General features: G+C 62.3%; 53 protein-coding genes, 2 tRNA genes and 1 riboswitch (2 of these 56 running past the window's edge). Of the genes, 27 read left to right on the top strand and 28 right to left on the bottom strand.

Annotated elements, in window-relative coordinates; translation table 11 throughout:
• The 10 genes from Q8O35_RS04145 to Q8O35_RS04100 all read right to left on the bottom strand — a co-directional run.
• Positions 1–167, bottom strand: partial view of a DUF6538 domain-containing protein gene (locus Q8O35_RS04145; RefSeq protein WP_305570896.1) — the 5' end (the start) only. The gene continues 595 nt to the left of window position 1, outside the view; 167 of the gene's 762 nt are visible here — the first part of the coding sequence; it begins with the start codon at positions 165–167; the stop codon falls past the left edge of the window.
• Between the two features lie 98 nt (positions 168–265).
• Positions 266–359 (bottom strand) — tRNA-Ser (locus tag Q8O35_RS04140).
• 75 nt (positions 360–434) lie between these two features.
• Positions 435–1,946, bottom strand: a complete 1,512-nt coding sequence (gene der / locus Q8O35_RS04135) for a ribosome biogenesis GTPase Der (protein ID WP_305570894.1) — start codon at positions 1,944–1,946, stop codon at positions 435–437.
• 69 nt (positions 1,947–2,015) lie between these two features.
• The gene (locus Q8O35_RS04130) at positions 2,016–2,801 is read right to left on the bottom strand and encodes a sulfide-dependent adenosine diphosphate thiazole synthase (protein WP_305570892.1); all 786 of its coding nucleotides are present in this window, start codon (positions 2,799–2,801) and stop codon (positions 2,016–2,018) included.
• 77 nt (positions 2,802–2,878) lie between these two features.
• Positions 2,879–2,994: riboswitch (TPP riboswitch) on the bottom strand.
• A gap of 14 nt (positions 2,995–3,008) precedes the next feature.
• On the bottom strand, positions 3,009–4,043 hold the full coding sequence (mtnA, locus tag Q8O35_RS04125) for an S-methyl-5-thioribose-1-phosphate isomerase (protein WP_305570890.1): 1,035 nt from the start codon (positions 4,041–4,043) through the stop codon (positions 3,009–3,011).
• A 32-nt stretch (positions 4,044–4,075) separates the two neighbouring features.
• Positions 4,076–5,506 carry an Asp-tRNA(Asn)/Glu-tRNA(Gln) amidotransferase subunit GatB gene (gatB, locus tag Q8O35_RS04120; RefSeq protein ID WP_305570888.1) on the bottom strand — a complete coding sequence of 477 codons (1,431 nt, stop codon included), beginning with the start codon at positions 5,504–5,506 and terminating at the stop codon, positions 4,076–4,078.
• Between the two features lie 25 nt (positions 5,507–5,531).
• Complete coding sequence (locus Q8O35_RS04115) at positions 5,532–6,188, bottom strand: DUF4254 domain-containing protein (RefSeq protein ID WP_305570886.1); 657 nt, start codon at positions 6,186–6,188, stop codon at positions 5,532–5,534.
• Positions 6,185–7,531, bottom strand: a complete 1,347-nt coding sequence (locus Q8O35_RS04110; protein ID WP_305570884.1) for an MltA domain-containing protein — start codon at positions 7,529–7,531, stop codon at positions 6,185–6,187. The genes Q8O35_RS04115 and Q8O35_RS04110 overlap by 4 nt, the downstream gene beginning before the upstream one ends.
• On the bottom strand, positions 7,531–9,270 hold the full coding sequence (locus Q8O35_RS04105) for an ARMT1-like domain-containing protein (RefSeq protein ID WP_305570882.1): 1,740 nt from the start codon (positions 9,268–9,270) through the stop codon (positions 7,531–7,533). The genes Q8O35_RS04110 and Q8O35_RS04105 overlap by 1 nt, the downstream gene beginning before the upstream one ends.
• Positions 9,271–9,276: 6 nt before the next feature.
• Entirely contained in the window at positions 9,277–10,146 is an 870-nt protein-coding gene (locus Q8O35_RS04100) for an NAD(+)/NADH kinase (protein ID WP_305570880.1), read from the bottom strand.
• Positions 10,147–10,289: 143 nt separating this feature from the next.
• On the opposite strand from Q8O35_RS04100, the gene Q8O35_RS04095 reads away from it, so the two are divergent.
• Both Q8O35_RS04095 and flgM read left to right on the top strand, forming a co-directional pair.
• Positions 10,290–10,706, top strand: a complete 417-nt coding sequence (locus Q8O35_RS04095; protein ID WP_305570878.1) for a DVU0524 family FlgM-associated protein — start codon at positions 10,290–10,292, stop codon at positions 10,704–10,706.
• Positions 10,707–10,733: 27 nt separating this feature from the next.
• Positions 10,734–11,042: a flagellar biosynthesis anti-sigma factor FlgM gene (gene flgM, locus Q8O35_RS04090; RefSeq protein ID WP_305570876.1), complete on the top strand. Its 309-nt coding sequence runs from the start codon at positions 10,734–10,736 to the stop codon at positions 11,040–11,042.
• Between the two features lie 147 nt (positions 11,043–11,189).
• Here flgM and fliW read toward each other — a convergent pair whose 3' ends face one another.
• The 11 genes from fliW to flgF all read right to left on the bottom strand — a co-directional run bounded on the left by fliW (position 11,190) and on the right by flgF (position 21,709).
• Positions 11,190–11,684, bottom strand: coding sequence for a flagellar assembly protein FliW (fliW, locus tag Q8O35_RS04085; RefSeq protein ID WP_305570874.1), 495 nt, complete (start codon positions 11,682–11,684; stop codon positions 11,190–11,192).
• Positions 11,657–11,899 carry a carbon storage regulator CsrA gene (gene csrA / locus Q8O35_RS04080; RefSeq protein WP_305570872.1) on the bottom strand — a complete coding sequence of 81 codons (243 nt, stop codon included), beginning with the start codon at positions 11,897–11,899 and terminating at the stop codon, positions 11,657–11,659. Before csrA ends, fliW begins: the two co-directional genes overlap by 28 nt.
• 144 nt (positions 11,900–12,043) lie before the next feature.
• On the bottom strand, positions 12,044–13,690 hold the full coding sequence (gene flgL, locus Q8O35_RS04075) for a flagellar hook-associated protein FlgL (RefSeq protein WP_305570870.1): 1,647 nt from the start codon (positions 13,688–13,690) through the stop codon (positions 12,044–12,046).
• Positions 13,691–13,703: 13 nt separating this feature from the next.
• Entirely contained in the window at positions 13,704–15,815 is a 2,112-nt protein-coding gene (gene flgK / locus Q8O35_RS04070; protein WP_305570868.1) for a flagellar hook-associated protein FlgK, read from the bottom strand.
• Positions 15,816–16,298, bottom strand: a complete 483-nt coding sequence (gene flgN / locus Q8O35_RS04065; RefSeq protein WP_305570866.1) for a flagellar export chaperone FlgN — start codon at positions 16,296–16,298, stop codon at positions 15,816–15,818. It abuts the gene before it with no gap.
• A 106-nt stretch (positions 16,299–16,404) separates the two neighbouring features.
• Positions 16,405–17,178, bottom strand: coding sequence for a rod-binding protein (locus Q8O35_RS04060; protein ID WP_305570864.1), 774 nt, complete (start codon positions 17,176–17,178; stop codon positions 16,405–16,407).
• 2 nt (positions 17,179–17,180) lie between these two features.
• Entirely contained in the window at positions 17,181–18,329 is a 1,149-nt protein-coding gene (locus tag Q8O35_RS04055) for a flagellar basal body P-ring protein FlgI (protein ID WP_371133090.1), read from the bottom strand.
• 20 nt (positions 18,330–18,349) lie between these two features.
• Positions 18,350–19,045 (bottom strand): flagellar basal body L-ring protein FlgH, encoded by a 696-nt coding sequence (locus Q8O35_RS04050; protein ID WP_305570862.1) that lies wholly within the window; start codon positions 19,043–19,045, stop codon positions 18,350–18,352.
• Positions 19,046–19,081: 36 nt separating this feature from the next.
• On the bottom strand, positions 19,082–20,092 hold the full coding sequence (gene flgA / locus Q8O35_RS04045; RefSeq protein WP_305570860.1) for a flagellar basal body P-ring formation chaperone FlgA: 1,011 nt from the start codon (positions 20,090–20,092) through the stop codon (positions 19,082–19,084).
• A 23-nt stretch (positions 20,093–20,115) separates the two neighbouring features.
• A complete protein-coding gene (gene flgG / locus Q8O35_RS04040) occupies positions 20,116–20,898 on the bottom strand; it encodes a flagellar basal-body rod protein FlgG (RefSeq protein ID WP_305570858.1) in 783 nt (260 codons plus the stop codon).
• A gap of 28 nt (positions 20,899–20,926) precedes the next feature.
• Positions 20,927–21,709, bottom strand: a complete 783-nt coding sequence (gene flgF, locus Q8O35_RS04035; RefSeq protein ID WP_305570856.1) for a flagellar basal-body rod protein FlgF — start codon at positions 21,707–21,709, stop codon at positions 20,927–20,929.
• 191 nt (positions 21,710–21,900) lie between these two features.
• Here flgF and Q8O35_RS04030 point away from each other — a divergent pair.
• From Q8O35_RS04030 to pnp, 11 genes are all read left to right on the top strand, one after another.
• Positions 21,901–21,975 (top strand) — tRNA-Gly (locus Q8O35_RS04030).
• Positions 21,976–22,086: 111 nt separating this feature from the next.
• Positions 22,087–22,572, top strand: a complete 486-nt coding sequence (gene rimP, locus Q8O35_RS04025; RefSeq protein WP_305570854.1) for a ribosome maturation factor RimP — start codon at positions 22,087–22,089, stop codon at positions 22,570–22,572.
• A gap of 149 nt (positions 22,573–22,721) precedes the next feature.
• Positions 22,722–23,987 carry a transcription termination factor NusA gene (nusA, locus tag Q8O35_RS04020; protein ID WP_305570852.1) on the top strand — a complete coding sequence of 422 codons (1,266 nt, stop codon included), beginning with the start codon at positions 22,722–22,724 and terminating at the stop codon, positions 23,985–23,987.
• An 8-nt stretch (positions 23,988–23,995) separates the two neighbouring features.
• Positions 23,996–24,229, top strand: a complete 234-nt coding sequence (locus tag Q8O35_RS04015) for a YlxR family protein (protein ID WP_371133089.1) — start codon at positions 23,996–23,998, stop codon at positions 24,227–24,229.
• A 15-nt stretch (positions 24,230–24,244) separates the two neighbouring features.
• Positions 24,245–27,436, top strand: a complete 3,192-nt coding sequence (gene infB, locus Q8O35_RS04010; protein WP_305570850.1) for a translation initiation factor IF-2 — start codon at positions 24,245–24,247, stop codon at positions 27,434–27,436.
• A 57-nt stretch (positions 27,437–27,493) separates the two neighbouring features.
• Positions 27,494–27,793, top strand: a complete 300-nt coding sequence (locus Q8O35_RS04005; RefSeq protein ID WP_305570955.1) for a DUF503 domain-containing protein — start codon at positions 27,494–27,496, stop codon at positions 27,791–27,793.
• A complete protein-coding gene (gene rbfA, locus Q8O35_RS04000; protein WP_305570848.1) occupies positions 27,793–28,137 on the top strand; it encodes a 30S ribosome-binding factor RbfA in 345 nt (114 codons plus the stop codon). Before Q8O35_RS04005 ends, rbfA begins: the two co-directional genes overlap by 1 nt.
• Positions 28,109–29,077, top strand: coding sequence for a bifunctional oligoribonuclease/PAP phosphatase NrnA (locus Q8O35_RS03995; RefSeq protein ID WP_305570846.1), 969 nt, complete (start codon positions 28,109–28,111; stop codon positions 29,075–29,077). Before rbfA ends, Q8O35_RS03995 begins: the two co-directional genes overlap by 29 nt.
• A gap of 10 nt (positions 29,078–29,087) precedes the next feature.
• A complete protein-coding gene (gene truB, locus Q8O35_RS03990) occupies positions 29,088–30,041 on the top strand; it encodes a tRNA pseudouridine(55) synthase TruB (protein WP_305570844.1) in 954 nt (317 codons plus the stop codon).
• A gap of 68 nt (positions 30,042–30,109) precedes the next feature.
• Complete coding sequence (gene rpsO, locus Q8O35_RS03985) at positions 30,110–30,379, top strand: 30S ribosomal protein S15 (RefSeq protein WP_305570842.1); 270 nt, start codon at positions 30,110–30,112, stop codon at positions 30,377–30,379.
• Positions 30,380–30,611: 232 nt separating this feature from the next.
• Positions 30,612–32,870: a polyribonucleotide nucleotidyltransferase gene (gene pnp / locus Q8O35_RS03980; protein ID WP_305570840.1), complete on the top strand. Its 2,259-nt coding sequence runs from the start codon at positions 30,612–30,614 to the stop codon at positions 32,868–32,870.
• A 128-nt stretch (positions 32,871–32,998) separates the two neighbouring features.
• Here pnp and Q8O35_RS03975 read toward each other — a convergent pair whose 3' ends face one another.
• Positions 32,999–33,325, bottom strand: coding sequence for a winged helix-turn-helix domain-containing protein (locus Q8O35_RS03975; protein ID WP_305570838.1), 327 nt, complete (start codon positions 33,323–33,325; stop codon positions 32,999–33,001).
• Between the two features lie 261 nt (positions 33,326–33,586).
• Here Q8O35_RS03975 and Q8O35_RS03970 point away from each other — a divergent pair, with 261 nt between their 5' ends.
• The 4 genes from Q8O35_RS03970 to Q8O35_RS03955 all read left to right on the top strand — a co-directional run bounded on the left by Q8O35_RS03970 (position 33,587) and on the right by Q8O35_RS03955 (position 39,661).
• Positions 33,587–34,978, top strand: coding sequence for an MATE family efflux transporter (locus Q8O35_RS03970; protein WP_305570836.1), 1,392 nt, complete (start codon positions 33,587–33,589; stop codon positions 34,976–34,978).
• A complete protein-coding gene (locus Q8O35_RS03965; protein WP_305570834.1) occupies positions 34,978–35,856 on the top strand; it encodes a DUF2156 domain-containing protein in 879 nt (292 codons plus the stop codon). Before Q8O35_RS03970 ends, Q8O35_RS03965 begins: the two co-directional genes overlap by 1 nt.
• A gap of 231 nt (positions 35,857–36,087) precedes the next feature.
• On the top strand, positions 36,088–37,416 hold the full coding sequence (locus Q8O35_RS03960; protein WP_305570832.1) for an alkaline phosphatase family protein: 1,329 nt from the start codon (positions 36,088–36,090) through the stop codon (positions 37,414–37,416).
• Positions 37,417–37,429: 13 nt separating this feature from the next.
• On the top strand, positions 37,430–39,661 hold the full coding sequence (locus Q8O35_RS03955; RefSeq protein ID WP_305570830.1) for an ATP-dependent helicase: 2,232 nt from the start codon (positions 37,430–37,432) through the stop codon (positions 39,659–39,661).
• A 1-nt stretch (position 39,662) separates the two neighbouring features.
• Here the strand turns inward: Q8O35_RS03955 and Q8O35_RS03950 are convergent, their stop codons facing one another.
• Entirely contained in the window at positions 39,663–41,378 is a 1,716-nt protein-coding gene (locus tag Q8O35_RS03950; RefSeq protein ID WP_305570828.1) for an HD-GYP domain-containing protein, read from the bottom strand.
• 201 nt (positions 41,379–41,579) lie between these two features.
• Between Q8O35_RS03950 and Q8O35_RS03945 the strand changes: the two genes are divergently transcribed.
• From Q8O35_RS03945 to tsaB, 4 genes are all read left to right on the top strand, one after another.
• Positions 41,580–42,386, top strand: coding sequence for a phosphatidate cytidylyltransferase (locus Q8O35_RS03945; RefSeq protein WP_305570826.1), 807 nt, complete (start codon positions 41,580–41,582; stop codon positions 42,384–42,386).
• Positions 42,387–42,395: 9 nt separating this feature from the next.
• A complete protein-coding gene (gene dxr, locus Q8O35_RS03940) occupies positions 42,396–43,613 on the top strand; it encodes a 1-deoxy-D-xylulose-5-phosphate reductoisomerase (protein WP_305570824.1) in 1,218 nt (405 codons plus the stop codon).
• Between the two features lie 142 nt (positions 43,614–43,755).
• A complete protein-coding gene (rseP, locus tag Q8O35_RS03935; RefSeq protein WP_305570822.1) occupies positions 43,756–44,817 on the top strand; it encodes an RIP metalloprotease RseP in 1,062 nt (353 codons plus the stop codon).
• The gene (tsaB, locus tag Q8O35_RS03930) at positions 44,792–45,613 is read left to right on the top strand and encodes a tRNA (adenosine(37)-N6)-threonylcarbamoyltransferase complex dimerization subunit type 1 TsaB (RefSeq protein WP_305570820.1); all 822 of its coding nucleotides are present in this window, start codon (positions 44,792–44,794) and stop codon (positions 45,611–45,613) included. The genes rseP and tsaB overlap by 26 nt, the downstream gene beginning before the upstream one ends.
• A 233-nt stretch (positions 45,614–45,846) precedes the next feature.
• Here the strand turns inward: tsaB and Q8O35_RS03925 are convergent, their stop codons facing one another.
• Both Q8O35_RS03925 and Q8O35_RS03920 read right to left on the bottom strand, forming a co-directional pair.
• Complete coding sequence (locus Q8O35_RS03925; RefSeq protein ID WP_305570818.1) at positions 45,847–47,193, bottom strand: DnaA ATPase domain-containing protein; 1,347 nt, start codon at positions 47,191–47,193, stop codon at positions 45,847–45,849.
• 582 nt (positions 47,194–47,775) lie between these two features.
• Positions 47,776–48,228 carry an Hsp20/alpha crystallin family protein gene (locus tag Q8O35_RS03920; RefSeq protein WP_305570816.1) on the bottom strand — a complete coding sequence of 151 codons (453 nt, stop codon included), beginning with the start codon at positions 48,226–48,228 and terminating at the stop codon, positions 47,776–47,778.
• 177 nt (positions 48,229–48,405) lie between these two features.
• On the opposite strand from Q8O35_RS03920, the gene Q8O35_RS03915 reads away from it, so the two are divergent.
• Together Q8O35_RS03915 and cydB are read left to right on the top strand one after the other, a co-directional pair.
• Complete coding sequence (locus tag Q8O35_RS03915) at positions 48,406–49,710, top strand: cytochrome ubiquinol oxidase subunit I (RefSeq protein WP_305570814.1); 1,305 nt, start codon at positions 48,406–48,408, stop codon at positions 49,708–49,710.
• Positions 49,711–49,743: 33 nt separating this feature from the next.
• Positions 49,744–50,760, top strand: coding sequence for a cytochrome d ubiquinol oxidase subunit II (cydB, locus tag Q8O35_RS03910; protein WP_305570812.1), 1,017 nt, complete (start codon positions 49,744–49,746; stop codon positions 50,758–50,760).
• Between the two features lie 78 nt (positions 50,761–50,838).
• Here the strand turns inward: cydB and Q8O35_RS03905 are convergent, their stop codons facing one another.
• From Q8O35_RS03905 to Q8O35_RS03895, 3 genes are all read right to left on the bottom strand, one after another.
• Positions 50,839–51,354: a cyclic nucleotide-binding domain-containing protein gene (locus tag Q8O35_RS03905; protein WP_305570810.1), complete on the bottom strand. Its 516-nt coding sequence runs from the start codon at positions 51,352–51,354 to the stop codon at positions 50,839–50,841.
• Positions 51,351–52,514 (bottom strand): potassium channel family protein, encoded by a 1,164-nt coding sequence (locus Q8O35_RS03900; RefSeq protein WP_305570808.1) that lies wholly within the window; start codon positions 52,512–52,514, stop codon positions 51,351–51,353. The genes Q8O35_RS03905 and Q8O35_RS03900 overlap by 4 nt, the downstream gene beginning before the upstream one ends.
• A 146-nt stretch (positions 52,515–52,660) precedes the next feature.
• Positions 52,661–54,031 carry an MFS transporter gene (locus Q8O35_RS03895; protein WP_305570806.1) on the bottom strand — a complete coding sequence of 457 codons (1,371 nt, stop codon included), beginning with the start codon at positions 54,029–54,031 and terminating at the stop codon, positions 52,661–52,663.
• Between Q8O35_RS03895 and Q8O35_RS03890 the strand changes: the two genes are divergently transcribed.
• The 4 genes in view from Q8O35_RS03890 to Q8O35_RS03875 are tightly spaced (at most 42 nt apart) and all read left to right on the top strand, a layout consistent with a single transcriptional unit that may run on beyond the window.
• Positions 54,030–54,170 carry a hypothetical protein gene (locus Q8O35_RS03890; RefSeq protein WP_305570804.1) on the top strand — a complete coding sequence of 47 codons (141 nt, stop codon included), beginning with the start codon at positions 54,030–54,032 and terminating at the stop codon, positions 54,168–54,170. The two genes, Q8O35_RS03895 and Q8O35_RS03890, sit on opposite strands and share 2 nt — an antisense overlap.
• Positions 54,171–54,203: 33 nt before the next feature.
• Complete coding sequence (locus Q8O35_RS03885; protein WP_305570801.1) at positions 54,204–54,857, top strand: CerR family C-terminal domain-containing protein; 654 nt, start codon at positions 54,204–54,206, stop codon at positions 54,855–54,857.
• A 42-nt stretch (positions 54,858–54,899) separates the two neighbouring features.
• Positions 54,900–56,165 carry an efflux RND transporter periplasmic adaptor subunit gene (locus Q8O35_RS03880; RefSeq protein ID WP_305570799.1) on the top strand — a complete coding sequence of 422 codons (1,266 nt, stop codon included), beginning with the start codon at positions 54,900–54,902 and terminating at the stop codon, positions 56,163–56,165.
• On the top strand, positions 56,162–56,398 hold the 5' portion of the coding sequence (locus tag Q8O35_RS03875) for an efflux RND transporter permease subunit (RefSeq protein ID WP_305570797.1). Its footprint extends 2,886 nt past the window's final position; the window shows 237 of its 3,123 coding nt (coding positions 1–237); its start codon is at positions 56,162–56,164; its stop codon lies off the right edge, out of view. The genes Q8O35_RS03880 and Q8O35_RS03875 overlap by 4 nt, the downstream gene beginning before the upstream one ends.

The raw sequence follows: 56,398 nt of genomic DNA, 5'->3' as shown, positions 1-56,398 counted from the left end.
ACCTCGGCAGCAGCGACGCGCACACGACGCACCGCTTCCTGGTGGTCCTTGGTGCCAAGGGAAAAGGTCTCTTCCGTCTTGGGGTAGCTGTCAGCGATATCAACGGGGATTGCGGCACGGTGATAATAGGTCGCGCCACGACGGCAAAGTCTCGGGTGTTTGGGCATCTGCTCCATACCTCCACTGTAACAGAGTACTGGAGCAGTGAAAAGAAAAAAGCCTTGTTCTCCGGCAACATACCGAGGAACAAGGCTTTTATAATTTCTGGCGGAGAGGGAGGGATTTGAACCCTCGATGGGCTTTTAAGGCCCATACCCGCTTAGCAGGCGAGCGCCTTCGGCCGACTCGGCCACCTCTCCAATAAAGCGTCCCTTGCGGGCGCGGACGAACCCTTTACCCTTTCGTTCAGCAGAATGTCAAGGCATTCTCAAAAATCAACCCTTCTTGCGCGACGCCGCAGTTTTTGCGCCGGCGGACCGCTTGCTGTTGGCCGAGGCCTTGCCCGAAGACGAAGACTTGCCAGGCTTGGCGGCCCGGGCCGGCTTGTCCACGTTTGCGGCGTCCATTTCACGGCGCGACTTGCCAAGCCGGGGCTGGCGGTTATTGAGCGGACGCTCGGCCTCTTTCTTCTCGTGGCTGGAGCGGAACACCGCCGCCAGCGGAGCCTTCTTAATCTTAAGAAGCTTGCGCAACTGGTTTTCGAGGTACTTGCCATAGGCGTCAGGCACCAGGTCCGCATCGTTCACGAAGAACACGAACATTGGCGGATCTTCGTCAGCCTGGGTCAGGTAGTAGAACTTGGCCCTGCGGCGCTTGATGACCGGGGGCTGGTGCTTGGTGGTGGCCTCGGACATGGCGCGGTTGAGGGCGCCGGTGCCGATGCGGATGACGCACTCGCGGCGGATCTCCTCGGCCAAGGGCAGGATCTTGTTCGTGCCTGCGCCTGTGAGGGCGGAAATGTACAACACCGGGACATAGGAGCAGATGCGCAGAGCCTCGCCATAGGCCTCGCGCAATTCGTCCATGCGATCCTTATGCACAAGGTCCACCTTGTTCACGGCCACCATGAAGGGGGTGCGCTGCTCCGCCAGATAGGCGATGAGCCGCTTGTCCTGGTGGCTCAAGCCTTCCATGGCGTCCAGCACAAGAATGGTGACGTCGGCGCGCTTGCTGGAGGACAGGGCCCGGTACACCGAAAGCTTTTCCAGGTGGTCGGTGATGGACGTGCGGCGGCGCACGCCAGCAGTGTCCACAAAGGTGTAGCGGCGACCCTCCAGTTCAAAACCCACGTCAACTGAGTCGCGGGTGGTTCCCGCAACATCGCTGACGATCTGCCGGTTCTGGCCCACAAGGGTGTTGACGAGGGAGGACTTGCCCGCGTTGGGGCGGCCCAGCATGCACAGCTTAAGGCCCAGCTCAGGGCCGTCGGCTGGCTCGGGCGTCACAAAAGGCTTGGCCAGCTCGGCAATACGCTCGCGGAAGGAGTTCAGGCCGTAGCCGTGGGCAGCGGAGACCGTGGTCATCTCAAAGCCCAGCGCGTGAAAATCAACGGTGGCCTTGGCCTCCTGCTCCGGGCCGTCCACCTTGTTCACCACCAGCAGCACGGGCTTGCCCGAGGAACGGATCTTCTCGCTCACGGCCTGGTCCAGCCCGGTCATGCCTTCACGGCCATCCACAACGAAAAGAACCACGTCGGCCTCGTCCAGAGCATCTGTGGCCTGGTCGAACACGCTCCTGTCCATGCCGCCGTCCTCGGAGTCCGGCAGCATGCCGCCGGTGTCGATGACGGCGAAGCGGACGCCCTCCTCAAAGACTTCACCATATATGCGGTCGCGGGTGACTCCGGGGAGGTCGTGGGTAATGGACTTGTTCTGACGCACCAGGCGGTTGAACAGGCTGCTTTTGCCCACATTGGGGCGGCCTAAAAGAGCGATAATGGGCAACATGGTCGGTTTCCAGATGCCTGGCCGGGTCGCCCCGGCCAGGACTTCGTTACTATAAGTTATGATACTTCATTACAATAATTCGTTAATGGCCTCGGCCACCTTTACGCCGGAGAGCAGCATGCCGCCAAAGATCGGCCCCATGCGATAGGAGCCGTAGGTGGCGTTGGCGGCCATGCCGGCAACCCACACGCCGGGGAAAACCTCACGCGTGTAGCGCACGGTGTTGGCCTCGGCCACGTCGGCCCACATGGACTGCTCGCCCTCGATGCCGCCGCTGGGGGTGTTCAGCTTGACGCCATTTTTGCGCACCAGGGTCTTCAGCATCTCCACATCGTGTCCCGTGCATTCTATGGCATGTTTGCAGTGAAGCACAAGCGGGTCAACGTGCAGCCTCGCGATCTCCACCGGGCTGGAATTCACCACGAGGCCCATGACCCGCTTCACGCCGTCAACTTCTCGCAATACCACGTCTTCCACGCTGGTGCAGTTGAACACCTGAGCCCCTGCGCGGGTTGCCTGGTAGGCCAAAGCGGCAGTGGCGGCCACAGAGTCGGCAACAAAATATCCAGGTTTATATTCGATGAGCGCCACGCCGGCGTCCTCAAGGATGCTTTTGGCCTCCTCCTGCACCACGATGCTGGTCCAGGTCATGCCGCCGCCCCACATGCCGCCGCCCACGGAGAGCTTGCGCTCGAAAAGCGCCACCTTTCGGCCAGCCTCGGCCAGCTTCCAGGCTGCGGTGAGGCCCGAAGGCCCGCCGCCGACAATGGCGACGTCGAGATCCAGGCAGCTCTTGAACTTGTCGAAGAACGTGCTGGCGATGGCCTCTGTGACAATCCTCTCATCAATAATCATTGTGATACTCCTGCTACTGTTAAGGTTTTCCCGAATGGGGCCCCAAACGAAAAGCCGTCCCGTTGAAGGGACGGCGCTCCGCCAGTGCAGATACTCCCTTCGTCGGCATTACCCGGACAGGTTCTCGGTCGATCCCACAGCAGTGCAAGGGATCCTCTCAGCCCGGTTTTTCCGAGCTCCCGCGAGACGGCTTGTTCCTGAAAGGAACTATTTAAAAAGTTTCGCGATGGCCTCCGTGTAGGGAGCGGTGAGCACGCCGCGCTCGGTGATGATGCCATGGATCAGCCGGGCCGGAGTCACGTCAAAGGCGAAGTTGAACACGCCTACTCCGTCCGGGGTGATCTGCGTATGGCCCACGTGGGTCACCTCGCGGGGGGTGCGGTCCTCGATGGGGATGAGGCTGCCATCGGCGGTTTCCGGGTCGATGGTGGACACAGGGGCGGCCACGTAGAACGGAATGCCGAATTCCTTGGCCAAGAGCGCCACGCCGAAGGTGCCGATCTTGTTGGCCGCGTCGCCGTTGGCCGCGATGCGATCCGCTCCCACGATGACCTTCTGCACCAGGCCGCGCTGCATGAGCAGGGCGCAGGCATTGTCGCAGGCCACCTTCACCGGGATGCCGTCCTTGTGCAGTTCATAAGCGGTAAGGCGCGCACCCTGCAAAAAGGGCCGGGTCTCGTTGGCGATGACTTGGATGCTCTTGCCCTGGGCAATGGCCGCGCGGATGGGCGCAAGGGCCGTGCCGTACCCGGCGGTAGCCAGCGCGCCCGCGTTGCAGTGGGTCATCACCGTGTCGCCGTCGTCCAAAAGGTCTGCGCCCGACCGGCCGATGGCCTCGCAGGTGGCGATGTCCTCCACATGGACGACCCTGGCCGTGGCCAGCCAAAAATCAGCAAGTTCGTCGAAGGAGAATTCCGGGTGCTTGGCCCATTCCGCCTGCATGAGGCGTACGGCCCAGCGCAAGTTTACAGCCGTGGGCCGGGCGCTGGCGATCTGCTCCAGCTTGGCGGCCAGGGCGGGCTTCCAATCAGGCGTTCCGGCAACCTCGCGCGCGGCCAGATAGCAGCCATAGGCGGCGGTGACGCCGATGGCCGGGGCGCCGCGCACCACCATGACAACGAGGGCCTCGCAGATGTCCTTCACGGTCTTGCAGACGAACCATTCCTCCCGCGTGGGCAGGTAGCGCTGGTCAAGCAGGACAAGGGCGTCCTTATCCGGAGAGTACTGAATATGCTCGGTCATGGGGGGATCCTTCGGAATAGATACTCTATCAGCTAGTTGAGTTTTTCGGCCAACAACTGGTTCACTACAGCCGGGTTGGCCTGGCCCTTGGTGCGGCGCATGATCTGGCCGACGAAGAAACCCATGAGCTTGGTCTTGCCCGCGCGGTACTCCGCAAGCTCCTTGGGGTTCTCGGCCAGCACAGCGTCGATGTCAGCCGCCAGGGCCGAAGTGTCGGAAATCTGCACCAGCCCCTTGGCCTTGACCAGCGCCTCGGGATCGCCGCCGGTCTCAAGCAGTTCGGGCAAGATGTCCTTGCCGCTCTTGGCGCTGATCTTGCCCTCTTCCACCAGGCGCACCAGACAGGCCAAGCCCTCCGGCGCAAGCTTGAGGTCCGCTGCGCGGCCACCGCTCACGTTCAATTCGCGCATGATGTCGGTCATGAGCCAATTGGAAATCTTCTTGGGCTCATTGAAAGCCTTTACGGCAGCCTCGTAGTACTCGGCCATGTCGCGCTCCGCCGTAAGCACCTCGGCGGCATCAGCCTGCAATCCATACTGTTCTTTGAAGCGCACCTCGCGCGCCTTGGGCAGCTCCGGCAGCTCGGACTTCCACTGCGCCAGCCACTCCTCGGCCAGCACCAGGGGTACCAGGTCCGGGCAAGGGAAATAGCGGTAGTCGTGGGCTTCTTCTTTCCCGCGCATGGAGTGCGTGGTGCCCTTGTTGGAGTCGTACAGCCGCGTCTCCTGCACCACCTGCTCGCCGTCTTCGATGAGGTCAATCTGGCGCTCCACCTCGTACTCGATGGCCTTCTGCACGTGCTTGAAGGAGTTCAGGTTCTTCAGCTCCGCACGGGTGCCGAAGGCCTCCTGGCCAAAGGGCCGCACGCTCACGTTGGCGTCGCAACGGAAGGAGCCCTCCTCCATGTTGCCGTCGCAGATGTCCAGGTACACCAGGATGCTGCGCAGGGCCTTCAGGTAGGCCACGGCCTCCTCTGCGCTGCGCATGTCCGGCTCGGATACGATCTCGATGAGCGGAACGCAGGCGCGGTTCAGGTCCACAAAGCTGGCGTTGTCGTGGGCGGAGTGGATGTTCTTGCCCGCGTCCTCCTCCATATGGATGCGCGTGACGCCCACGCGCTTGGTCCCCTTGGCGGTGACAATGTCCACATGACCGCGCTCGCAGATGGGCAGCTCAAACTGGGAAGTCTGGTAGCCCTTGGGAAGATCTGGGTAGAAGTAGTTCTTGCGGGCGAACACGCTCTTGCGGTTGATCTCGCAGTCGATGGCGAGGCCCATCTTGGCGGCGTACTCCACCACCTTGCGGTTCAGCACGGGGAGAACGCCGGGCATGCCAGAGCACACGGGGCACACGTTCTCGTTGGGGTCCACACCGAACTGCGTGGAGCAGGAGCAGAAAATCTTGGACCTGGTCTTGAGCTGGGCATGCACCTCAAGGCCTATGACGGTTTCAAACCTGGCCATGAGCCCCCCTTTTCGCTTCGCGCGTTTACGCCCCGGCCTTGCGGGTGTAAAGTTCCGGGTTCAGGCGCGGATCGTTGTACATCTTGAACTGGTAATAGACCTTGGGACGCTTGAGCCCCACCGAATAATCATCCACGAGGTCGATGACCGACTCGCAGAGATCGGCGCGCTGCTCGGCGAGCACGGCGTACTTGCGGCTGCACTCGGACACAAAATCCGCCGTAACGCCTGCGCGCTCGGCCTGCTCTTGCATATGGTATTTCTTGAGCGCCAAGATGGAGCCCCGATCCAGGGCCACGCCGATGGTCTCGGTGTTGAAACGGGCGCGAGCGCCCTGCGGCGCGGAAGGCACTATGGGATCAAAGGCGCGCACCAGAAACAGGTCCATGCGCTCAATGAGGTCGTTGCGCTGCTGGTTCAGCTTGTCGATGGCGTACTTGCAGTCCGCGATGAGCTCCGCCCCGGCGTCCTTGCGGCGCGCGCGGTCCTCCACGTGCCACAAACGAAAGTTGCACCAGTGCTGGCGCGAGAGAAGATCCAGAAAGCCTGCCGCATCAGTTGCGTCGGGAACTTCGGTGGAAAAAACGGGCTCCTGGCGGTGCCAGTCGGCCACGGTGCTGTCCTGGGCCTCGAAGGCCTGGCGCAGCAAGGAACGAATGTCGTCAAAAGAAAGATTACTCATTGTCCTCTCGTGTATGCAGTGGCCCGGAGCGCGTTCTTGCTCACCAGCAGATGCAGCCCGGCGCTTGAGCGCAGACCCGCTTCCATACGCTCGGCACTTTCGCCTTCGCCCAGATAAAGATCAAGCCGATGGCCCCTGATGTCAGAGCCGGTATCCTGGGCCAGGACCAGCCCATGAAAGCCGACGGGCGCGCCGCCGTTTTTCCCTGGCAGCCCGATGTCCAAAGCGGCCACGGCTCCCAAGGGTAGAAGACTTGGGTCTGTAGCCAGACTGACCAGCGCAGTCAACGGTTTTTCCATGGCTCCGACGTTTGGGCCAGGCCGCAGCTCAAAAAAAACGTAGCTACGATTTTGAGCCATAACCTCTTGCGCACGTTCAGGATTGGCATCACACCACTGGCGGATGGACTCCTTCGAGAGGCGCTCCTTCGGCAGGGTTCCAGTGGACAGCAAAAGCTGCCCCAGCCCCTGGAAATCATGCCCGTTTCCAGCCTTGTACTGCACCGTGCGGCGACTGCCGTCAGTCAAAAGCAGTGTTCCCGCTCCCTCGGTCTGGAGCACGAAGGCGTCACGCGGGGTGCGCACCCAGGCAATCTCCAACCCCTGACCGGTGAGAACGCCGTCCACGTCAATGGCCTTGCGGTCATGATACGGGGTCACCGCCCCGCCCGAGGCGCGGTAAACCTTTGGGCGCCCCTGCCGCTGTTCCTCGGCGCTGGCCTTGCGCAGGTCCGGGGGCTGACCGTAGAGCGGATGTTCGAAGCCCGGCTGGCGCGTCAGGCTGGCCTCCACCTCTGGCGAATAATAACCGGTGACCAGCGGGTTTGGAGCCAGTTCATACCACACGAAGCGCTCGGCCAAAAGGCCGGGGTTCGCGTCCAGGTCGGGCAAAATATCGTACAGTTCCTGGGCAGTGGCTGAAAGCTGGCCCCAGGTGAGGCTGCCGCCAGGCTGGATGAGCGCAGGCGCGCTCTGCCGCTGCCTGCCCAAAAAGCTCAGGCTCAGGCGCAACGGCTCGGCCAGGGCGGCAAAAGTGGGCAATGACTGACCCGCCGGGTCCAGGCGGCCTGCCAAGACGCGGGCCTCTGAAGCGCTGCGGGGACGGAAAGCCGAGATGCCCGCCCCTGCGGGCTCATACACCCGTGCTGCGGCGATCCGGGGGGCGTAGCCATCGTCCTGGCGCGGCTGGGCCGGGGCGCCAGTGCGATCGCGGCGCACAGTGGAGGCTGGCCGTCCAGGAGACTGCCGGGGCAGATGGTCCAGCAGGGCGCAGCCGCTCAAGGCCACCAGCAGAAGAACGGCCAGCGCCGCCCGGAGCCCTGCGCCAACGCTTCGTCGAATCATCAGCCCGCCACAACCACGTCAGAGAAGCGCCCCACACCGTATTCCCTGCGACGCAGGAACTTTTCCGGGCTGGGGCCGATGATCTGCAATTCCGGCTGGCGCTTCTGCACCGAAAGCGCGATCTGCATTTCCTTGGTGCACCCCGTGGAGTATGTGGAATCCTTGCCGGCCCAGATGGGCGGCACACGCTTGCCCATGAGCTCGAAACTCTTCTCGATGTCCGCATCGGTCTGGAAGCGCCAAACGTTCAGGAAACCGCTTCGTTGCACGCGCTCCCACATGAACATCAGGTCATCGGCGTCCATGCCCTCTTCAAAGTGCTCGCCGGGGTTGATGATGAAGGTGCCCTCCAGGCGCGAGCGCAGGTGGTTCACGAAAGTGTTCAGGACCTCGATGGCCGTTTTGACCTGGCCGGGGATGCTGCCCACCACGGCGCTGTAGAAAATAACGGTCTTGCCCTCGGCCCTGGCCTCGCGCATCTGGCTTATGATGGCGTCGGCCTTGGCCAGGATGGCGTCGGCTCCGAACTTATGCACATGCGGCGGCTTGGCCTTGAAGAACATGCGGAACTTGCCCTGTGCATCGCAGAAGAACACCAGCAGGTCGCGGGTGAACTCGTGGCTGGTGCCGATGAACCGGCGGTAATAGGCCTCGCCCTTGGCCAGCACCAGATCGCACTCCTTCCAGGCGCGGGCGAAGGTGACACTCAAACGGTAAGGGTTGAAGCGTTCGCGGGTGCCATCGGAGATGACCACCAGAGCGTGTTCGCGGGTGGCCTGCAGGAGCTCGTTTTTGGTCACGCGGTCGCTCTGGAGAAAATAGGCGTCCTTGAAGGCCTCGGCCAGCACGGGGTCTGACTCCAGATCCCATACGGTTGGGCTGTCGAAATAGAAGCCGTCCTTCAAAGCCAGCACCACGCGGTGGCCTTGGCGAAGCAGCGAACGCACCACCTTGAGGTCCATGAGGATGCCACCGCTGGCCCTGGGCAGGTAGAGGATGCGCAGGGAGCCGCGCTCCGTGGCGAAAAGAGTGCGCAGGGGTGAGAAATCGACGCGTTCCAGGCTCTTGCGCATGTCGTCGGCGTTGAGGCCGTTGGTGGGGTCTTCACGGGTCCAGAAAGGCTTGTGGGTGGAGAAGAACAACAGCCGCGCCATCTCAAGCAGATCAAGCTCAAAACGCAGGTCCGTGATGCGGACGCACTCAAGCTTTTCATCCGGGCAAACGTTGACCAAGCGATTGTAGAAGGAGCTTTCCAAAAAGGCCTGCGCCCGGCGGTTCATGGCCCGCTTCGTCTCCTGGAAGGGATCGGGAATGCCGCTCAGGGCCAGAAAGATGGTCAGCATGCGCTTCAGCAGGCGCGAGGGGATGAGGATGGGCGCCTTAAGCGTCATGCGGAACTTGTGGCGGCACAGGTGCAGGATGCGCCGGCGCGCAGGCCCCTTGGGCACTGCGGCGCACACGGTGCGCACCAGCAGATTCCACTGGTCCGCATATTCATTCCGCAAAGACTCGTCGAGCCTGGCCTTGAGCAGGAAGTGCAGCATCCAGTCGCCGCAGGGGGCGTAGAAGCTGTCTTCGTCCAGGGAGACGATGAAGCGGATCTGCTCCGGCGTGGCGTTCTCCGGGTCGATGGAGTGCTCCAGGCTGTTCTCGGTCATGAAATGCAGCAGAAGCGCATCCAAAACCGGGTCCTGGCCGTAGCGGATCTCCTTGGCGGAGTTGAAGGCGAAATTGTGCACTGCGGACTACCTCTGGGTGAAGAAGCCTTTGTTCGCCAATTTGGCGAAATACGAACTGCAACAGGCGGTCTGGGCCATCACCAAGTCATGCGGGCTGCGCGAAATCCAGACCTCGTCGCCAGGCTCCAAACCGAAGGCGCGCTGGCCATCCACGGTCATGCGGACCTCGCCCCGATGCTCCTCAACCTGGATGCTCAACGGAGCATCGGCCGGGAGAACCATCGGCCCAAAGGTATTCAAAAATGGGCACACAGGAGTGAGGCAGAAGGCCTGCATCTCCGGGTGCACCAGCGGCCCGCCAGCGGAATAGGCGTAGGCCGTGGAACCAGTGGGAGTGCTTACGATGAGGCCGTCGGCGCGCATGGCGCCCACCCGCTCCTGCGCGTTCTCCGGGCCGCGCAGCACCAGCAGGCGAATGAGCCGGGCCATGTCGCCCCGGCTAACCACCACATCATTCACCGCCACGCCGGTATAAACGCTCCGCCCCGCGCGCAGCACCTCGTAGGCCAGGCAGACGCGCCGCGACAGGGTGTATTTCCCGGCGAGCAGCGCCTCAAGGCGCTTTTGCCAGTTGCTCGCGCCCTCGGCCAAAAAGCCGACCCGGCCCAGGTTGAGCCCCAGCACAGGAATGCCCAGGCGAAGACACACGCGCGCAACGCCGATGAAGGTGCCGTCTCCCCCCAGGACCAGGACCATGTCCCAGGGCCGGTCCAGCGGCGGCGCGCAAGAATCAAGGCCGCCCCCCACGCGGTGTTCGCACAGGGTGGTAAGCACGTTCCGACCGGCCAGCCAATCGGAAATCTCCTGCCCAAGGCTTCTGGCCTGGGCATCGCCCGTGCGCAGCATCACAAGGAAAGACCGTTTTTCATCACTCATTTGTCAACCCTAGACAAATCCGCAAGAACATTCAACACATCCTCCGGGCAACAATAATTACGCAAAGTAGTTTTTTTTCGCTTACAGCCCTAAAGTTATCTGCGGCAAGTGACGATAAAGGACTCAAGCTAGGAGTGTAAGAGATGACTGCTCAATCGGTGAATGTTCGCCTCATGCTGCGCACCTATGGAAAGCAGCTGACAAGCGCCAAGCGGCTCGCCCGCTTCAAGCGTGCGCTTGCTCTTTCCGGTGCGCAGGACTTGGTGAGCATCTCCCGGGAGGCGCGCCGCAAGGAGCTCGTCGAGAGAATCGCCCAGGAGGTCATTGAAAATCTCCTGGTAAACGGGCAAGACAATCCGGTGGTGACAAAGGTTCTTTCGGACCTGGAGCAGGAGTTGGGCGAGCGGGTGCTTTTCGACTACCCCCTGGATGGCGGCGAGGTCCAGATCCTCCGCCAGACCACCGAAGGCCCGCAGGAGATCGTCCCGGACGAGAAGATGCGCATCATGCGCAGGCTCTGGGAGATCACTTTGAACAAGGTTGACGACACGATGTTGTAAGACCCTCAAAAACAGAGGGGGAGAATCATGGAGATCAAGAAGGTATACGGCGAGCTGAACCCTTACTCCGCGCAGAAGCTGCAGGAGACTCCGCGGGTGCAGCAGGACCAGGCGGCCCAAGGCGCTGCAAGCGCCCGGCAGCTTGGCGACAAGGTGGCGCTCTCGCCAGAGGCCCGCAACTTGGCGACGGCCGTGAGCGTGGCCAACACCGCGCCCGATACGCGCGCCGACAAGGTCCGCGACCTCAAGGACCAGGTTCAGGCCGGCACCTACAAGCCGGACATCCGCAAGGCTGCGGCCAACCTGATTCGTGAAGAAGTGAACCTGACCCGCTAAGCGAGCCTCCCGCCCAAACGCTGCCCTGCGGTGCAACGCGACACTTACGCCAGAAGCAGGCCCCACACAACCGGCGGCAATAATACACAAAAGCCCCAGCGGACAAAAAGTCGGCAGGGGCTTTTGAGTTGAGCCGGGCGCCCAATTCTATTCCTGGTGTTCATCCTTCACGGCGCGCTGCGTGTCTTCCGGGCGCGGGGTGTCCACCAGGCGAAAATGCGTGGGGTACTTGGAATCCATCTGCGGAGCCTGAAGCCCGAGGCGGGCCGAGGTGTTCAGGATTATCGGGCCGGATAGGTTCAGCGTGGTTTCCTGCGGGCGATTCTTTGGGATCGTCACGGTGACCAGCACTGCGATCTGGCGGAGGCTCTCCACCCGCAGAATCTTTTTCTCGGCCTGCTCAAGCTTCACATTGTAATCAGGCAAGAACGGGAAAGGATCGGCCACCAGCAGTCCCAGCCCGGAATCGGTGACACACTGCAAGAGCAGGAACGGGGAGTTCTCCCGCACCGGAATGAGCACGAATTCGCGCTTGTCATCCAGCCCGATGAGGCCATGCGGAAAGTAGAGCACGCTATCGCGCGCCACTTCGCGTTCGCCCAGCTTGGTCTGGATTACGATTTTTTTTGATCTTCCTGCCATAACGATGCCGCTGCAAGCAGATCCTGCTCACTGGCCTGAAGGGCCAGGCTGTTCTGTTCCTTGATCTTAAGATAGACCTCTTCCCGATACACAGTCATATCCTCAGGCACCTCCAGGCCAAGCTTGATCTGCTTGCCCTGGATGCTCAGCACTTTGAGCTTTATGTTGTCGCCCAGGTAGAGACTCTCTCCGGGGCGCCTGGTGAGGATAAGCATAATGCCTCGAGTAATCGCCTTTCGTTTCTCTGGCCGCGCCGCACTCAAGCGCGGCAATGGAGAATGCTAGCCTATGGCCGGGGCAAATGTCCAGCGCGGAAGCCGTTTTCCTTCGGTTGGCGCGGCAAGCGCCCGCATTCGCCTCTAAATGTAGTTCATTAAGCTCATCTGCATGATCATGGACGAGGACTTGAGCACAGCCTGATAGGCCGTTTCCTGCTGCGACAGGTGCGTCAACAGCTTGGTCAGGTCCACGTCCTCCACGGAGCTGAGCTGCGCGGTGACGCTGTCCGACAGGTTGCCCAGCACCGTCTTGGTGGTGTTGACGCGATTCTCGCGCCCGCCCACGCTGGCAAGTGAGGTGGTCACCTGGATCTGGCAAAGCTTGAGCCCTTCCAACGCCTGACTGACGCCTTGCTGATTGTTGGTCTCAAGAAATGCCACCAGGTTGCCCATGGTCTCAAACAGGTTCTTGGTCGCGTTGCCGCCGTTGCTGTTGTAGATGCTCGATGACGAGTCGAACACGGCGGAGGCGTTGCTGCTCGACATGGTCAGCCGCGCGCCGCCGTTGGCCAGCACCTTCTTGGGATCCTGGTAGATGCCGCCAAAGATATCCTTGCCCACGTCGTTCACCCTGACGGACTCGCTGGAGCTTATCTGCAGGCTGATGCCTGCGGTATGCGGATTGATGAGAAACTGCGCGCCGGGTTGCAGCAAATTGCTGCCCCCAGACGCCAAAGTCAGCAGCCCGCCGCCTGCGATGTTCAGGGTGGTGCCGTTCGAGGTGGCGTCGGCGGCAACAGTGTTGCCCGTTACCCAGTTCATGCCATTGTCCAGGCTGTAGGAATACTGGATGTCTCCGCCCATGGTCACGGCTGTGGAGTTGTCGATGCGCACCAAGGTGTTCCCGGCAAAGGAACCTCGCGCCGTGGCGGCAACCAGCCCGGTTCCCGCTCCTGTGCTGCTCACCGTTGTGGAGGCCATGTCAGCGTCATCGCCCTTGTATACCGCCGAAGGCCGTATCCACATCCAGGAGCCCTTGGTGTCATTGGTGTCGGTCGGGCTGTTGACCTTCACCTGGACGTCCTTGGCAAAGGTGATGGAGGTGCCGCTCTCCGGCATGCCCACAACGATTTGACCGGCATTGCTTGTCACCGTGCCAAGCCTGAAAGTCTTGCCGCCATCAATACTGTAACGCACGTCGCAGGAACTCATGGTGGCGGAGCTGCCGATGCTGGCGCCGCTCTTCAGGAACTGCACCAGCACTGTGGTGTCGCTGTTGCCCTCGATGCGGAAACCGTTGCTGGCCGCAGACAACGAAGCGTCGTTGGAGGTCATCCACAGGCATTCGCTGAAGGCGTTCTGGTCGGTGACCTGCCCGCCGTAGATGCTCTTGTTCTGGTACTTGGTGTTGGCCATGGCGATGAGCTGCTCATAAATCTGGCGCATCTCGAAGGAAATCTGCTTGCGGTTCTCGTCAGACATGGTGCCGGTTGCGCCCTGCTCGGCCAGGCTCTTGGCGCGGGTGATCAGCGTGGACACCTGCGTCAGCGTGCTGTCGGAGGTGGCGAGCCAGCCCTTGGCCGTGTCGGCGTTCTCCATATACTGGTCGTAGGAGGTCAGGGTGGTGCGCAGGTTCAGAATGGTTGCCGCACCAACAGCGTCGTCAGAAGGCCTGTTCACGCGCTTCTGGGATGACGCCTGCTCATTCAGGTCCGTAAGGGATGACAGCTTGTTGTTAATGTAGTCAATTGACTGAGTATACATCATCTGCGTTGAAACGCGAAGCATGACTTCCCCCCCTTTAGGACTTGAGAGACAGCAGGGTCTGCATCATCTCGTCCGCTGTGGTAATGAGCTTTGCAGCCGCGGTGTATGCGTGCTGATACTTGATGAGGTTCGTCATTTCCTCGTCAATATTGACGCCGGAGATGGCCTGCTGCTGATCGTCCAGATCCTTGGCCAGGGCGTTTGTATACTGGTACTTGTACTTGGACTGGGCGGTATCCGCTCCGACGACGCTCACCAGACCGGAGTAATAGCCGCTGATGCTCTGGTTCACGGTGCCGCTGCGCAAGGTGGAGATGGACACCTTGTTGTCCAGAAGATTCGAAATGGCCGTGGCCGTTGTGCCGTCGCCCTTGTTGGCCTGCCCTGCCCCGTTCACGTGGCCCGCGTTCAGATGGTCCAGGTTCGAGGACACTGCCGTGTTGATGCCCAGGTTCGAGCATTGCGAGCCGGTGAAGTAGGTGTTCAACCCCAGGGCGGCATACAGGCCCGTGGTGTCCGTGCCCATATTGAAGCTGTAGCCGGGTGCGGCGCTTAAGGACAACTGGTGGTTGACAATGGTGGCGGTGACACGGCCACCATAGCTGTTGTTCACCGCATCTGCCACGTCCTCAAGGGTGTGAGTCTTCGGGTCGAAGTTGAGCTTCAAGCCAGCGCCGCCGCTGAAGTCAAGCGCTGCGCCGGAAACCTGCAACCCGGTGCTCTTGTCATACACAAAGAGGTACGCGCTGCCAGAGGTGAGCTTGCTTGCATAAGTAAGGCCCGAGCTGTTGCTGCCAAGGGCCACGTTGTCATGCCGCACAGAGTAGGTGCCGTTCAACTCGGTCTGGTTCGCCAGGCCGGTTCCCTGGCTGTGGAGGCGGTTGACCTCCCAGGCCACGGTGCTGGCGAGGGCGTCGAGCCTCTCGCGGTAGGCGCCCAGGTAATCGTTCTTGTAGCTGCACAGGGCGGAAAGGGTGCCGCCGGTGAGCCGTGAGAGGTCCATTGTGCCGGAGGCGTTCGTGAACGGAGTGATGTTCTCCTTGGTGGAGGTGTTCTCGTTCCAGTACAGCCCGCGCGTGGGCATGATGGAGAACTTGTCGCCCACGGTGAAACTGGTGCCGGGGGCCACGTCCGAACTCGTGCTGGTGCCGAACCAGATGGACAAGGGACCGACGCTCACGGCGCTGTCTTCATTGCGCGCCGCCACCAGCTTCTCCGTGCCGTCCGCGTTCTTGAGCCAGGTCCTGCCGCCATCTACGGAGACGCGGAACATGGCCGCGCCCGTGCCGCTGGTCACATTGCCCGCCGTCACCACTTCCAGGGTGTACTCCTGGTTGTCCGAACCGGAGAAGTACGCCTTGCCGTCAAAAGTCGAGTCGTTGGTCAAGGCTGATGTAGCCTGCGGGGCGTCGTAAGAAATAATATAGTAATTGGAGCCATCCACCAGGTTCTGCCCGCCCTTGGTGGTGATGGTGACATTATCGCTGCCCTTGTCGATGTAATTGATGTCCATGTAGCCGGACAGCTTGCGCACCAGACCGGACCGGGAATCCAACAAGGCGTTCTTGTCCGCCGCAGTGGTGGAGAGCTGCTTGTTCAGGTTCGCAATCTGCTTGAGCAGATCATTGACCTCGCTTACCTGCTGAACAATGGCCGCATCGGTGGACTGCTGCTGGGTGATCATGTCGGAATTGATCTGATTGAGCGTGGAGATGAGAGTCTTGCTGCTCTCAAGAACGCTGTTGCGGCTGCTGGCGTTCTCCGTGGCCTGGGTAAGATCCTTCCAGGACCCGAAGAACTTGTTCAGCGTGTTGGAAAGACCATACCCGGCAGACTCGTTGAACAAACTCTCTGTATTCGAAAGATTGGTGTAGAGGTTCTCCCAGCGGTCGCGCTGGGTAGCCTGATCGTAATATTGGTTCTCCACGTACTGATTGAAGTAACGCTGAACATCATTGGCCCAAACGCCGGAGCCCACCTGCCCCACTGCGCCATCCGCCACGTAGGCTTCGACAAAAGAGACGGACCTGCGGCTGTAGCCCTGGGTGTCGACGTTGGAGATGTTCTGGCCGGTGACGGCGATAGCGGCTTGAGCGGCTTCGAGGCCGCTCTTCGCCGTGCTCATTATGGAGGTCAGGCCGGACATTTAGACACCTCCGCGAAACATGCTGACCTGGGGCTGCATGCTCTTGGCATAACGTCCCCGGCGCGAGTACATGTCCGACTTGCCAGGCTCAATGGCCTGGTGAAGGCGCTTCAGAAGATCCAGGCTCTGATCGTAGAGCCCCATGGCGAGCTGGCGGTTCTTGTCGGCCTGGATGGCGCAAATCTGCTCTACCCGGTCCATGGCGGCCAGTTGGTCGCTCAGCACTTGGGCATCCTCGGCATTCAGCTCCTGCGCAACCTCGCGCACACGGACCTTGCCCGGATAGGCTCTTTGGATCATGGCCCGCAGTGTCCTGCGCTCCACGGCTATCTGGCGCATGAGCTCCTGGATGGAAAGTTCAAGCACGCTCACGTCCTGCGGCTTGCGGTCGCACAGGTCGGCAAATTCTTCTTCCAAAAGTGAGGACAGGAGTTCCAGCGCACGGATTTGCCGGGTCAAATTTTCCTGAATGTTCTTGATCATCGCCTCACCCTCCTGCTCACGGCCTCGTGAATGCCGAAAAAAACTTCATCATCTAAGAAACTTGCACACACAAACGCTTCTGAACCGGCTCACATGGAGCGCCGCCCTACCCGATGGTTGCAAATCTGCGGCCAGTGGTGAGGGAGCTTGAGCCGGAGCTCCGCCCGTATCGGGCCGCCTGGCCCTGGTTCTGGTCCTGGGACGGAACTGTAGCCTGTGCCGCCTGTCCGGCGGTCTCGGCCTGACGGCGGTCGTATGCGGCTTCGATGCGCTGCGCCAAAGCCTCCACGTCCGCCATTACGGCGCCAGGCACTGAGGCGGGAGGCTTTGGGGTTGCCGCCGCCACATGGGGAACCGTGGACGGAGCGGGCACGCTTGAAGTTTGCGAAGCAGTTACCCCGTTGCGCCTGGGAACCTTGAACTCCGGCTTGTCCGGCAAGACCCCCGTGGGGGCAGGCTGAATGGGGGCTGCGGAATCGGGAGCGGCAAGCAGGGTCTGCGCGCCGGACTTGCCAGATGTCTTGCCGCCGCCCTTTATCTTGTCCTTCAACTGGTTGTAGAGCATGTCGCCCAGACCTATGCCGCCGTCCTGCGCCATCTTTTCCGTGAACTCGCGGTCGAACATGGCGCGGTACATGTCTTCCTGGGGCGACTTCAACATTCCGCCCTTCGGGATGGTGGCGCGCATCTGCTCCCAGAGCTTGCTGATGAACACGGCCTCGAAATCCGTGCAGGCCTTGCGCAGCTTCTGCTTGGCCCCCGGAGCAGGAGCCAGATCGCCCTTCAGGCGGTCCATCTGTTGCTTGAGCGCAACAAGTTCGCTGTCCTGGGCCTTCTTGGCCGCAAGGGAGGCGTCCTGAGGAGCGATGAAGTCGGCCATGGCTAAATGACCTCCAGGTCCGCATGGAGCGAGCCAGCGCTCTTAAGGGTGCGCAGGATGGAGATGAGATCGCGCGGGGTTGCGCCCACGGAGTTCAGACCGTCCACAAGCTCCTGCAGGGTCGCGCCCTCCATGAGCAGCAGACGGTTGTTCTGCTCCTTCACCTTCACATTGCTCTGCGGGGTGGTTACGGTCTGCCCCTGGGAGAACGGTCCGGGCTGGCTCACATTGGGCGTCTCGGAAACCACGATCTGCAGGTTGCCATGGGCCACGGCCACCTTGGTCAAGCGCACGTAGCCGCCCAGCACCACGGTTCCGGTCTTCTCATCCACCACCACGCGGGCGCGGGAGTCGGGCGAGATGTCCAGGTTCTCAAGGGACGCCATGAGCGGAACGATGTTGTTCTGAAACTTCGGAGGAATATTCATCTGGATGGTGGCGCCGTCCATGGCCTTGGCGTAGTTGCCGCCAATGGCGGAGTTGATGCGCCCCACCACCTGCATGGCGGTGCCGAAATCCGGGGTGCCGGACAGATTGATGGTCAGGCCCTCCTGCTTGTTGAACTGGAAGGGCACTTCGCGCTCAATGGTTGCGCCGTTTGGTATGCGCGCCACGGTGGTGATGTTCTTCTGGGCCGTGGCGGCCTGCCCTTCGGCCGAGTAGCCTCCAAGAGTCAGGGAGCCTTGGGCCACCGCGTACACGCGGCCATCCAGGCCGCGCAGGGGCGTCACCAGAAGCACGCCGCCCAGCAAACTCTTGGCGTCGCCCATGGATGAGATGGTGACGTCAAGAGGCGATCCGGGCCGGGCCGAGGACGGCATGCGCGCTGTAACCATGACGGCGGCGGTGTTCTTGGGCTTAAGCGTCGCCGGATTGACCGAGACGCCCATCTTCTCCAACATGTTGGTCAGGGAACGGATCGTAAACTCCGAGGTGGTGCCGTCGCCCGTTCCAGAGAGTCCGACAACCAGCCCGTAGCCAACCAGTTCATTGTTGCGCACGCCGCTGAAGCTGGCGATGTCCTTCAGGCGCACCGCGTTCGCCGGAGCCACTCCGGCCAGAATCATGAACATGAGGCACAGAAGGATCACGCCCAGTGTGCGCAAGCGTTCGCGGCGGAACCTGTCATTATATGAGTTGATGCGCTGCATGGGGACCTCCTCAGGTGGGTCTAGAACGGCCAGACGTTGTCGATGACCCTGGACATCCAGCCCGCGCGCTGCTTGTCCGAAAGCGCGCCCTGGCCGTAAACCTCAATGCGGGCGTCTGCCAGGGCCGAGGACGGCGCAGTGTTCTTGGAGTCGATGTCGCGCTGGCGCAAAAGACCGCGCACCACCAAAATTTGTGTTTCGTCGTTGATGCGGATCTGGCGCGCGCCCTCCACCTGCATGACCTTGCCCGGCAGAATGCGGATGACACGAGTTGCCACGATGGCCGTCAGATTCGACTCCTGCTTGGTCTCGCCCGTGCTCTTGAACGAACTTGCGCTGTTGGTGGCGATGGCAGGATCGTTTCCGACCTTGCCCCCTGGGACAATATCGCTCAAGGTGCCGTAGATCCCTGTCTTGGGCACGATGCTAATCCCGTAGGCGTTCGTATTACTCTTGGTGGCGGTGGTGTCGGCCTTGTGCTTGCCGGTGGTGGTCTCGGTTACGGTGACCATGACGATATCGCCCACCCTGTTGGCCCTGTTATCGTCGAAAAGAAATTCCGACTGCCCCGCCTCGTAAAGCGAAGCGGGGTTGTTCACAGGCTCGGGCTCAATGTTGTTCAGCTGGGACAAAATCGGCTCAGGCATGGGCCGCTTCTCCGCTGCGCAGCCAACCAGCAGCGTAAACAGCACCAGGGCGGGAATACGTGCATTCATGATCATAACCTCTGAGTTTAAACGGGCCTTCGGACCTTAACGCACCACAACAGTGGCGGCGTCCTGGACTGTGGCCAGTATCTTTCTGTTGCTTTGCAAATTGCGGACCTGGATGGACTGGCCTATGCCGCCATCGGCCAGAGCCTCGACCTTCACGTTCAAGCGCAGGTTCTCGCCCTCAAAGACGAGGTTGATCTTGTCGCCCTTGGCGATGACCGGGACTGGCTCAAGGTCAGTCATGCGGATGACCTGATCCACGCCAACGCTTCTGACCATGCGCCAAGGCCCGCCGGTGCCGTCCCAGGCGTTCTCGTTGTATGCCAGGTTCTTGCGCTTGAACTGCACGTTGACCAGGTTCACCTGCTCCAGGCGGTTCATGGGGCGCGTTGCGCAGGGCACGGTCTTCCACACGTTGGCAAAGGCGGATGCGGCATAGCGCCGCTGCACCTTGCCGTCGCTGCTCTTGACCTCAAGCAGCATGTTGATGCGGCCAGCCCGTATGGGGCTGGAGGCCTGAATCTCCAACCGGTCGCGTTCGCTGCCCAGAAAAATGGCGTCCGGGGCATGCATATCCTTGATTTCCAACTCGCCGCCGAAGGCTGGGCCATGCTTTGTCAAAAATCCGACGACGCGCTTTTCTATCTCCGGGCCGTCGACGACAGACCCGCCGCGCTGCACGATGATCTGGGCCGGAAATGCGCAGGCCCCGAGCAGGTCCTCCGCGTGGAAGCGCAGCAGCGACTGAAGCCGCTCACGCGAGAGGGCAGTCTGATGGCCCGCACGATCTGGCGCGTTCCACAAAGGCCGCACGGACATTTCTTTCCAAAGGCTGGCAGGCATGTCGCCCTGCGGCAAGGCGATGTCGCCCAGGAGCACCTTCGGCCCCTGAACGCAGGCCGCGCCTTTGATTTGAAGCCACCAGCCCTGGCGCATCTCCACGGCATACGCCGGAGCGGCCAGAACAAGCAGACAAAGCGCCGCCAGGGCCGAGGCCAAAAGGCATCGCATGGCCCGTTCAAGCTTTGCGGCGGTTCGAATGCGCTTCATCTCCGCGTCTCCTCCGGTCAAGCCTAGCGCTTCACGTTGATGGCGGTCTGCAGGATGGTGTCGCTGGTGGTCATGGCCTTGGAGTTCACCTCGTAGGCGCGCTGGCCGATGATGAGACCAACCATTTCGTCTACCATCTCGACGTTTGAAGTCTCCAGGTAGCCCTGGGCCAAGGTGCCGAAGTTGGTGTCGCCGGGGGTGCCCTGGGTGGCGGCGCCGCTGCCGTCTGTTTCGACGTAAAGATTGCGGCCCATGGCCTTCAGGCCAGCGGGGTTCACGAAGTTATAGATCGGAATATCCGCTCCGGCGAGCTCCTGCCCGTTGGCGTCCAGAGCCGAGATGCGCCCCTTTTCCGTTATGGTGACGGTGGTGGCGGTATTAGGAATGGTGAACTCCGGCTGCAGGGGGTAGCCATTGGAGTTCACCAGGCGCCCGTTGTTGTCGGGCTTGAAATTGCCTGCACGGGTGTAAACGTCGTTGCCGTCCTGGTTGAGCTTGAAGAAGCCCTGGCCTTCGATGGCCACGTCCAGCGTGTTGCCGGTGTTCTGAAAACTGCCCTGGGAAAAGAACTTGTGCACGGTCACCGGGCGCACGCCCATGCCGACCTGGAAGCCCGTGGGCAAACGGTTGCCGCCCTCGTTCAAGGTGCCTGCCACTGTGAGGGTCTGGTACATCAGATCCTCGAACTCGGCGCGGCTTTTCTTGAAGGACGTGGTGTTCACGTTGGCCAAGTTGTTCGAAATGACGTCGATGTTCGTCTGCTGGGCGACCATGCCGGTTGCGGCGGTCCAAAGAGAGCGCATCATGTGGCGGATCCTCCTAAGTGCTTACGGCCTAGCTGATCTGGCCGACCTTGTTGATGACGAGGGACTCCATGCTGTCCGTTGTGGTCATGATCTTCTGGTTTATTTCAAAGGCCCGCTGGGCCTCCATCATGTTCACCATCTCGGTCACGATCTCTACATTTGACTTTTCCAAGTAGCCCTGCTGCACGGAAAGATCCTCTGGGGGAATCTCCGTGGCCCTGCTGCCTTTTTTGATGCTGAACAAGTTCTTGCCCTGCGGCTCCAGAGCCTTGGGATCAGAAACATCAACCATATCAAGTATACTTATCTGAACGCCATCCGCAGTGATGCGGCCTTTGGCGTCAATGGTTATCTTGTTGTCGCGCGGAAGCGTAATGGCCGTTCCGCCATCCCCCAGAACCTCAAACCCCTGTTCAGTGATGAGGCGCCCGTCGCTCGCCAGCTGAAAACTGCCGCTTCGCGTCATCCTGTCCCCTTCCGGGGTGCGGACCTTGAGGTAGCCTTTTCCCACCAGAGCCACATCAAGCGGGTTGCCAGTCACCTGCGTGCTGCCTTGGCTCTGGTCGAAATACTGACCAGAAAGCCTTGGTCGTGCTTGCACATACGCGCGCGGCCAAATCTCCTGCCCCCGGAGGCTCGTCCTGTCATCCGTCAAATAATCGTGGGCGAAACGCTGAAAGGTGTCATGGAAGGCGTACGCCTCTTTCTTGAAGCCGGTAGTATTTACATTCGCCAAATTGTTGGAGATAGAGTTGAGGCGAACCTCGTTCGACATGGCTCCGAAGAGCGCGCTGTACATACTTTCGCGCATGGGACCCTCCTGGTCTGCGAACACCGTTGCAAGGACTGCGCCAGCCAGCACTCGCAATCACCCGGCTTCAGCCCCGCCGGGAGGCGCGGAACCAAGTTCAACTGACCGTTAACGGCCACCAAACAAACTGCTAGCCAAAACCGGGATTTTCGTTGACAACATAGATAGGCCCGACTAGATAGGCCGTGCGGGCGGGTGTAGCTCAATGGTAGAGTACGAGCTTCCCAAGCTCGGTGTTGCGAGTTCGATCCTCGTCACCCGCTCCAAGGCCTCAAGGATACGACCGCCTGTACCTCGCCGGTTCCCGAGATATGGTGGGCCTTTTGGTCCACTTTTTTTTTATTTGTACTGGAACCGCAAGCAAAGACGGTTTAATAATGACACGCTCACCCCTGATCGAACGGCTTGCCGGGCATATAACCCCGGCCTTGGAACCTTTGGGCGTCCAGCTCTGGGGCGTGGAATTCGCCTCGGCTGGCAGCCGCATGGTGGTGCGCATCTATATTGATGCTGAAGACGGCGTCAGCATCGCCGCCTGCGCCAAAGCCAGCCGCAGCCTGGGCGCGGTGTTCGACGCCGAGGACCTGCTGCCTGGAGCCTATGTGCTTGAGGTCTCCTCTCCCGGCCTGGAGCGGCGCTTTTTCTCCGCCGCGCAGATGGCCGCATACCTGGACCGCGTGGTGGACGCGCGGCTTCACGAACCTCAGGATAACCGCAGACACCTGCGGGGCAAGCTTGCTGCGGTGGAGGGCGACGACATCCTCATCGACGAGGCTGGCCAGGTCACCCGCGTGGCCTTTGACCGCCTGAAGAGCGCCCACTTGGTGCATGAATTTCCCGACACCGGCATCAAGGGCTCTTAAGCCCCGCCGGACTGAACTGTTTTTTGGACGGGCCGCTTGTCGGCCCCGTAAGGCAGGCCGCACCAGTCGGCCCCTATTGGTTGCAAGGACGCAGAATCTCGCGCCGGGAGCGCCGTGAACACGGCACCGGCGGCACCGGAGGGAGCGCCATGAGTTCGGAATTGAAGAAGGCTATTGACCAGATCAGCAAAGATCGCGGCATTGACCGTGACCTGCTCATCGACACCTTGGAAGAGGCTGTCAGGTCTTCCGTTGCGCGCAAATACGGCGAGCAGATGGACATCGAAGTGAATTTCAACGAGGAACTGGGCGAAATCCAGGTCTATCAGTTCAAGGTCGTGGTCAGCGAGATCAACGACCCCGTCAGCGAGATCACCCTTGAAGAAGCGCGCGAGCACGACCCCAACATCTCACTCAACGACGAGATGGGCTTCAAGGTCAGGATCGAGGATCTTGGCCGCATCGCCGCGCAGAGCGCCAAGCAGGTCATAATCCAGCGCATGCGTGATGCGGAGCAGGAGATCATCTACGAGGAATACCGCGAGCGCAAGGGCGAGATCGTCTCCGGCATCGTTCAGCGCCGTGATCGCACCGGCTGGATCATCAACCTGGGCCGCACCGAGGCCCTGCTCCCCAAAGAGGAGCAGATCGCCCGCGAGCGCTACAAGCGCGGCGACCGCATCCAGGCATACATCATCGAAGTCCAGAAGGAGTCCCGCGGACCGCAGATCGTGGTCTCCCGCTCCCACCCGGATTACATGGGCGCCCTTTTCGCCCGCGAAGTGCCCGAGGTTTACGACGGCACGGTCAAAATCATGGGCGTCGCCCGCGATTCCGGCCTGCGCGCCAAGGTGGCCGTCACCTCCCGCGACCGCGACGTGGATCCGGTCGGCGCCTGCGTGGGCATCCGCGGCTCTCGCATCCAGAACATCGTGCAGGAGCTCAAGGGCGAACGCATCGACATCGTGGTCTGGAGCCCGGACATCGCCGTCTATGCCCAGAACGCCCTGTCCCCCGCCGTCATCAGCCGCATTATGGTGGATGACGACGAGAAGACTCTTGAAGTCGTTGTGCCCGACGACCAGCTCACCCTGGCCATTGGCCGCAAGGGACAGAACGTCAAGCTGGCCGCGCAGCTCCTCGGCTGGAAGATCGACATCTTCACCGAGAGCCGCTACGGAGAGCTGAATGCCGACAAGAAGGGCATGGACCAGCTGGCCAGCGTGGCCGAGGTGGGCATGGACGCCTTTATTTCCGCCGGACTAGACACTACTGTCCAGCTGGTGAACGCCACCGAAGAGCAGTTGCTCAAGGTGGAAGGCATGACACCGGAAAAAATCCGCGACATGCGCGCCGCCATCAACATCCTTGGCTTGGCCCCCACGCCCGCCGACGATGCGGAGACGGCCGAGTAACTGCGGCCATGACCGATAACGGCCAGCCACAAGGCGCGGGGCCTGTCCGCATGTGCTGCATCTGCAGACGGCGGCTGGCAAAGGCCGAGATGCTCCGGCATGTCCGGGGCGAAAGCGAGAGAGGGGAAGGGTTTGTGCCCGACCCCAAAGGCATAATGCCCGGCAGAGGGCTTTACGTGTGCGGCCAGGCCGAATGCCGCGAGAGATTTCTCCGCTACCGGGACCGGCGGAAGAAGCGCTAACAAGGGGATACGTGAATGGTGACAAAGCTCAAGGTGAAGGACCTGGCGACCGAACTTGGCATCGGTCACAAGGAGATCCTGCAGCATCTGCGGGATATGGATATCCAGGTCAGAAGCTTTTCGAGCACGCTCGAGGATGACGAGGCCGACCGACTCAGGCAGTCGCTGCGCGGAACGCCTTCCGCACAGACGGAGGTCGTGCGCCGCGAGGTGCAGCCTGGCGTCATTGTGCGCAGCCGCAAGGCCAAGCCCGGCTCTGAAGAGCACCACGAGGAGCTCATTAAGACCGAGACCGAGTCTCCCGTTGCCCTGGAACCAGCGTCGGCCACTGAGCATGCTCAGGAGCCAGTTGCCCAGGCTTCTGCCGCTGCCAGCGAGACCTCTGCAGTGGAACGCAAAACCAAGGCACCCGAGGCCGAGCAGCGCGACACCGCCAAGGTCGTGAGCCGTCCCGCCGAGCCCGTGGCAGACCGCCCAGCGCGCATCATTCACAGGCAGGATACCGCTGCCGTGGCTCCCGCCGAACCCGAAGCCAAGCCCGAAGCCAAGGTTGTTGAGACCAAGGCTGTCGAGGTCGAAGCTGTCGAGGCCAAGCCCGAGGCCCCCGGGGCAGATTCCAAGGTGGCCCCAGCCGCACAGCCCCAGGTCCGGATCATCAGCGACCCCGTGACCGTGTCTGAAGCTGCGCCCATTGTCGAGACGGCGCCTGTCACCGACGCAGCCGCCCAACCGACTGAGGCTAAAGCCGATGCGCCGCTTGCCACTACGGAAGCTGCAGCCGTATCGGTCCCAGCTTCTCAAGTTCAGGCTGGCGCACCTGCGGCGGACAAGGCTGAAGAGCCAAAGCGCAAGCCAAAGCGCGAGGTCATCGTGCCGGCAGCTCCCCAGGTGCGCGTCATCTCGCGCCCCGAGCCCGGCAGCACGCCGCCTCCGGCCCCCAGCCAGCCCAGACGTCCAGAATTCTCCGCCACCCATCATGAGGGTGGCGCTCGCCCCTATACTCCGCGTCCGAACAGCGCTGCCCCCGGCGGCTACGCTGGCGGCGGCGGATATGCTGGCGGCGGTGGAGGCGGCGGCGGCTACGCCCAGCGTCCGCCCGTTCCCGGCGGCGCCCCGCGTCCCGGCGGCGGCGGTTACGCCCAGCGCCCGTCTTCAGCCCCGGCTGGAGGCCCCGCCATGCGTCCCGGCGCAGGTGCTGCTCCCGCAGTGCCCCCCAAGGAAGGCGAGGATCGCAGCCGCAGAAGAACCCACCGCGTGGTGGAGTTTCCCAGCGGAACAACCGAGGAAGATCGCCGCAAGGCCGGAGCGGCGGCTGCCAAGAAGAAGCCGTCCTTTGCCCCAGCGCCCATAGTTTCCGAGGACGGCGACGCCCCCATGCGCCTCAAGTCCAACAACCGCCGCAAGAAGCATCGCGGCGGCATGGAGCAGCGCGAAGAGGTGAAGCCCGTCGGCAAGCGCAAGATCCGCATCGACGAGCACATCCGCCTCTCCGACCTGGCGCACCAGATGGGCGTCAAGTCCCAGGCCATCATCAAGGCCCTGTTCGGCATGGGCGTCATGGCCACCATCAACCAGGCCCTGGACATGGACACCGCCACCCTGCTGGCGAGCGAGTTCGGGCATGAGGTGGAGAACGTCTCCTTTGACGAGCAGGAATTCCTGGCCGCCGCCCCGGCAGACAGCCCCGACGACCTCAAGGCCCGGCCTCCCGTCGTCACCATCATGGGCCACGTCGACCACGGCAAGACCTCGCTTCTCGATGCCATTCGCAAAACCAGCATCGCCTCGGGCGAGGCAGGCGGCATCACGCAGCACATCGGCGCGTACCACGTTGCCACCAACCGCGGCGAAGTCGTGTTCCTCGACACCCCGGGCCACGAAGCCTTCACCACCATGCGCGCCCGCGGCGCTCAGGTGACGGATATCGTCGTCCTGGTCGTGGCCGCCGACGATGGCGTCATGGACCAGACCCGCGAAGCCGTGAACCATGCCAAGGCGGCGGGCGTGCCCATCGTTGTGGCCGTGAACAAGATCGACAAGGAAGGCTCCGACCCAGACCGCGTGAAGCGCGAGCTGGCCGAGTTCGACCTCGTGCCTGAAGAATGGGGCGGCACCACCATCTTCGCCAACGTGTCTGCCAAGCAGCGCCTTGGACTTGATGAATTGCTTGAAATGATTCTGCTTCAGGCCGAAGTGCTGGAGCTCAAGGCCAATCCGAGCAAACCCGCCCGCGGCCATATCGTGGAAGCCAAGCTGGACAAGGGCCGTGGCCCCCTGGGCACAGTGCTCATCCAGGACGGCACCCTGAAGAACGGCGACGCCTTTGTCTGCGGCACAGTCCACGGCAAGGTTCGCGCCATGTTCAACGACCAGGGCCGCAAGATCAAGCAGGCTGGCCCAGCCATTCCTGTCGAGATCCAGGGCTTTGACGTGGTGCCAGAGGCTGGCGACGAGTTCGTGGTCGTGGCCGACGACAAGGTCGCCCGCAAGATCGCCGAGAGCCGCGCCTCCAAGCAGCGCGAGAAGGACCTCGTGGGCAAGAGCAAGGTCACCCTTGAGTCCTTCCTGCTGTCCAAGCCCGCAAACGAGGCCAAGAACCTGAACCTGGTGCTCAAGGCCGACGTTCAGGGCTCCCTCGAAGCCATCACCGAGGCGCTGCTCAAGCTCTCCACCGACGAGGTCAAGATCCAGGTGGTGCATGGCGCCACCGGCGGACTCACCGAGAGCGACATCCTGCTGGCCTCGGCCTCGCAGGCCATCATCATCGGCTTCAACGTGCGCCCCACCGCCAAGGTCAAGGACATGGCCGACAGCGAACACGTGGAGATCCGCTTCTACGACATCATCTACAAGCTGGTGGGCGAGATCAAGGACGCCATGAGCGGCATGCTCACCCCGGACATCCAGGAAGTTTACCTGGGTCAGGCCGAGGTGCGCAACACCTTCAGCGTGCCCAAGGTCGGCATGGTTGCCGGCTGCGGCGTGGTGGACGGCAAGCTCAGCCGCGCGGCCAAGGTTCGCCTTCTGCGCGACGGCGTGGTCATCTACACCGGTTCGCTCAGCTCCCTCAAGCGCTTCAAGGACGACGCCAAGGAAGTCCTCAAGGGCTATGAGTGCGGTGTTGGCCTGGAGAACTTCAACGATATCAAGATCGGCGACGTCATCGAGGCCTTTGAGACCAAGGAAGTCGCCCGTACCATCGATTAATAATTACGGGGCCTGGCAATGCCTTTGGGCATTGCCATTGCCCCCAAGCAGGCTTACATGATCATCGGCGTGTTGACTTTGGAGTTCCGCCTGCACGGCAATGACTCGCTCAAAGGGAAACGGCAGGTGGCCCAAAGTCTCAAGCAGAAGCTTCGCAACACGTTCAACGTGGCGGTGAGCGAAGTGGATGCCCAGGACGCGCACCAGAAATTGGTGCTGGCGGTGGTGACGGTGTCTGGCGAGACCGCAAAGGTTGAAAGCCGGTTGTCCAAAGCCCTGGCGATGGTGGAAGCCATTTCCCCGGCGGAGTTGGTGCGTTGCGACACGGAAGTGTTCAGCAGCGCCGGAGAGGTTTAATGAAGGCTTCAGGCACGAGAAGATCCCTGCGCATGGGCGACCAGTTTCTTCAGGAGCTGGCGACCTTGCTCCTGGAAGAAGTCCAGGACCCGCGTCTTGAGCTGGTGAGCCTGACCGGTTGCAAGCTCAACGCCGACATGAGCATCGCGCTCGTGTCTTTTTCCGTTGGCGGCGGTCCGGAACGGCGCAAGCTGGCCCTAGAGGGCCTGAACAAGGCCAAGGGGTTCCTACGCTCCGGCTTGGCGCGGCGCATGAACTCGCGCGCCCTGCCAGACCTGCGCTTCACGCACGACGACTTCCTCGAGGACATGGTCTATGCCAAGCCCGGTTCAGCAGATAGCTGACCTCATCCGCAGAAGCGACCATTTCCTGGTGGCGGCACACGCCAATCCAGACGGAGACGCCATCGGCTCAAGCATTGCTCTGGGCTATATCCTTGCAGCCATGGGCAAGGAATTCTGCCTGTACAACCCTAGTGGCATACCGTCCCAGTATGACTGGCTCCCCCTGCCTGGCCCAATTCACACCAACCTTTCCGGTGCGGAAGGCAATTGGATTTTCGTGCTGGACTGCGGCGCGGCGAATCGCGTGGGCGATGAACTGCACAAGATCCTGGGCAGCAGGCCCGTGGCCAACATCGACCACCACCTGGGCAATCCGAATTTCGGCCAGTTCAACTGGGTGGACGATTCATACGCCGCCGTTTGCGCCATGATCGCAGAGTTGGCGGATGAGCTTGGCGTGCCGCTCACCGGACATCTTGGCGAGGCCATTTATCTGGGCATCGCCACGGATACGGGCTTCTTCACCTTCGACAACACTGATCCCCGGATCATGGAGCTTGGCGCGCGGCTCATACGGCTGGGGCTGAAGCCCGGCGAGATCAACGCCAAAATCCGCAACCAGTGGACCGTGAACCGTTTCCGGCTCTGGGGCGAAAGCTTCGCCACCACCGAGATGTTCTTTGACGGCAAGGTGGCCGTGGCCTATGTGACCATTGGCATGATGGAGCGCACCGACACAACCTCGGCTGACACCGAGGAGATCGTGAATTTCCTGCGCCGCATGCGAGGCACACGCATCGCCGCATTGCTGCGCGAGCTGCCGGACGGCACCTACAAGTTCAGCCTGCGCTCCACCGGCGCGGACAATGTGCAGGCTGTGGCAGCCCTTTTCGGCGGCGGCGGACACAGAAACGCCTCCGGCGGAACCATAGCCGATGACATCCTTTCGACCAAGATGCGCCTGGTTCAGGCTCTTGGCGAAGGGCTGCAACTGGTGTAGGCAGACAGGCATGGGAAGAAAGCGTAAAAGAAGCGCGGGCCAGCTCGACGGGCTGCTCGTGCTGGACAAACCCAGCGGCCCCACAAGCGCCGGCTGCCTGAACAGCATCAAGCACGGCCTCGGCCAGGGCAAGATCGGCCACGCCGGAACCCTGGACCCCCTCGCCCAGGGAGTGCTTCTCGTGCTGCTCGGCCAGGGCACCAAACTGGCTGGATACCTCACCAGCGGCGCCAAGGTCTACACCGGCATGATGCGCCTGGGACTCTCCACCGACACCTTCGACATGGAAGGCAAGGTTGTGGAGGAAAAGGGGCTGGGCAATATTTCGCAAGAAGATGTGCGGGCGGCCATCCTGTCCTGGAAGGACCTCACGGAACAGGAAGTGCCTGCATACTCCGCGGCCAAGCACGAGGGCACGCCCCTCTACGAACTCGCCCGAAAGGGCGAGGCGGTGCCGGTCAAGGAGAAGCGTATCGAGGTATATGAGGTCGAACCGCTGGAGATCGAGCTCCCCTTTGCACGGTTCAGGGTACGTTGCCTGGCTGGCACGTACATTCGCTCCCTGGTCCACAGCTTGGGGATTCGGCTCGGGTGCGGAGCGGCGCTTGCGCAGCTCACGCGGGAGGCGTGCGAGCCCTATGGGCTTGACGTCTCGTACAGCCTGGATGCGGTTCTTGGCGAGCCGGAGCTCTTTGCCGAGCGGGTCGTTCCGCTGGCGAAGATGCTCCCGCATTGGCGCACCATCGTCCTTTCCCCCACCCTGGCCGCCCTCGTGAAAAACGGGGCCTGGCTGCCGGTGGGCGGACCAAGCGGCGCCGAGCTCCTGGGGAAACCCGGCGAGCAGGTCATGCTGGTCGATGAAACGGGCGAACCGGTTGCGCTGGCGGAGGCACAGGCCAAGGACGGCAGCTTGCGCTGGACGATTCTGCGTGGATTGTGGATGGACGCCGCCGCCACCACCTGAACGGGGAGCTCACCGGCACAACTGTCTGACTCTGCACTGCCAGGGTTCCAGACGAGGAGGATACTGCTGTGGTTATGACGCCAGAAGGAAAGTCCCAGGTCATTGACAATTTCAAGCGCAAAGAGGGAGACACCGGTTCTCCTGAAGTCCAGGTGGCGCTGCTTACCGAGCGCATCACCTACCTGACTGAGCACTTCAAAGTGCACAAGAAGGACTTCCACTCCAAGACCGGCCTGCTCAAGCTCGTCGGACAGCGCCGCAAGTTGCTCAACTACCTGAAGAACACCAACGTTCAGCGCTACCGTGAACTCATCGAGCGCCTGGGCCTTCGTAAGTAAGAATTCAGCCCGCACGGGCGGGGGTCGGCGCAACCGGCCCCTGCCCGCGCGAATCAAACCGGCGGGCGAATCGTCGCCTGCCAGCACACACGCCCAGGAAGCACACGAGGCTCCAGACCCCTTTAGTTGGCTGCGGAGAGCGTTCTTGCGATACACGCAAGAGCCCTTCCCCAAGCCGGCTAAACATCGGGCAGGGAGCAGGCCCCAGGACGGCAACCACTCAGGAGACTACATGCTCGTACCCCACAACAAAATAAGCCTTTCCACCCGCGCCGGGAACATGGACATCACCCTTGAGCACGGGCTGATGGCCAAGCAGGCCAGCGGCGCCGTGTGGATCCAGTCCGGCGGCACCGTGGTGCACGTCACCGCTGTGAACCAGGCTCTGGAAATCGACCGCGGCTTCTTCCCCCTGACCGTGAACTACCAGGAGATGTCCTACGCCGCAGGCCGCATCCCCGGCAGCTACTTCCGTCGCGAGATCGGCCGCCCGAGCGAGCGCGAGACCCTGGTCTCCCGCCTCATCGATCGCCCCATCCGCCCCATGTTCAAGAAGGGCTTCCGCGACGAGGTCCAGGTCATCGCCACGGTCCTCTCCGCCGACAGCATCAACAACCCGGACGTGCTGGCCATCACCGGCGCGTCCTGCGCGCTGCACCTGTCGCACATGCCCTTTGAAGGCCCCATCTGCGGCGCCCGCGTGGGCTACGTGGACGGCCAGTTCGTGCTCTTCCCCAACTACAAGCAGATCACCGACCAGAGCAGCCTGAACCTGATCTTCGCCGCAACCCGTTCGGCCATCGTCATGGTCGAAGGCGGCGCGAGCTTCGTGTCCGAGGAGCTGGTGGCCGACGCCCTTGAGTGGGGCCACAAGCAGCTCACCCCGATGTTCGACATTCAGGACGAGCTGCGCGAAAAGGTCGGCAAGCCCAAGATCGAAGTGACCGTGAAGAAGGCCGACGAAGCCATCGCCTCTTATGTTGAGGAGATCGCCACCCCGTCCCTCAAGGCCGCCTTCGCCATCACCGAGAAAATGGCCCGCCGCGACGCCAAGGAAATCGCCAAGACCAAGACCCTTGAGGCCGTGGTCGAGAAGTTCGCCGACGTGGCCGACTGCGCCAAGCAGGCTTCCACCCTGGTGAACGAGCTTGAGAAGAAGATCGTGCGCGAGCGCGTTCGCGCTGAGAAGATCCGCCTGGACGGTCGCGACCTGACCACAGTGCGCCCGTTGTCCATTGACGCCAGCGTGCTGCCCATGACTCACGGCTCGGCCCTGTTCACCCGCGGCGAAACCGCCGCCCTGTGTGTTGCCACCCTCGGCAGCACCCGCGATGAACAGCGCATCGAGACCCTGGTGGGCGAAGACACCAAGCGCTTCATGCTGCACTACAACTTCCCCCCCTACTGCGTGGGCGAAGTTCGCATCCTGCGCGGCCCCAGCCGCCGCGACATCGGCCACGGCGCCCTGGCCGAGCGCTCGATGCTGCCCGTTCTGCCCACTGCCGAAGAGTTCCCCTTCACCCTGCGCGTGGTCTCTGAGGTGATGGACTCAAACGGATCCTCCTCCATGGCAACTGTGTGCGGCGCCTCCATGGCCCTCATGGACGCCGGCGTGCCCATCAAGGAGCCGGTGGCAGGCATCGCCATGGGCCTCATGAAGGAAGGCGACGAGTTCATCGTGCTCACCGACATTCTCGGCGACGAGGACGCTCTCGGCGACATGGACTTCAAGGTTGCCGGTTCCGTGCGCGGCATCACCGGCATCCAGATGGACATCAAGATCACCACCGGCATCCCCTACGACGTGCTGCGCCGCGCCCTGGCCCAGAGCCGCGACGCCCGCCTGCACATCCTGGAGCACATGGCCATGTGTCTGGCAGCGCCCAGGCCGCAGCTCTCCGCTCTGGCCCCGCAGATGGAAGTGGTGTTCATCAACCCCGAGAAGATCCGCAGCGTCATCGGACCCGGCGGCAAGAACATCAAGGCCATCACCGCTGAGACCCAGGCCGCCATCGACATTGAGGATTCCGGCAAAGTGGCGATCTTCGCCCCCAACACCGAGAGCCTGCAGAAGGCCAAGGCCATGGTCCTCTACTACGACCAGACCCCGGAGCCGGGCCGCAACTACCTGGGCACTGTGAAGAAAATCCTGGAAGTCGGCGCGCTGGTGGAGATCCTGCCCGGCGCCGAGGGCATGCTGCACGTGTCCCAGCTGGATGTGGAGCGCGTTGACCGCGTGGAAGACCTGTTGCAGCTTGGGCAGGAAGTGTGGGTCAAGGTCATCGAGCTGGAGCCGGGCGGACGCATCCGTCTGTCCCGCAAGGCCTGGCTCATGGAGCAGGCTGGCCAGGAAGTGAGCCTGGACGAGTTCCGTCGTCCGCCCTCTTCCCGCAGCGACGGCCCTGGCCGTGGCGACCGTGATCGCGGCCGCAGCGGAGACCGTGGCGGAGACCGTGGCGGACGTGGCGGAGACCGTGGCGGACGCCGCTAGGCCTTAAGAAAAACGTACAGGGCTGCCCCCGGCGTCCAGGCCTCCGTCAAGGAGCGCCAGGCGTCAGGGGCAGCCCTTTTCTTTTGCGGCGCGAAAGCTTGTGCTCGCTGCTGGGCCCGATGCGTCGTTTACTCCTGGGCGGGCTCTGCCTGCGGCCCAGCAAAGGGTCGCACGTCCCACGGAAGACGCGCCTTGGCCCGGGCCAGGGCGAATTCCTCCACCTCATGATGCCACAAGGCAAAATCTTTCAGCAAGGATGCGGCGAGCGGGGTCAGCTCGTAGCCTTTGCGGCCGCTGGCCTTGGCCAATAGCGGCTCGCCCAGGGCTTCCTCGGTGCGCTTGATGCGTCCCCAGGCTGCGCGGTAGCTCATGCCCAGGGCCTTGGCCGCCTGATTCAACGACCCCAGGCGCTCCACCAACTCCAGAAGCTGCGCGCGCCCCAGGCCAAAAAGCATTCCGTCCCCTGACTCCAGCCACAAATGGACCCGCAAAACGGGTGCACCGGCGCCTGCCCCGGCAACCGTCCCAGCAGTGGAACCGCTCTTTTTCTCCCCGCTCATGGATACCTCCAGCCTGCGGCGCGTAATGCGCCGGGTTCATGCTGTCAGATATGGCAGAACATGGCCTCCACGTAAAGAAAATCTGCGCACGGGTCTTGGCATACGTAAATTCGTGTCTAGATGAACGGTTCGACAAACAGCGCCTTCAGGATATGCATGCAGCCAACCGACCTCGCACAGAACCCCGTCCGCCTCATCTGGAACCTCTCCTGGCCCCAGGTTCTGATGATGGTCTTCAACTTCCTCATCGGGTTCGTGGACGTATGGGTTGCAGGCCAGATCGACCACCGTGTCCAGGCGTCCCTTGGCATCATCACCCAGTCGCTGTTCTTGTTTCTGATCATCGCCACTGCCGTGTCGGGCGGCGCGGTGGCGGCCATCAGCCAGTCCATCGGCGCAGGAAAAATGCTGCGGGCCGAGCGCTACACAGGCTTGTGCCTCTCAATCGCAGCAGCCTCGGGCCTCGTGTTCCTGGCTCTGGGCCTGCCACTGCGCGACCTGTTCGTGCGCGCCCTGCATGTGCCCCAGGACATCGCACCGCTCACCGGCTACATTCTGGAAGTCTTCCTGTACACCCTGCCGCCCTACTACATGATGATCATGCAGAACGCGGTGTTTCGCGCCCGCAGGCAGGTCATGGTGCCCCTCTACACCATGATCCTCGTCACCCTGGTGAACACCGTGGGCGACCTGGGCCTTGGTCTCGGCCTGTGGGGCCTGCCAAAACTCGGCGTGCAGGGCATCGTCTGGTCCACCTTCTCGGCCATCACCCTGGGCGCGGTGTTCGGGCTTGTGGTGCTGCGTCTCAACGGTACCCTGCGCCGACGAATTTTCGCCCCGTTTTGCTGGATTCGCAAAGCGTTTCCGTATCTTTTCAAGGTAGCCTGGCCTGCCGGGCTCATGCAGATCGTCTGGCACTCAGGCTACCTGGTGCTCTTCGCCATCACCGCCAGCCTGCCCGAGAACAGCGTGGTGGCTCTGGCTGGCATGGCCGCAGGTGCACGGGTCGAATCCTTGCTGTTCCTGCCAGCCTTCGCCCTGAACCTCACCGCCAGCATCCTGGTGGGGCACCTGCTGGGCGCAGGCCAGCCCGAAGAGGCCCGGCGCATGGGCCTGCGAATTCTCGGCATCGGGCTTGTGGGCATCGGCATCATGGCCGCCCTGCTCTGGCCCTTTCTGGCCGATGTCGCCGGATTCATCGCGCCCAAGGCCGAGGTGCAAGCCGAGGCCGAGAATTACCTCGTGTACAACGTCCTGGCCATTCCCTTCACCCTCACCACCATGATCCTGGCCGGGGCACTGGCGGGCGCAGGGGCAACGCTGTACAACCTCCTCGGCATGGGGCTCGGCACCTGGCTGGTGCGCCTGCCCCTGGCCTATATCCTGGGGCACCTGGTCCTGGGCACGGCCACCGGGGTGTGGATCTCCATGCTGGCATCACAGGCTTTCCAGGCAGCTATCCTATTGTATATATTCATGAAGAAGGATTGGCAGCGCTTCGCCATGTCAAAAACCCGCAACGGAAACCACTTAAACGGAACACACTGATGAGCACCTGCGACAACTTCGAAAGCATCTGCCTGAAGCATCAGGAAAAATACCGGGCATCACTGGCAGCCTGCCCCGAGGTGACCTCGGACTACGCCTTCGCCAACCTCTACGGCTGGGCCGAGCACTACGGCATGCAGTGGCGCATCGCCCACGATCTGGTGTGGATCAAGCAGACCATACCGCAGGATATCATGTGGGCTCCGGTAGGCGACTGGACCAAGGTGGACTGGGCCGCCCTGCCCTGTCTGGCCGGCCCGGCGCGCTTCACTCGCGTGCCCGAGGCCCTGCTTGGCATCTGGCGTCAGGCTTTCGGCGATCGTCTGTCCGCGGTGGAAGCACGCGACCACTTCGACTACGTGTACTCCGTGCCGGAACTCGTCGAGCTTAAAGGAAACAAGTTCCACAAGAAAAAGAATTTATTGCACCAGTTCGAAAAGTCTAACATCTTCGAATACACGCCCATGCAGGCCGACTGTGTTGAAGAGGTGCTGGACATGCAGGCCGAATGGCACGGCTGGCAGGAGCACCCGTCCGAAGCCCTGGTGGCTGAGAATCAGGCAATCTCGCGCGTGCTCAAGAATTTTGACCGCCTGGGAAACCTCATGGGCGGCACCATCCGCATCGGCGGCAAGGTGGTGGCCTACACCGTGGGCGAAAGCCTGAGCAAGGACACCATCGTCATCCACTTTGAGAAGGGCGACACGCGCTTCAAGGGCATCTACCAGGCCATCAACAAGCACTTCCTTGAGGCGCAAGAAGACCGCTTCGCCCTGGTGAACCGAGAGCAGGACCTTGGCGACGAAGGCCTGCGCAAGGCCAAGCTTTCGTACAACCCTGTGCAGTTCATGCAAAAGTATGATGTCGAGCTCGCGTAAGAGGGAAGCGGTGCAGAATATCCCTCCGGGGGCCAAAGGGCGCAAGGCCCTTTGGAATCCCATTATGGTTGGACTGTTGCCGGAGACTCAAGGCCACTTGCCATACTTCCGCGAATCCAAGGGGTCTTTCCCCGAGGATTCGCGGCATGGCGGGTCCAGGGGGCACTGCCCCCTGGCCGCCGGAGGCATATTCTGCCACCTCTCCCCTCTTTCTTCTGCACCCCCTCTGCCATGACGTCCGCCGCCTCTCGCCCGCGCCTCGTCGTCCTTGGGCTGGACGGCCTGCCCTTGTCCCTGGCCCGCGCCCTGTCGCCGCATCTGCGGAACCTGTCGCGGCTCTTGCCCTTTGCCCGGCCCATCGAAGCCGAGCTGCCCGAGCTTTCGCCCGTCAACTGGACGAGCTTCTTCACCGGAGAAGGCCCTGGCGTGCATGGCGTGCATGGTTTCACCGTGCTCGACCCGCAAACCTACGCTCTGCGCATCGCCGGGTTCAACGACGTGCGCTGCCCCACTATTTTTCAACGCATGAGCGAGGCCGGGCTCACCTCGCGGGTTTTGAACCTGCCCAACATGGCTCCTGCGCGGCCCCTGCGCGGAATGCTCGTCGCCGGATTCGTGGCCGAGAGTCTTGAATCTGCGGTTTTCCCGCCATTCCTGCTGGGCCCGCTGCGCGCGACAAACTACCGGGTGGAAGGCGACACCACGCGCGGCGCAGCCGATCCAGAATACCTGCTGGACCAACTGCGTCAGTCATTGGCCGCCCGGCGCTCGGCCCTGAATCTCCTGTGGCCCGATCTGGCGTGGGACCTGTTTGTGTGCGTGCTTACGGAGACGGACCGCCTCTTCCACTTCCTGTTTCCCGCTGTGGAAAACCCGGCGCATGCGCTGCATGGGGCGTGTCTCGCGTTCCTGCGGGAGTGGGACGCGCTTGTGGGCGAGGTGCTGGACCGCTATGAGGCCCTGCCGGAGCCGAAGCGGCTCATCGCCTTTGCCGACCACGGCTTCTGCGCGCTGGACACCGAGGTGGACCTGAACCGCGTGCTGACCCTGGCAGGCTACCTGCACCTGTGCCGACCGGCCCGCGATGAATGGGACGCGGGCGTCATCGGGCCGGAAACGCGTGCCTTCGCCCTTGATCCGGGGCGGATCGTGCTGCACCGCGAGGGTTCCTTCAAGCTCGGACGCGTTCGCGAATCCGAGATTCCGGGACTGGTTGCTGAACTGCGTGCTCTGCTTCTGGGGTTGACCTGGGAGGGCCGCAAGGTCATGAAACAGGTGCTGGACGGGCGGGAGCTTTACCAGTGCGAAAACGCGCCGGATCTCATCTGCGTGCCGGAACGCGGCCTGGACCTCAAGGCGCGTTTTGACCGCCAGGAAGTCTTCGGGCATTTTGGCCGCTTCGGCATGCACACCCCGGACGACGTGTTTTTCGCAGATACGGGCGCAGAGGCGCAAGGCGACACAGTAGTTATGCGCCTGCGCGACACGGGCCAGCTCGTGCTGCGGCACTTCGGGCTTGGCGACACAAATCAGCACAGGCGAGGCGGACTCATTCTATGAGCGGGATTTCCGAATGACCATCGATTTTGATCGCGAGCTGAACCCGGCCCAGCGCGAAGCCGCCCTGCACATGGGCGGTCCGGTGCTTGTCATTGCGGGCGCGGGCAGCGGCAAGACGCGCACAATCGTTTACCGTCTGGCGCATCTGGTGCAGACCCACGTCTCGCCGGAAAACATCCTGCTGCTCACCTTTACCCGGCGCGCCAGCCAAGAGATGCTTCACCGCGCCGGTGTGGTGCTGGGCCGCCCCCTCACCGGAGCCAGTGGCGGAACCTTTCACTCCTTCGCGTACTCCGTCCTGCGCCGCAACGCCGTAGAGGCCGGATATCCGCAGGGCCTGACCCTCATGGACCGCTCCGACTCCGAGGATCTGCTGGGCGAGTTGAAGGCCCACCTGGACCTGGGCCGGGGCGACCGCTCCTACCCCAAGCGCGCCACCCTGGCCGACATCATCACCAAGAGCCGCAACAAGGAGCTCTCCATCGGGGGCATCCTGGACCGCGAGGCCTACCACCTGCTGCCCTATCAGGCGGATGTGGAGCGCCTGGCCGAGGAATACCGCAAGGCCAAGCGCGCCCAGGGCCTCATGGACTACGACGACCTGCTCTTCGAACTGGAGCGTCTGCTCCTTGAGCACCCGGAGATCCGCGACCAGCTCCGCCGCCGCTATCCTTTTGTCATGGTGGACGAATACCAGGACACCAACCTGGTGCAAGCCCGCCTGGTGCGACTGCTGGCCGGCGACTCGGGCAACGTCATGGCCGTTGGCGACGACGCCCAGTCCATCTACGCCTTCCGCGGCGCGGTGGTCGCCAACATCCTTGAGTTTCCGCAGCACTTCCAGAACGCGAAGCTCATCCGGCTGGAACAAAACTATCGCTCCACCCAGCCCATTCTTGACCTGACCAACGTGGTGCTGGCCGGCGCGCAGATGAAGTTCGACAAGCACCTGTTCACCGAGCGCACGGGCGGCGCGAGACCGCGCATCATCCAAACCCTGAGCGACCAGTCACAGGCCGTGCAGGCCGTGAGCATCATCACGGATATGGCCTCCCGCCACCCCCTGCATGAGATCGCTGTGCTGTTCCGCGCAGGCTACCAGTCCTATCCGCTGGAGGTGGCCCTCACCCGCGCGGGCCTGCCCTACCGCAAGTATGGCGGAGTGCGCTTCCACGAGGCCGCCCACGTGAAGGACATCCTGGCCTACCTGCGCCTGGCCGCCAACCCGGCGGACATGCTGGCCTGGCAGCGCGTGCTGGGATTCTTGAAGGGCGTCGGCGGCAAGACCGCCAACAAGATCGCCACGGCGCTGCTTGCGGGCGATACGGCGAGCCTGGACAAGCACAAGAAGCGCTTCCCGGACCTCAACCCGCTTTTGGGCGAGCTGGACGCCCTGCGCAGGCTGAACCACGCCCCGGCCGCAGCGCTGGACCGCGCCATGAGCTTCTACGCGCCCTCTCTGGTCACGCTGTATCCGGACGATTATCCCAAGCGTCAGGCCGGGCTTGAACAGCTTTCGCAGATTGTGGTGAACTACAAGAGCATCGAGGACTTCCTGGCCGACCTGTGCCTGGACGGCACCCAGACAGAGGATGACCGCACGGAAAACGCGATTGTGCTCTCCACCGTGCACTCGGCCAAGGGTCTGGAGTGGCGCGGCGTCATCCTCATCGACCTGGTGGAGGACAGATTCCCCTCCAAGAAGGCCATGCAGAGGCAAGAGGACATGGAGGAGGAGCGCAGGCTCATGTATGTGGCCTGCACCCGCGCCAAGGACGAGCTGGCCCTCATCGTGCCGGGCTCGGTGTTCAACCGCTTCAACAACTGCCGCGAACCAGCCGTCACCAGCCCCTTTGTCACCGAGCTGCCCGACACCGTGGCCGACCGCTACACCGAAACGTACACCGGCGGTCTGCGCCGCAACGATGAAAAGCTGCGCCCAGGCATCATGACCCGCGACGACGGCTACCTTGCGCCCGTCATCTGCCCGGAGCCCGTGCGCCGCCCGGCTTACGAACCAGGCGCCAGACCCGTGAGCGCAGCCGCAGCGCCCCGCGCGCAGTACGATGCAGCGCCGCCGCCAAAATCATCCATGGACTCGGCGCAGAGCAAATTCGGCTTGTGCGAGCACAAGATTTTCGGGCAGGGCAAGATAGTCGCCGAGATTCCGCCGGACAAGTACCGAGTCAACTTTCCAGGCTTCGGCCTCAAGGTCATCGTGAAGGCGTACGTGAAGCTGCTGTAGCCTAGGCCTTGGCTTCCGCCGCAGGCGGCGGAGGCGGATACTCGTCCATCTGGGCCGGGCTCATGTGCGCCTCGGCGTATTGCTTGTAAACGCCGGAACTGGTGAACAGACCGAAGACCTCCGGGTCCATGTGCTTGTCCTTGACCATAAAGCCCATGATCTTCATGGCCTGGGAGAGCTTCATGGGCTCCTTGTAGGGCCGGTCCTTGGCGGTGAGGGCCTCGAACACGTCGGCCACGGCAAGGATGCGCGCCTGGAGCGACAAGGCATCGCCACCGATGCGGTTTGGATAGCCGGTGCCGTCCAGCTTCTCGTGGTGCGAGCCCGCGAACTCCGGCACGCGCGACAAGCGCTTGGGAAAGGGCAGCCGGGAAAGCATGTCGAGGGTCACCACTGTGTGATCCTCAATGATCTTGCGCTCGGCATCGGTCAAGGTGCCCTTGCGGATGCACAGATTCTTCAGCTCATCCTCGTTGATCCAGGGTTTGTCCTCCTCGCCGTCCTTGTAGGTGCGGGCGGCGATCTCCTTCACCCTCGCAATGCGCTCGTCGCTCATAAACTCGCCGGGCTTGTTGCAGGAGACCACGAACTCCAGGTCGTCCTCCAATTCCTGCCTGCGGCGCTCCATTTCCTCGGTGACGGCGAACATATCCTGACGCGAGGCGCCGTTGCTGGCAAGCTCCAGAAGTTTCTCCAGCAACTCGGCCTGGAGCGCCTTGCCGATGAGCTTGAAGCGCGTCTTGACCATCTCAATGCGGTCCACGATGGCCTCGAGCTTGGTGGACTTGTCCACCACATGCACGGGCGTGGTGATCTTGCCCACGTCATGCATCCAGGCCGCCAGCTTCAGCTCCTCCATTTCATTCTCATTGAACAGCACGCCAGAGTACGGCCCATCCTGCTGGGCGTTAATGGCCTCGGCGATGCGCATGGTCAGGTCCACCACGCGGTCGATGTGGCCGCGCGTGTACGGGCTTTTGGCGTCGATGGCTGCGGCGATGCTCTGCATGAAGGAGTAGAGAAGGGCCTTGAGGCCGTTGATGAGCTGGGTGTTGGTGAGGGCCACTGCGGCCTGGCTGGCGAGGGACTGAACCGCAGCCAGCCCCACTGGCGAAAAGGCCATGACCTCTCCGCTTGCTTTGTCCTTGGCGTTCAAAAGCTGCAGCACGCCAATTATCTCATGCTCGTGGTTCTCCATGGGGATGACCAGCATGGACCGGGAGCGGTAACCGGTCGCGGCATCGTAGCGGCGCGTGCCGGTGAAGTCAAAGCCCTCTGCGCTGTAGACGTCCTCTATGTTCACCACCTCGCGGGCGATGGCCACGTGGGATGAGACGTTGGCGTGATTCGCTTCGCCCGCCTCATCGTACAGGCTCACGGGCGGCAGGGTGATGGGGTTGCCGCTGGTGCCGCCCAGGCGCACATTCATGGTGTCGTTCTGCAGGACGACGAACTCAAGCTTGCTGCAGGAGTCGTCAACTATATAGAGAGTGCCCGCATCGGCGCCGGTTATGGAGCGCGCGAGGCTGACGACCATCTCCAGCAGCCTGTCGCGGTTCTTTTCACCCGAAAGGGCCAGGCCAATATCCGTCAGGTGGCGCAGGTGCTCGGTCAGCCGGAATACTTGCTCTTGCAGTTCCTCAATACTGGCGAAGGGTTCCTGCTCCAGCGCGCGCGTTCTGCGAGTCGAGGCCTGGTTCTTTAGTTCCTCGGTCATGGACTTCCCCCCTTCGGGTGGATGGATGTACGAAACGATGTGCAAGCCCTTCGCCCACAGTTTCAATTGCATATAGCATACGTTCCCAGCGACAGGAAAGGGGGGGAAAGCCACGGTTGCCCGGTGAAAGGGAATGGAGTACAAGGCCGTTGTCGCGCGGTAAAACACGTATTCCGCGCAGTCCTCCAACAGGGAGATCCCGTGCCAGCATCCGCCCATCAGCAACGCATACTCACCGCTGGCCTCGCCGTGGGCCTTGTGGCCCTGGCCCTTTGGCAGGGCGGCATCCTAGTGTTGGCGGCGCTTTTGTGCGTCTGCGCTTTGGGCCAGTGGGAATTCACAGCCATGTTCCGGCCCGGACCGGAGCACAAGCCCCTGCGCATCACAGGTGTGGCCCTGGGCGCGGTCATGCTGCTCATCTCCAAGGTCGGCGGGCCGCAAGCCGCCCTGTGGACCCTGGCCGCCTGCTTCTGGTTTTTGGCCCTGCGTTTTCTCATCCGCTACAGCGCCGACCAGCACAACGCCGACTTCACCGACGAACTCATCCTCATGGCCGGAACGCTTTATCTGCCCCTTATGCTCCAGTTCTGCCTGGCTCTGTCCACCTGTGAAATCATCCTCGTTCTGCTTTCCACCGCAGTTTCCGACACGGCTGCCTATTATTCCGGAACATTCTTCGGCAAAGCAAAGATTTGGCCCCAGGTGAGCCCCAAGAAATCCTGGGCCGGGAGCATCGGCGGCTTCACGGGCTGCATCGCAGCGGTCACGGCCTATGGCACTTCACTGGGCAGCGCCCCTTTGCCCGCCTGGCTGCTGCTGGGCGCGGTGCTTAACGTGGGCGCGCAATTGGGCGACTTCTTCGAGTCTGCCCTCAAACGCAAGTTTTTGGTCAAGGACTCAGGCACCCTTCTGCCCGGCCACGGCGGCCTGCTTGACCGCATCGACAGCCTGCTTCTGGCTCTGCCATGCTACGCCCTGTTCAAGCAGGCATTCCCCCTGTTCACCTAAGCTAATGCCATGAAAAGCTATATTTCAACTTGGCCTCCGCTTGCTCCGGCACAGCCATTCCCGCGCCGCTTGGCCATCCTTGGCAGCACCGGGTCCATCGGAGTCAGCGCCCTGCGCGTGGTGGCCGGGCACCCGGAGCTTTTCCAGGTCGTGGCCCTTGCAGGCGGCAGGAACGCCAAACGCCTGGCCGAACAGGCGACAAAGTTCCGCCCCGCCCTGCTGGCAGTGCTCGACGAGACAGCGGCTAGAGAACTGCGGGATCTACTGCCCACGGGCTACGCACCGGAGATTCTCGTGGGCCCGGCCGCCTTTGAGGCCATCGCCGCTGGACCGGACAGCGATCTCGTTCTTTCAGCCATCGTTGGCGCTGCGGGTTTTCTGCCCACCCTGGCTGCAGCCAACGCAGGCAAGCGCATCGCCCTGGCCAACAAGGAAAGCCTTGTGCTGGGCGGCCTGCTCATCCGCAAGGCCTGCCGTGAGTCCGGCGCACTCATCCTGCCCGTTGACTCCGAGCACAACGCTCTGTTCCAGGCCCTGTGCGGCCATGCCGACGCGGACGGCAAGGAGCTCTCCAAGCTCATCCTCACCGCCTCGGGCGGCCCGTTTCGCGGGCGCGACGCGGCTTTCCTCGCCTCCGTCACCCCGGCCCAGGCCCTCAATCATCCCAACTGGAGCATGGGCGCGAAGATTTCCGTAGATTCGGCCAGCCTCATGAACAAGGGGCTGGAAGTCATTGAGGCCTGCCACCTCTACGGCCTGCCCGTGACCCAGGTGGATGTGCTGGTGCACCCGCAAAGCATCGTGCACTCGCTGGTCGAGTATATTGACGGCTCGCAGCTTGCGCACCTGGGCGTGCCGGACATGCGCATCCCCATCGCCCACTGTCTGTGCTTTCCCCACCGGGTGGAGCTCAACATGCCGCGCCTGGATCTGGCTCAGGTGGGCGGCCTGACCTTCGAGCGCGCCGACGAGGGATTGTTCCCCTGCCTGCGGCTGGCCAAAGAGGCCTACGCCGCCAGCCCCAGTCACCCTGCCGTGCTCAACGCGGCCAACGAAGTGGCAGTGGAGCTGTTCCTGGGCGGAAGCATCGGCTTCATGGACATCCCTCGGCTCATCGAGTCGGAGCTTGCACGACACACGGCCTTGCCCAAGGACGCCGACGCCGGGCAACTGCTTGCCGTGGACGCGGAAACCCGCCTGCGCGTACGCAAGGCAGCCGGAGAGTAGCGCCCGTTTTCCATATTTCTTCGACCAGGCCGACCGGCCCAAAGCTTGCCAGTGGGACTAGACCGCAGCGCCGCGCTGCTTATTTTAAAAAGATGGAGTAAACTAGGCACACGCCCCCGAACGGGCGCGTGAAGGAGCTTTTGTGGGTGCTATCGCCGTTGTCCTGGTCCTTGGCGGACTGATTTTCTTCCATGAACTTGGGCACTTTCTCGTGGCCCGATTGTTCGGCATTGGGGTCAAGGCCTTCGCTCTGGGCTTTGGTCCTAAAATATTCAGCTTCAAGTCGGGCATGACCGAGTATCGCCTGTGCGCCGTGCCTTTGGGCGGCTATGTCATGCTGGCGGGCGAGTCGCCGGACCAGGAAGAAGAGCCTGCGATCCCCAAGCCCCTGCTCTTTAACCTGCGCCCCGTGTGGCAGCGCATGTGCGTGGTTGCAGCCGGCCCTGTGTTCAACTTCCTGCTGGCCTGGGGCATCTACTGGGTGCTCTTCGCCACCCAGGGGCAGATGGGCTTGGCCCCAACCATCGGCCAGATTCTGCCAGAGAGCCCGGCCCAGCGCGCGGGCTTCCAGCCAGGCGACTCCGTGCTTACGGTGAATGGGCGCTCCATCACCTTCTGGGAAGACCTCACCGACCTGGTGCAAGGCTCCGAAGGAAACCCCCTGCGCATGGAGCTCAAGCGCGGCAAAGACCGCCTGACAATCAACGTGATTCCTGAGCTGCGCGAACGCAAGAATATTTTCGGCGAAAGCGTCCGCGCCCCCATGCTTGGAATCGTGGCCGCCAAGGAAATCATCACGCTGGAGCTTTCCGGCGCGGAGAGTTTCAAGCTCTCGGGCAAGGAGACCTGGCGAGCCATCGTGAACATGGTCACGGCCCTGGTCAAGATGATCGAACGCGTGGTTCCGGCGGACTCCATCGGCGGGCCGATCCTCATCGCCCAGCTCATCAACCGCGAGGCCGAGGAAGGCATTGTCGGCCTTTTGGCCCTGGCGGCGGCGCTTTCAGCAAACCTCGGCTTCGTGAACCTGCTGCCGATTCCGGTGCTCGACGGCGGGCACCTGGTTATCTTCGGAATCGAGGCCGCCACCCGCAAGCCCTTGAGCGTGCGCGCCCGCGCTGCGGCGATGCGCGTGGGCATCGCCATGCTGGCGGCGCTGATGCTCTTTGCGACCTACAATGATCTGCGCCGACTGTTCAAATAATCAGCCGGGCCTGCTGCTGGCCATCAACGGGGCCGACGAGCGCCTGCAAGTGGCCCTGGGTCGCCTGCCGGATGTCGAAGCTTCTGCGGATGTTGAATTCCTGGCAGCACAGGAATGGATGGTGCCAGGGCAGGCCGTGCGTTTCCTGGCCCCTGGCATCCGGCATATGCTGGACAACCTGGGCCTTCACTCCCGGAACATCCGGCGCATCGCCTGCGTGCATGGGCCAGGCAGCTTCACGGGCCTGCGCATGTCTCTGACCCTGGCCGAAGGGCTGGCCGCAGGACTTGCTGGCGGGCAAGGCGGCAGCGCGCAGCTTGCCGGCCTCGACCACCTGGCCCTGCTGGGACACGAGGCGACCCAGGCCGCAACAGGCGCTGTGCTGGCCCTTTCTTGGTCGCGCCGTGGGCAAGTCTATGCCCAGGCGTTTCAGGCCGGGGCGGCCCTGACCCCGCCGCAGGTGGTGCTCATTGCCGAACTGCCTGAATTTCTGGCCACCCTGCCCCGCCCCTTGAGCGTGCTGGGAGGCGGACTGCGCCGCAACCTGGCCGCCTTTGAGCCCCTGGCCGCAAACGATTCCAGCCTGCGCCTGCTGCCGCAGGACTGGGACGCGCCCAGGCCCCAGACCCTGCTCACACTGGCTGCGCAGGCCTCTTTCGGCCACGGACCGCTGACTCCTGTATACCTGCGCGCATCAGACGCCGAGGACAATCTCGCAGCCATCGCCGCCGGGCGCGGGCTCTCGGAATCCGAAGCCCAGGCCATCCTCTCACGCGGCAGCCGCACCATTTCCTGAATTCCGCCAGCCGGGCGCGATCCAATGCGCTCCCCCCGTGCGCACGCCGCCCGGCACTGCCTTGCGGACCGTGCCCCGCATGGGCGCAACAGCACAGCAATATCACCAACGGCAGCAACGACAGAGCGCCGGGCCGGCTTCCTCCCCCCTTCCAGGTTGTCCTGGAGCGGGGCCGACCCGGCGCGCGCCGGTGCATCTCGCCCCTTGCGGGCGTTCTCTTCAGTTCGAAAGTCTTAGCAGGACAGGCGGCCTATGGTGCTGGAAAGCTGGCGCCCGAGGGGAGTCTGATGGTTGATTTCACGCTCCACGTTGATGATGCCTTTGAGCACTGTGGAGTGCTTCCGGCACAGGCGGTCGCCAATGGCCGAAAGGGACATGCCCGTGTGTTTCCGGCACAGGTAGAAGGCCGTGTTGCGGGCCAGAACAGTCTGCTGGCTGCGGCTCTTGGACTTGAGCTCAAGCTCTTCAATGCCGTAACTCTTGCAAACAAAGGTGACGATGCGCTCAACGTCCGGGCTGGTAGGCTGCGCCGCGTAGTTCTCCAGCACCTGCCAGGCCAGCTCCGTGGTGATCTGCTGGCCCAGAAGCCTGGCCTTGAGCACCAGATTGTTCAGGCAGCTCTCCAACTGGCGGATATCCGTGGTGAGGCGCTCGGCCAAAAGCCCGGTGACGTCATCCGGCACCTGGACCTGAAGGCTGCGCGCCTTGCGGCGGACGATTTCCTCACGCGTGGCGAAATCCGGGGCGTCCATGAGGGCCAGGAAGCCGGAGGCGAAGCATGACACAAGCTGCGGGTCAACCTGATCGAGTTCGCGGGGCAAAAACGAACTGGTGAGGACCACCTTGCAGCCGCGGGTCTGCAAGGCCTTCAGGGTCATGAGCAGCTCATCCTGCAACTTGCCCTTGCCCTGGAAGAAGTGGATATCCTCAAGCAGGAGCACGTCCACAGAATCACGAAACTCGGACTTGAAGCGGGCGGCCTCGCGCGCCTTGATGGCCAGCACCAGGCGGGTGGCGAACTCCTCAGCTGAAAGGCAGGCGATGGACAGACGGCTGCGGTTGCTTCTGGCAGCCAGTTGCCGACCGATTGCATGCAGCAGATGCGTCTTGCCGAGGCCGGGCCCGGCGGAAAGGAACAGGTGGTCAGCTGCCAAGGCGTCATTGCACATACCCTTGGAGGCGGCGCAGGCGAGCTCATTGCTGGGCCCGACAACGAAGTCGTCAAAACTGAAGCGCCAGCGGGTATCGGCAATGGGACGGGGCTTGTAGTCCAGCGGCAATGCAAGGGCTGGGGAAGCCTTCATCTGAGGCACCGGAGAAGCAGACTCAGCCACGGCGACAGGCTTGCGCACCGCCACGGTAAGATCGACCCGCCTTCCGGTCAGCTCCTGCGCAGCCTCTCGCACGACATCCAACAGGCGCTCCCGCACCCAAGTGGCGACAAATTCATTGGGGGCCTGAAGTTCGAGGCTGTTTCCCTCGAAACGGGCGGTCAATGGCCTGATCCAGAGGGTGTACAGCCCCTGTTCCAGTCGATTTTCGAGCATGAGGAGCAATTTTTGCCAGAGGTCCGCGTTCATGGATGCAGGTCTACGCTCCGGGTTCATTTCAAACAATCCCGCCAGCTGTCAGAACAGCCTCGCAATGCAGAGGCGTTCTCTACAATACAAACACCCGGAATAACTGTATTCATCACAAAACGGCGACGTCCTGCCTCAAAGTTTGAGAATCGGGAAGCCCCGAAAAACGGGGGTTCCGGGCAAGAGGTCTTCAGAGATCAACTTCTTGTGCAAAATATTTTCAACATAGTAAGATCTTCAAATCAACGATTATTGCAATTTTTAGCGCTATTCCTCTCTTTTGAGTTTTCACGCAATTGATTTCTCCTGTGAAACATAGGCGTGTTTGATAGCGGCTCCTGGCGAACCGCCGTAGTGCTTACGTAATCGGATAAAGCCCATTGCAGCCCCATGGACAATGTTCCCACACGCAATACGCATACCCACAAAATAAACTTAACCATTTTAGTGGTTTGCATGAAAATACAATAAACAGGAGTTTTTCCAGACGGGTCACTGGTGACGGGTAATACCAACACAAGCGCGGCAACCTTAGAGCAGAAACCGGCGTTGCGTTGACGCGGCGAGAAGGGAATCGACAGGCTATTCTACAACAAGGCTAAACCTGTAAGGCGCCTTAGCGCGCCTTTTTGGAACAACAATGGTCAACAAACCATCCTTCAGACGTGCCGTGATCCCATCAGCAGCAACACCTGGGGGCAACGGGAACCGCCGGGCAAAAATTCCATGAGCGCGCTCAATAAGATGATGGGTCGGCTCCGGCTCATCAGCCCCAGCAGGTCTTTGGCATGGGCGTTCGCCCCGCACCAGGAGGTCTCCGTCAACGATCTCAACCAAAACCTGATCGGCTGTGATGCCGGGCAACTCCACCTGGACGATGACGGACTGTGACGTTTCAAGCATATCCGCCGGGGGGGCCCAGACATACCCGCAGGATTCTGGGGTCAGTCTTGTGCGGTCCTCGCCCGCCAACCGCTCCAGGTGACTCCTGACTTCATCCAAACCGCCCCACGGATCCCATTTGCCATAGCCCATGGTCCACCTCCACAATTTGCTCACAAATACGCGACTTGCAAAACCGGCGCAATCGTCAGCACTCTAATTTTCTTGCAAAGAAACAGCTCAGTGTTAAAAGAAAAGTATTGCACTCACAGCCATAAATCACTATCAGTAGCCTTTCCTGTTTAGAATAGTAATCCTTAGGGGGGGGTCATGGACGTACTCATGCTTTCGCGGCTTCAGTTCGCTGCCGCAACCATGTTTCACTTTCTGTTCGTGCCGCTGACGTTAGGCATTTCCGTGATGATCGCCTGCATGGAGACTGCCTACGTCCGCACAGGCAAGCCGGTGTACAAACGCATGGCGAAATTCTGGGGAAAGTTGTTCCTCATAAATTTCACCCTTGGCGTGGTCACCGGAATCACCCTGGAGTTCCAGTTCGGCACCAACTGGTCGCGTTATTCAGCATACGTGGGCGACATTTTCGGCTCGCTGCTGGCGATCGAGGCCACGGCGGCATTTTTCCTGGAGTCCACCTTCATAGGCGTGTGGCACTTCGGCTGGGACAAGCTCTCCCCCAAGGCCCACGCGGCAAGCGCATGGCTGGTGGCCGGGGCGGGCAATCTTTCCGCCATCTGGATCCTCATCGCCAACGGCTTCATGCAGAACCCCCTGGGTTATGAGATCAGAAACGGGCGTGCTGAGTTGACGGATTTCGTGGCAGTCATCAGCAACCCATGGGCATGGAACCAGTTCGTCCACGTGGTGTCAGCGTCCTTCTGCGTGGCCGCCTTTTTCGTGGCCGGCATCAGCGCCTGGCACCTTCTGCGCAAGCAGAACGTGGAGTTCTTCACCAAGTCCATGAAACTGGCCCTTTCAATAGGCCTGGCGTCCACGGCCATCGTCGCGATCCAGGGGCACGCGCACGGCAACCTTGTGGCCAAGCTTCAGCCCGTCAAGCTTGCGGCTATGGAAGCCCACTGGGAAACGACCAGGAATGCGCCCATGTACCTGCTGCAGATTCCAGACGAAAAGGGTGAGAAGAATCTGGTGCAGGCCCTGCCAGTCCCCTCCCTGCTGAGCATCCTCGCCTACAATGATCCCGACGCCGAGGTGAAGGGGCTCAAGGATTACCCCGCTGCCGACCGTCCGCCCGTGGGCATCACCTTCATCGCTTTCCGCCTCATGGTGGGCATCGGCACCCTCATGCCGCTCTTGATGCTCTTCGGCCTGTTGAAGCGCGACACCCTTGCCAGCTATCCTCTTTATCTCAAGGCGCTCATCTTCGCCATTCCACTGCCCTACCTGGGAATGCAGGCGGGCTGGGTCGTGGCCGAGGTGGGCCGCCAGCCCTGGATCGTCTATGGCCTCATGCGCACGGCAGACGCAGTCTCGCCCATCACTGTCGCGCAGGCGGGCGGTTCTCTTGTGGCTATGTTGCTTCTGTACACCCTGCTCGGCGCGGCCGGGGCCTTCCTTATGGTCACCGCCGCCCGCAAGGGCCCCCAGGACGCTTAGGCCCGGAACCCAAACGACACCAAGGAGTCGGAAATGCTTGAGACCATCTGGTTTGTACTCTGGGGAGTGCTCTGGGCCATGTACTTCGTCCTCGACGGCTTCGACCTGGGCATGGGCACGCTGATGCCGTTCCTGGCCAGGGATGAGTTCGAAAAACGCAGCATCTACAACGCCGGCGGCCCATTCTGGGACGGCAATGAAGTGTGGCTCATCGCGGCTGGCGGCGTGACCTTCGCGGCCTTCCCCCTGGCCTACGCCACCATGTTCAGCGGGCTTTACACCGCCCTGATGATGCTGCTCTTCGCGCTCATCGTGCGCGGCGTGTCCTACGAGTTCCGCAACAAGGTGGACAGCATATCCTGGCGCAGCCTGTGGGACGCCTGCCACACAGTTGGCAGCTTCCTGCCCGCCCTGCTGCTGGGCGTTGCCTTCGCAAACATGTTCCACGGCCTGCCGCTGGATGAACAGCATGTGAACCAGGGCGGCATCGTCGATCTGCTGAACCCCTATGGCCTGCTCGGCGGCGTGCTCTTCGTGGTCATGTTCGCCATGCACGGGGCCCTGTGGCTGGCCATCCGCGCCACCGGCGACCTCAAGACCCGCGCGGCGGCCACGGCGTGCAAGCTGTGGCCTGCGGTGCTGATCCTGGTGGTGGCGTTTTTGGCCTACACTTACGTGCATACGCAGCTCTTCGGCAACTATATGAAGAACCCGCACCTGTTCCTGATCCTCATCGCCGCAGTGTCGGGCCTTGTGGCCGCGCGGCTGTACCTGGGCGCGGGCAAGCTGTGGAAGGCCTGGGCCGGTTCCGCCGTATTCATCGCCGGAGTGGTCATGTTCGGCGTGGTGGGCCTGTTCCCGGCCATCCTCATCTCCAGCCTGAACCCGGCCTGGAGCCTGACCATCCACAATTCCGCCTCCAGCGCCCTTACCCTCAAGATCATGCTCGGCGTGACCCTGGTCTTCATTCCCTTGGTCATCGCCTACCAGATCTGGGCCATCAAGACCTTCAGCGGCCCCATCAAGAGCGAAGCGGACATGGAATACTAATCCCTGGATTTGCCGACGCGAAAAGGGCCGTTCCGACTTGGGGCGGCCCTTCTATTTTCTAAAACGTGTTGCCGGAATTCAGATGCCCTTTCGCAACGAGAGGGCCAAGGCCGTGGTGAGCTTCACCACCTCGGAGTTGGAGCGGCGGATAGTGCTGGCCATGCGTCGGCCAAGGGTGAGCAGAAGCTTCACGCCGATCTCGGGCTCGCGCTGCGCCAGACCGAAAAACAGCTCCCGGCTGGTGATCAAAAACAGACAGTCCGTCACTGCGCGCACAGTTGCGGAACGCAGGTCGGCGTCGATGAGGGCCAGTTCGCCCAGCACAGGGTGGGCGTCGTGCTTCAAGGTGGCCAGCACCTTGCGCGGCGACTCCATGTTCAAAAGCGGCACGCTCATTCCCTCAAGCAGCATGGCCTTGGAAATCTGCACCTGCCCGCGCACCAGGATGAACATCTCATCGCCCACCTGGCCCTCGGCCATGATGACGCTGCCAGAAGGCCGCGCCTCCTCGCGGAAGATGACCTGAACCTTGCCGAGTTCCTCCGGGCTCAAGTCCTGAAACACCGGGATGCACGAGAAATCGAGCCCGTTCATTGAGCTTCCCCCCCGCCAGGTCCCACGCCAGCGCGCAGCACCAGCACCCCGTCAAAGGCCGCCAGGGCCTGTTCGTCCTGCGGGTTGACCAGAACAGCGGCCTCCTTGTTGCCGAGCTTGGTCTCCCGGCCATGGGACTGGAACAGCTCCAAGATGAACTGGTCAAGGGCCGAGCCCGTGTCCAGAATATCCTCCAGGGCAAGACTGCGCGCGGTCTGGCACAGGGCCAGAGGCAGGCAGCCGTCGTGCTTGCGCAGGCGGCGCACCAGTTCGCCCCAGGTGTCGGCCTGCTCCTCCGGCGTCAAGGGCCGCAGCGCGATGCCCGGTCGGCCATGCAGGCCCAGCATGGCCTGCAGCAGGCTCCAGGCGGGCGGGGCAGCGCCCAAAAGGGCCAGCACGCCGCTGGAAATCTCTCCCCTGTCGATGAGCTCCGTCACCCCGGCGCGCAAGAGATGCACGCGGTTATCAGGCTGGGCCGCCTCGGCATATATGGGAACCTTGGGCGCCATGCCGCGCACGGTGAGGGCGGCGTATATGCTTTGCTGGTCCGACTCGTGGGGCGGCATGTTGTCCTGGCGCAGGATATACACCAGCGAGGCGTTGTCCGGCCTGGACTTGTGCACCACGTTCTCCTGGGCGATCTTGCCGTACACGAAGGACAAACGCGCGCCCAGGTCCAGCTGGAAGGCGATCTCCTCGCGACGCTCCTCTGGCAGATCGGTGACGAGCACCAGCCCCCCGCCGTCCACAAGGCCGTTGTCGCACAGGCCCCGCACCAGGCCCGGCACCGAGGAATTCCAGCCAAGAATGATGACGTGCCCGCTCTGCTTCACTTCAAGTAACCCCTTGCGTTTCTTGGCCTTGCGCTCAACAAGGAGCGAGGCCAGGTTTCCGGTGAGGGTGGAGACAAGGCCAATGCCGCCAGCCATGACCATGAGCCCCAGCACCTTGCCGCTGGTGCTGGCGGGCACGATGTCGCCATAGCCCACAGTGGTCAGCGTCACCACGCTCCACCACAAAGCCTCAAACAGGCCGGGCACAACGGTGCGAGCTTCCAGCAGATAAATTCCGGTGGAACTCAGGGTGAGGAGCGTCACGATGGCGACCGCGAGCTTGAAGGTGCCGCGGCGCATGAAATCAGGAAGTGATGGTTTGAACATGGCGCCAGCCTCGTGTGCATCGCGTGCCCCGGAAGGTCCGGGGAAAGGACACTACGCACAGTAGCAAAATGGCAGGGCAAATCAATGGGGAATATGAGGCGCGCCCACGTCCCGCCTGAAGGCGGAACGTGCAGCGGAATGTTCGATCAGGCGTCCTTTTTGACCACGCAGTGAACCTGGGCAGGCTTAGCGCTGAAAAGCCTGCGCCGGAACAGCGACAGACATCCTGCGCCCGCAGCAAGGATGGCGCCTGCGGTCAGCGCCGCATGGAAGCCGGTCATGAAGGCCGCGTCAGCAGTCTCACCAGCGCGCAAGCCCATGCCCTGGAAGCCCTCGAACACGGTGATGGCCACGGCGATGCCGGAAACCATGCCCACGTTCCGCACCAGGGCCAGCACGCCGCCCACAAGGCCCACCTTGTCCTGCGGGGCGCTGGAGAGCACGCTGTTGTTGTTGGGCGACATGAACATGCCCACGCCCATCCCCAGCACAACCTGCCCCAGATACACCCGCCACAGGGGCGAATCAGAGGCCAGAGACGAAAGCAGCAGCAGGCCGCAGCTCATTATGCCAAGGCCAATGGACGTGAGGGTTGCGAAGTTGACGCGCTCGGAGAGATACCCGCTCATCGGAGCGATCACGGCCATGGTCAGCGGCAGAGACGAGAGCACCAGCCCCGTGGCGTAGGGCTCCAGCCCCTGCTGACCGTGCAGGTAGAAAGGCAGGAGAATGGCGTTGGTGAACATGCTCAAAAAGGCAAGAAACGCCACCACGTTGCCGGAAAAAAAAGGCCAGATGCGGAAGAGCGAAAGGTCCAGCATGGGATGCTGGCAGCGCCGCTCCCAGGCCGCAAAGCCGGGGAAGGCCACCAGGGCGACGCACAGCCCGGCAAGCACCGGAGGCGAGGTCCAGCCCCAGTCATGCCCGTGGCTCATGGCAAGCAGCAAACCGGTCATGCCCAGAGCGAAGAGCACTGCGCCGCCAAGATCCAGGGTTTCGTCGCGCAGGCGTTCCTGCGGGGGAAGGAAGCGCCGCGCCAGAAACAGGCCCAGCAGTCCGATGGGAATATTAAGGTAGAACACGCTGCGCCAGCCGAAGCCCTGAATGAGCAGGCCGCCAAGGCCTGGCCCGGCCAGCGACCCAAGGGCGACGGTCATGCCGGTGAGGCCGAGGGCCCGGCCACGCGTGGGGCCTGGAAAGGCGGCCATGATGATGCCGGGGCCGTTGGCCATGAGCATGGCCGCGCCAACGCCCTGGCCCACGCGCGCAGCTATGAGCGCCCAAAGCGTCGGCGAGGAGCCGCAAAAAAGAGAGGCGGCGGTGAAGACGATGAACCCGATGGAATAGAGGCGGCGGCGGCCATACATGTCGCCCATGCGGCCAAACAAAGGCAGCAAACAGGAGATGACCAGAAAGTACCCGGCCACGATCCATTGCGCCTGGGCCAGGCTCGCACCGAATCCGAGGGCGATGGTGGGCAGCGCAGTATTGACGATGCCGGCGTCGAGGGTGGCCATGAAGGTGCCTGAGGCCGCCACGCTGAATGCCCGCCAGTCTCCCGCCGCCGATGTCTGCCCGTTGTTCCGCATACAACTCCCTGTGCATTTCAAGAAGCGCTTCCGTATTCCATTTGACTCTTTCAATCAAGCGTTTTAATCTGACGTTTCAAGACCGGATCAGGAGGATAGCATGCAACAGGTTGAGTTGACCGACACAAAGCGCAGGCTCATGGACGCAGCTGGCGAAATCTTTTCGGAAAAAGGCTTCAAGGCCGCGACCGTAAGAGAAATTTGCCGCCACGCCAATGCCAACGTGGCGGCGGTTCATTATCACTTCGGCGACAAGGCTGGCCTGTACAAGTCGCTCCTGGTCGAAGCCTTCGAGGCCGGGCTCAAGCGCTATCCCCCACACATGAACCTTGGTCCAGAAGCCAGCGGCGAGCAGCGCCTCTACGCCTTCATCCACTCGTTCCTGCTGCGCATGCTCGGCGGCGAGCGTTTCGCATGGTGCGGCAAGCTCATGGCGAGAGAATTGCAAGAGCCCACAGAGGCCTTGGACCACATAGTCGAGCGCTACATCCGGCCCCTGTCGGAGCAGTTGCGCTCAATCGTGGCAGAGGTGCTGGGGAACGGCGCACAGCCCGACGACCAGCGCACCCAGTACTGCGCCATGAGCGTGGTTGGTCAGTGCCAGTATGTTTTCCGCTCGCGCTCCGTCATCGGCAGGCTTATTCCCAGCATGCGCTTCGACGAGGCAGGCATTGCGACCCTGGCGCAACACATAGCGGATTTTTCCTTAAGCGCTCTGAAGAACATGCCGAAACCGGACGAAACACGTTCATAGGCCAACAGAGCCGGAACACCCGGCTGCAAAGGATATCCGGAAATGCCCAGCCCCGCAGTGCCTGCGTCGAAGACCGCTCTTGCTCTGCTGCTCGCAGTTCTCGCGCTGCTTGCGCTGAGCGGTTGCAACAGGACGGGCGGCAACGACTCCAAGGCCAAGCGCCCCATCCCGGTGATGGTGGCCGAGGCCAAAACCATGACCATGCCCGTGCTCGTGCAGGCCGTGGGCAACGTGGAGGCCTTCGCCTCCGTGTCCATCAAGCCCCAGATCAGCGGCGTCATAGCCAAGCAGATGGTGCGCGATGGCCAGGACGTGGTCAAGGACCAGGTCCTGTTCCACATCGACCCGCGCACCTACCGGGCCTTCATGGAAGAGGCTCAGGCGAGGCTCCAGAAGGATCACGCCCAGGCGGTCAAGGCCGAAGACGATCTGCGGCGCTACCTGACGCTCTACGAGCAGGGCGCTGTGAGCCGCGATCTGATGGAGCAGATGCGCACCAACGCCGAGGCCCTCCGCGCCTCCTTGGCCCTGGACCGTGCAGTTGTGGAGCAGGCCCGCCTGCAACTGGGCTACGCCGTCATCAAGGCCCCCATCTCTGGCCGCGCCGGAAATGTTCTGGTGCAGGAAGGGAACGTCGTGGGCAAGGCGGGCGATGACCGCGTGCTGCTCGTCATCAACCAGCTCACACCCATTTCTGTCGTATTCTCCGTGCCGGAGAAGCACCTGCCGGAGATCCAGCGCCAGTCGGCCCTGGGCAAGCTTCCGGTGGAGGCGCGAACCGGCGAGGGCGAGCTTCTGGACACTGGCGAACTCGCCAGCATCGACAACAACGTGGACAAGACCACAGGCACCATCCGCCTCAAGGCCACCTTTTCCAACAAGTCCCTGCAGCTATGGCCCGGCCAGTTCGTGCGCGCGCGAATACGCCTGGCCGAGCGGCTGAACGCGGTCATCGTGCCTTCCCAGGCTGTGCAGTCCGGCGTCAACGGCCAGTTCATCTTCGTGGTCAAGGGCGACATGAGCGTGGAGATGCGCGAGGTCGCCACCAGCCCCGGCGGCGATCAGACGCTCATCGTGGACAAGGGCCTGGCCCCTGGCGAAACGGTTGTGGTGGACGGGCAGATAATGTTGGTGCCCGGCTCCTTGGTGGAGATCAAGGCCCAGCCCGCTGACGCAAGCGGCCATCAAAACGCCGCAGCGCCGCCCCCCCAGGCCGCCGCAACCCGCGGCGCAGACAACGCCACCAAGCCGGACCGGCAGTCCGGTCCCCTGGGCAGCCCGGCTGCAGGCCAGGGGAAGCCGCAGTGAACCCCGCCCGCATCTTCATCGAACGCCCGGTCATGACCACCCTAGTCATGGCGGCCATCCTCATTTTCGGCGTCATGGCCTATTTCAAGCTTCCGGTGAGCGACCTGCCCAACGTGGACTTCCCCACCCTCCAAGTTTCCGCCGCAATGCCCGGCGCAAGCCCGGAAAACATGGCCTCGTCCATCGCCACGCCCCTGGAGAAGGAATTCTCCAACATCGCGGGCATCGACTCC

This window comes from Humidesulfovibrio sp. (assembly GCF_030689645.1).
Lineage (GTDB): Bacteria > Desulfobacterota > Desulfovibrionia > Desulfovibrionales > Desulfovibrionaceae > Humidesulfovibrio.
Note: the sequence above shows the minus strand (reverse complement) of the source record. Positions and strands in the feature narration are given on the sequence as shown.

Coding starts and splice junctions, on each gene's coding strand:
- Q8O35_RS03950 (WP_305570828.1), bottom strand. CDS start 41,378: ATGACCGAGGAACTAAAGAACCAGGCCTCGACTCGCAGAACGCGCGCG.
- Q8O35_RS04005 (WP_305570955.1), top strand. CDS start 27,494: ATGATCATCGGCGTGTTGACTTTGGAGTTCCGCCTGCACGGCAATGAC.
- rbfA (WP_305570848.1), top strand. CDS start 27,793: ATGAAGGCTTCAGGCACGAGAAGATCCCTGCGCATGGGCGACCAGTTT.
- Q8O35_RS03960 (WP_305570832.1), top strand. CDS start 36,088: ATGACGTCCGCCGCCTCTCGCCCGCGCCTCGTCGTCCTTGGGCTGGAC.
- Q8O35_RS03920 (WP_305570816.1), bottom strand. CDS start 48,228: ATGGGCTATGGCAAATGGGATCCGTGGGGCGGTTTGGATGAAGTCAGG.
- csrA (WP_305570872.1), bottom strand. CDS start 11,899: ATGCTTATCCTCACCAGGCGCCCCGGAGAGAGTCTCTACCTGGGCGAC.
- truB (WP_305570844.1), top strand. CDS start 29,088: ATGGGAAGAAAGCGTAAAAGAAGCGCGGGCCAGCTCGACGGGCTGCTC.
- Q8O35_RS03915 (WP_305570814.1), top strand. CDS start 48,406: ATGGACGTACTCATGCTTTCGCGGCTTCAGTTCGCTGCCGCAACCATG.
- tsaB (WP_305570820.1), top strand. CDS start 44,792: ATGATCTGCGCCGACTGTTCAAATAATCAGCCGGGCCTGCTGCTGGCC.
- Q8O35_RS03895 (WP_305570806.1), bottom strand. CDS start 54,031: ATGGCCACCCTCGACGCCGGCATCGTCAATACTGCGCTGCCCACCATC.
- Q8O35_RS03885 (WP_305570801.1), top strand. CDS start 54,204: ATGCAACAGGTTGAGTTGACCGACACAAAGCGCAGGCTCATGGACGCA.
- gatB (WP_305570888.1), bottom strand. CDS start 5,506: ATGGCCAGGTTTGAAACCGTCATAGGCCTTGAGGTGCATGCCCAGCTC.
- der (WP_305570894.1), bottom strand. CDS start 1,946: ATGTTGCCCATTATCGCTCTTTTAGGCCGCCCCAATGTGGGCAAAAGC.
- fliW (WP_305570874.1), bottom strand. CDS start 11,684: ATGGCAGGAAGATCAAAAAAAATCGTAATCCAGACCAAGCTGGGCGAA.
- infB (WP_305570850.1), top strand. CDS start 24,245: ATGGTGACAAAGCTCAAGGTGAAGGACCTGGCGACCGAACTTGGCATC.
- pnp (WP_305570840.1), top strand. CDS start 30,612: ATGCTCGTACCCCACAACAAAATAAGCCTTTCCACCCGCGCCGGGAAC.
- flgN (WP_305570866.1), bottom strand. CDS start 16,298: ATGATCAAGAACATTCAGGAAAATTTGACCCGGCAAATCCGTGCGCTG.
- Q8O35_RS04060 (WP_305570864.1), bottom strand. CDS start 17,178: ATGGCCGACTTCATCGCTCCTCAGGACGCCTCCCTTGCGGCCAAGAAG.
- Q8O35_RS04095 (WP_305570878.1), top strand. CDS start 10,290: ATGACTGCTCAATCGGTGAATGTTCGCCTCATGCTGCGCACCTATGGA.
- flgL (WP_305570870.1), bottom strand. CDS start 13,690: ATGCTTCGCGTTTCAACGCAGATGATGTATACTCAGTCAATTGACTAC.
- dxr (WP_305570824.1), top strand. CDS start 42,396: ATGAAAAGCTATATTTCAACTTGGCCTCCGCTTGCTCCGGCACAGCCA.
- Q8O35_RS04130 (WP_305570892.1), bottom strand. CDS start 2,801: ATGATTATTGATGAGAGGATTGTCACAGAGGCCATCGCCAGCACGTTC.
- Q8O35_RS03880 (WP_305570799.1), top strand. CDS start 54,900: ATGCCCAGCCCCGCAGTGCCTGCGTCGAAGACCGCTCTTGCTCTGCTG.
- flgF (WP_305570856.1), bottom strand. CDS start 21,709: ATGCGCGAAAGTATGTACAGCGCGCTCTTCGGAGCCATGTCGAACGAG.
- Q8O35_RS03925 (WP_305570818.1), bottom strand. CDS start 47,193: ATGAACGCGGACCTCTGGCAAAAATTGCTCCTCATGCTCGAAAATCGA.
- flgM (WP_305570876.1), top strand. CDS start 10,734: ATGGAGATCAAGAAGGTATACGGCGAGCTGAACCCTTACTCCGCGCAG.
- Q8O35_RS04015 (WP_371133089.1), top strand. CDS start 23,996: ATGACCGATAACGGCCAGCCACAAGGCGCGGGGCCTGTCCGCATGTGC.
- flgK (WP_305570868.1), bottom strand. CDS start 15,815: ATGTCCGGCCTGACCTCCATAATGAGCACGGCGAAGAGCGGCCTCGAA.
- Q8O35_RS04115 (WP_305570886.1), bottom strand. CDS start 6,188: ATGAGTAATCTTTCTTTTGACGACATTCGTTCCTTGCTGCGCCAGGCC.
- flgA (WP_305570860.1), bottom strand. CDS start 20,092: ATGAAGCGCATTCGAACCGCCGCAAAGCTTGAACGGGCCATGCGATGC.
- Q8O35_RS03965 (WP_305570834.1), top strand. CDS start 34,978: ATGAGCACCTGCGACAACTTCGAAAGCATCTGCCTGAAGCATCAGGAA.
- rimP (WP_305570854.1), top strand. CDS start 22,087: ATGACACGCTCACCCCTGATCGAACGGCTTGCCGGGCATATAACCCCG.
- Q8O35_RS03995 (WP_305570846.1), top strand. CDS start 28,109: ATGCCAAGCCCGGTTCAGCAGATAGCTGACCTCATCCGCAGAAGCGAC.
- flgG (WP_305570858.1), bottom strand. CDS start 20,898: ATGATGCGCTCTCTTTGGACCGCCGCAACCGGCATGGTCGCCCAGCAG.
- mtnA (WP_305570890.1), bottom strand. CDS start 4,043: ATGACCGAGCATATTCAGTACTCTCCGGATAAGGACGCCCTTGTCCTG.
- Q8O35_RS03955 (WP_305570830.1), top strand. CDS start 37,430: ATGACCATCGATTTTGATCGCGAGCTGAACCCGGCCCAGCGCGAAGCC.
- Q8O35_RS03975 (WP_305570838.1), bottom strand. CDS start 33,325: ATGCTTTTTGGCCTGGGGCGCGCGCAGCTTCTGGAGTTGGTGGAGCGC.
- Q8O35_RS03970 (WP_305570836.1), top strand. CDS start 33,587: ATGCAGCCAACCGACCTCGCACAGAACCCCGTCCGCCTCATCTGGAAC.
- Q8O35_RS03905 (WP_305570810.1), bottom strand. CDS start 51,354: ATGAACGGGCTCGATTTCTCGTGCATCCCGGTGTTTCAGGACTTGAGC.
- nusA (WP_305570852.1), top strand. CDS start 22,722: ATGAGTTCGGAATTGAAGAAGGCTATTGACCAGATCAGCAAAGATCGC.
- Q8O35_RS03890 (WP_305570804.1), top strand. CDS start 54,030: ATGAAGGTGCCTGAGGCCGCCACGCTGAATGCCCGCCAGTCTCCCGCC.
- Q8O35_RS04110 (WP_305570884.1), bottom strand. CDS start 7,531: ATGATTCGACGAAGCGTTGGCGCAGGGCTCCGGGCGGCGCTGGCCGTT.
- Q8O35_RS03900 (WP_305570808.1), bottom strand. CDS start 52,514: ATGTTCAAACCATCACTTCCTGATTTCATGCGCCGCGGCACCTTCAAG.
- Q8O35_RS04100 (WP_305570880.1), bottom strand. CDS start 10,146: ATGAGTGATGAAAAACGGTCTTTCCTTGTGATGCTGCGCACGGGCGAT.
- Q8O35_RS04050 (WP_305570862.1), bottom strand. CDS start 19,045: ATGAATGCACGTATTCCCGCCCTGGTGCTGTTTACGCTGCTGGTTGGC.
- cydB (WP_305570812.1), top strand. CDS start 49,744: ATGCTTGAGACCATCTGGTTTGTACTCTGGGGAGTGCTCTGGGCCATG.
- Q8O35_RS04055 (WP_371133090.1), bottom strand. CDS start 18,329: ATGCAGCGCATCAACTCATATAATGACAGGTTCCGCCGCGAACGCTTG.